50 protein-coding genes and 2 pseudogenes (1 of these 52 running past the window's edge) are annotated in these 57,671 nt (G+C 71.9%); 31 read left to right on the top strand and 21 right to left on the bottom strand.

Annotated features, from left to right (window positions below; all coding sequences use genetic code 11):
• Positions 1 to 1,281, top strand: partial view of a M48 family metalloprotease gene (locus F6X68_RS02230; protein ID WP_151452658.1) — the 3' portion only. 1,560 nt of this gene lie to the left of the window's left edge; 1,281 of the gene's 2,841 nt are visible here — the last part of the coding sequence; its start codon lies off the left edge, out of view; it ends in the stop codon at positions 1,279 to 1,281.
• Between the two features lie 39 nt (positions 1,282 to 1,320).
• On the opposite strand, the gene F6X68_RS02225 is transcribed toward F6X68_RS02230, so the two are convergent.
• The 13 genes from F6X68_RS02225 to F6X68_RS02165 all read right to left on the bottom strand — a co-directional run bounded on the left by F6X68_RS02225 (position 1,321) and on the right by F6X68_RS02165 (position 19,245).
• Positions 1,321 to 3,669: an AbfB domain-containing protein gene (locus F6X68_RS02225; protein ID WP_151452657.1), complete on the bottom strand. Its 2,349-nt coding sequence runs from the start codon at positions 3,667 to 3,669 to the stop codon at positions 1,321 to 1,323.
• A gap of 129 nt (positions 3,670 to 3,798) precedes the next feature.
• The gene (locus F6X68_RS02220; RefSeq protein ID WP_151452656.1) at positions 3,799 to 7,254 is read right to left on the bottom strand and encodes a discoidin domain-containing protein; all 3,456 of its coding nucleotides are present in this window, start codon (positions 7,252 to 7,254) and stop codon (positions 3,799 to 3,801) included.
• Positions 7,255 to 7,543: 289 nt separating this feature from the next.
• Entirely contained in the window at positions 7,544 to 8,599 is a 1,056-nt protein-coding gene (locus tag F6X68_RS02215; protein WP_192581242.1) for an alcohol dehydrogenase catalytic domain-containing protein, read from the bottom strand.
• On the bottom strand, positions 8,586 to 9,299 hold the full coding sequence (locus tag F6X68_RS02210) for a GntR family transcriptional regulator (RefSeq protein ID WP_192581241.1): 714 nt from the start codon (positions 9,297 to 9,299) through the stop codon (positions 8,586 to 8,588). The genes F6X68_RS02215 and F6X68_RS02210 overlap by 14 nt, the downstream gene beginning before the upstream one ends.
• An 8-nt stretch (positions 9,300 to 9,307) precedes the next feature.
• Positions 9,308 to 10,219, bottom strand: coding sequence for a 2-deoxy-5-keto-D-gluconate 6-phosphate aldolase domain-containing protein (locus F6X68_RS33940; protein ID WP_255474680.1), 912 nt, complete (start codon positions 10,217 to 10,219; stop codon positions 9,308 to 9,310).
• A complete protein-coding gene (locus F6X68_RS02200; RefSeq protein WP_192581239.1) occupies positions 10,216 to 11,217 on the bottom strand; it encodes an alcohol dehydrogenase catalytic domain-containing protein in 1,002 nt (333 codons plus the stop codon). The genes F6X68_RS33940 and F6X68_RS02200 overlap by 4 nt, the downstream gene beginning before the upstream one ends.
• A complete protein-coding gene (locus tag F6X68_RS02195) occupies positions 11,214 to 12,035 on the bottom strand; it encodes a carbohydrate ABC transporter permease (RefSeq protein WP_151452652.1) in 822 nt (273 codons plus the stop codon). The genes F6X68_RS02200 and F6X68_RS02195 overlap by 4 nt, the downstream gene beginning before the upstream one ends.
• A complete protein-coding gene (locus F6X68_RS02190; RefSeq protein ID WP_192581238.1) occupies positions 12,032 to 12,895 on the bottom strand; it encodes a carbohydrate ABC transporter permease in 864 nt (287 codons plus the stop codon). Before F6X68_RS02190 ends, F6X68_RS02195 begins: the two co-directional genes overlap by 4 nt.
• A 97-nt stretch (positions 12,896 to 12,992) precedes the next feature.
• The gene (locus tag F6X68_RS02185) at positions 12,993 to 14,288 is read right to left on the bottom strand and encodes an ABC transporter substrate-binding protein (protein ID WP_151452650.1); all 1,296 of its coding nucleotides are present in this window, start codon (positions 14,286 to 14,288) and stop codon (positions 12,993 to 12,995) included.
• A 27-nt stretch (positions 14,289 to 14,315) separates the two neighbouring features.
• The gene (locus F6X68_RS02180; RefSeq protein WP_151452649.1) at positions 14,316 to 15,422 is read right to left on the bottom strand and encodes a diphosphate--fructose-6-phosphate 1-phosphotransferase; all 1,107 of its coding nucleotides are present in this window, start codon (positions 15,420 to 15,422) and stop codon (positions 14,316 to 14,318) included.
• A gap of 5 nt (positions 15,423 to 15,427) precedes the next feature.
• Positions 15,428 to 16,903 carry an aldehyde dehydrogenase family protein gene (locus F6X68_RS02175; protein ID WP_192581237.1) on the bottom strand — a complete coding sequence of 492 codons (1,476 nt, stop codon included), beginning with the start codon at positions 16,901 to 16,903 and terminating at the stop codon, positions 15,428 to 15,430.
• Positions 16,900 to 18,120: a mandelate racemase/muconate lactonizing enzyme family protein gene (locus F6X68_RS02170; protein WP_151452647.1), complete on the bottom strand. Its 1,221-nt coding sequence runs from the start codon at positions 18,118 to 18,120 to the stop codon at positions 16,900 to 16,902. The genes F6X68_RS02175 and F6X68_RS02170 overlap by 4 nt, the downstream gene beginning before the upstream one ends.
• 342 nt (positions 18,121 to 18,462) lie before the next feature.
• Positions 18,463 to 19,245, bottom strand: coding sequence for a DeoR/GlpR family DNA-binding transcription regulator (locus tag F6X68_RS02165; protein WP_151452646.1), 783 nt, complete (start codon positions 19,243 to 19,245; stop codon positions 18,463 to 18,465).
• Positions 19,246 to 19,373: 128 nt separating this feature from the next.
• On the opposite strand from F6X68_RS02165, the gene F6X68_RS02160 reads away from it, so the two are divergent.
• From F6X68_RS02160 to F6X68_RS02115, 10 genes are all read left to right on the top strand, one after another.
• Positions 19,374 to 20,249 carry an aldolase gene (locus F6X68_RS02160; protein WP_151452645.1) on the top strand — a complete coding sequence of 292 codons (876 nt, stop codon included), beginning with the start codon at positions 19,374 to 19,376 and terminating at the stop codon, positions 20,247 to 20,249.
• A 2-nt stretch (positions 20,250 to 20,251) separates the two neighbouring features.
• Entirely contained in the window at positions 20,252 to 20,980 is a 729-nt protein-coding gene (locus tag F6X68_RS02155; protein ID WP_151452644.1) for a sulfite exporter TauE/SafE family protein, read from the top strand.
• A complete protein-coding gene (locus F6X68_RS02150; protein ID WP_151452643.1) occupies positions 20,974 to 21,372 on the top strand; it encodes a YidH family protein in 399 nt (132 codons plus the stop codon). Before F6X68_RS02155 ends, F6X68_RS02150 begins: the two co-directional genes overlap by 7 nt.
• Entirely contained in the window at positions 21,369 to 21,812 is a 444-nt protein-coding gene (locus tag F6X68_RS02145; protein ID WP_151452642.1) for a DUF202 domain-containing protein, read from the top strand. The genes F6X68_RS02150 and F6X68_RS02145 overlap by 4 nt, the downstream gene beginning before the upstream one ends.
• Positions 21,813 to 21,898: 86 nt before the next feature.
• Positions 21,899 to 22,519: an L-threonylcarbamoyladenylate synthase gene (locus F6X68_RS02140; RefSeq protein ID WP_151452641.1), complete on the top strand. Its 621-nt coding sequence runs from the start codon at positions 21,899 to 21,901 to the stop codon at positions 22,517 to 22,519.
• A 150-nt stretch (positions 22,520 to 22,669) separates the two neighbouring features.
• Positions 22,670 to 23,239, top strand: a complete 570-nt coding sequence (locus F6X68_RS02135) for a TetR/AcrR family transcriptional regulator (protein WP_151452640.1) — start codon at positions 22,670 to 22,672, stop codon at positions 23,237 to 23,239.
• Positions 23,240 to 23,249: 10 nt separating this feature from the next.
• Positions 23,250 to 23,606: a hypothetical protein gene (locus tag F6X68_RS02130; protein WP_151452639.1), complete on the top strand. Its 357-nt coding sequence runs from the start codon at positions 23,250 to 23,252 to the stop codon at positions 23,604 to 23,606.
• Between the two features lie 72 nt (positions 23,607 to 23,678).
• Positions 23,679 to 24,668, top strand: a complete 990-nt coding sequence (locus F6X68_RS02125; protein WP_151452638.1) for an ABC transporter ATP-binding protein — start codon at positions 23,679 to 23,681, stop codon at positions 24,666 to 24,668.
• Positions 24,665 to 25,459, top strand: coding sequence for an ABC transporter permease (locus tag F6X68_RS02120; protein ID WP_151452637.1), 795 nt, complete (start codon positions 24,665 to 24,667; stop codon positions 25,457 to 25,459). Before F6X68_RS02125 ends, F6X68_RS02120 begins: the two co-directional genes overlap by 4 nt.
• A 957-nt stretch (positions 25,460 to 26,416) precedes the next feature.
• The gene (locus F6X68_RS02115) at positions 26,417 to 27,805 is read left to right on the top strand and encodes an alkaline phosphatase PhoX (protein WP_151452636.1); all 1,389 of its coding nucleotides are present in this window, start codon (positions 26,417 to 26,419) and stop codon (positions 27,803 to 27,805) included.
• Between the two features lie 160 nt (positions 27,806 to 27,965).
• On the opposite strand, the gene F6X68_RS02110 is transcribed toward F6X68_RS02115, so the two are convergent.
• Complete coding sequence (locus F6X68_RS02110) at positions 27,966 to 28,724, bottom strand: hypothetical protein (RefSeq protein ID WP_151452635.1); 759 nt, start codon at positions 28,722 to 28,724, stop codon at positions 27,966 to 27,968.
• A gap of 837 nt (positions 28,725 to 29,561) precedes the next feature.
• Positions 29,562 to 30,515, bottom strand: coding sequence for a hypothetical protein (locus tag F6X68_RS02105; protein ID WP_151452634.1), 954 nt, complete (start codon positions 30,513 to 30,515; stop codon positions 29,562 to 29,564).
• 1,380 nt (positions 30,516 to 31,895) lie between these two features.
• On the opposite strand from F6X68_RS02105, the gene F6X68_RS02095 reads away from it, so the two are divergent.
• Positions 31,896 to 34,802 (top strand): beta-N-acetylglucosaminidase domain-containing protein, encoded by a 2,907-nt coding sequence (locus tag F6X68_RS02095; protein WP_151452633.1) that lies wholly within the window; start codon positions 31,896 to 31,898, stop codon positions 34,800 to 34,802.
• A gap of 276 nt (positions 34,803 to 35,078) precedes the next feature.
• Here the strand turns inward: F6X68_RS02095 and F6X68_RS02090 are convergent.
• Positions 35,079 to 35,217: pseudogene (locus tag F6X68_RS02090) on the bottom strand (IS5/IS1182 family transposase); the annotation flags it as partial.
• Between the two features lie 16 nt (positions 35,218 to 35,233).
• Here F6X68_RS02090 and F6X68_RS02085 point away from each other — a divergent pair.
• A pseudogene (locus F6X68_RS02085) lies at positions 35,234 to 35,380 on the top strand (IS5/IS1182 family transposase); the annotation flags it as partial.
• A gap of 52 nt (positions 35,381 to 35,432) precedes the next feature.
• Here F6X68_RS02085 and F6X68_RS02080 read toward each other — a convergent pair.
• Entirely contained in the window at positions 35,433 to 36,131 is a 699-nt protein-coding gene (locus F6X68_RS02080) for an MFS transporter (RefSeq protein WP_151452632.1), read from the bottom strand.
• A 191-nt stretch (positions 36,132 to 36,322) separates the two neighbouring features.
• Between F6X68_RS02080 and F6X68_RS02075 the strand changes: the two genes are divergently transcribed.
• Positions 36,323 to 37,063, top strand: coding sequence for a hypothetical protein (locus F6X68_RS02075; RefSeq protein ID WP_151452631.1), 741 nt, complete (start codon positions 36,323 to 36,325; stop codon positions 37,061 to 37,063).
• A gap of 276 nt (positions 37,064 to 37,339) precedes the next feature.
• Here F6X68_RS02075 and F6X68_RS02070 read toward each other — a convergent pair whose 3' ends face one another.
• Positions 37,340 to 37,729: a hypothetical protein gene (locus F6X68_RS02070; RefSeq protein WP_151452630.1), complete on the bottom strand. Its 390-nt coding sequence runs from the start codon at positions 37,727 to 37,729 to the stop codon at positions 37,340 to 37,342.
• Positions 37,730 to 37,806: 77 nt separating this feature from the next.
• The gene (locus F6X68_RS02065; RefSeq protein WP_151452629.1) at positions 37,807 to 38,019 is read right to left on the bottom strand and encodes a hypothetical protein; all 213 of its coding nucleotides are present in this window, start codon (positions 38,017 to 38,019) and stop codon (positions 37,807 to 37,809) included.
• Positions 38,020 to 38,135: 116 nt separating this feature from the next.
• On the opposite strand from F6X68_RS02065, the gene F6X68_RS02060 reads away from it, so the two are divergent.
• The 3 genes from F6X68_RS02060 (at position 38,136) to F6X68_RS02050 (ending at position 41,907) form a co-directional block, all read left to right on the top strand.
• Complete coding sequence (locus F6X68_RS02060; RefSeq protein ID WP_151452628.1) at positions 38,136 to 38,591, top strand: hypothetical protein; 456 nt, start codon at positions 38,136 to 38,138, stop codon at positions 38,589 to 38,591.
• 645 nt (positions 38,592 to 39,236) lie between these two features.
• A complete protein-coding gene (locus F6X68_RS02055; RefSeq protein WP_151452665.1) occupies positions 39,237 to 40,886 on the top strand; it encodes a glycoside hydrolase family 10 protein in 1,650 nt (549 codons plus the stop codon).
• 106 nt (positions 40,887 to 40,992) lie between these two features.
• A complete protein-coding gene (locus F6X68_RS02050) occupies positions 40,993 to 41,907 on the top strand; it encodes a GNAT family N-acetyltransferase (protein ID WP_151452627.1) in 915 nt (304 codons plus the stop codon).
• A 35-nt stretch (positions 41,908 to 41,942) separates the two neighbouring features.
• On the opposite strand, the gene F6X68_RS02045 is transcribed toward F6X68_RS02050, so the two are convergent.
• Positions 41,943 to 42,584: an MBL fold metallo-hydrolase gene (locus F6X68_RS02045; RefSeq protein ID WP_151452626.1), complete on the bottom strand. Its 642-nt coding sequence runs from the start codon at positions 42,582 to 42,584 to the stop codon at positions 41,943 to 41,945.
• A 145-nt stretch (positions 42,585 to 42,729) separates the two neighbouring features.
• Here F6X68_RS02045 and F6X68_RS02040 point away from each other — a divergent pair, with 145 nt between their 5' ends.
• The 7 genes from F6X68_RS02040 to F6X68_RS02010 all read left to right on the top strand — a co-directional run bounded on the left by F6X68_RS02040 (position 42,730) and on the right by F6X68_RS02010 (position 49,265).
• Entirely contained in the window at positions 42,730 to 43,275 is a 546-nt protein-coding gene (locus F6X68_RS02040; RefSeq protein WP_151452625.1) for a hypothetical protein, read from the top strand.
• Positions 43,276 to 43,402: 127 nt separating this feature from the next.
• Positions 43,403 to 44,155 carry an alpha/beta hydrolase gene (locus F6X68_RS02035; protein WP_151452624.1) on the top strand — a complete coding sequence of 251 codons (753 nt, stop codon included), beginning with the start codon at positions 43,403 to 43,405 and terminating at the stop codon, positions 44,153 to 44,155.
• A 77-nt stretch (positions 44,156 to 44,232) separates the two neighbouring features.
• Positions 44,233 to 45,048, top strand: a complete 816-nt coding sequence (locus tag F6X68_RS02030) for a hypothetical protein (protein ID WP_192581236.1) — start codon at positions 44,233 to 44,235, stop codon at positions 45,046 to 45,048.
• Positions 45,049 to 45,247: 199 nt separating this feature from the next.
• Entirely contained in the window at positions 45,248 to 46,723 is a 1,476-nt protein-coding gene (locus tag F6X68_RS02025) for a phenylacetate--CoA ligase family protein (RefSeq protein WP_225851921.1), read from the top strand.
• Positions 46,724 to 46,726: 3 nt separating this feature from the next.
• Entirely contained in the window at positions 46,727 to 47,167 is a 441-nt protein-coding gene (locus F6X68_RS02020; protein ID WP_132239827.1) for a DUF4188 domain-containing protein, read from the top strand.
• Entirely contained in the window at positions 47,164 to 48,279 is a 1,116-nt protein-coding gene (locus F6X68_RS02015) for a hypothetical protein (RefSeq protein ID WP_151452622.1), read from the top strand. Before F6X68_RS02020 ends, F6X68_RS02015 begins: the two co-directional genes overlap by 4 nt.
• A gap of 2 nt (positions 48,280 to 48,281) precedes the next feature.
• Positions 48,282 to 49,265: a nitroreductase gene (locus tag F6X68_RS02010; protein ID WP_151452621.1), complete on the top strand. Its 984-nt coding sequence runs from the start codon at positions 48,282 to 48,284 to the stop codon at positions 49,263 to 49,265.
• 73 nt (positions 49,266 to 49,338) lie between these two features.
• Here F6X68_RS02010 and F6X68_RS02005 read toward each other — a convergent pair whose 3' ends face one another.
• Positions 49,339 to 50,628 (bottom strand): MFS transporter, encoded by a 1,290-nt coding sequence (locus F6X68_RS02005; protein WP_151452620.1) that lies wholly within the window; start codon positions 50,626 to 50,628, stop codon positions 49,339 to 49,341.
• A 210-nt stretch (positions 50,629 to 50,838) separates the two neighbouring features.
• Between F6X68_RS02005 and F6X68_RS02000 the strand changes: the two genes are divergently transcribed.
• The 7 genes from F6X68_RS02000 to F6X68_RS01975 all read left to right on the top strand — a co-directional run.
• Positions 50,839 to 53,835: an MXAN_6230/SCO0854 family RING domain-containing protein gene (locus F6X68_RS02000; protein ID WP_151452619.1), complete on the top strand. Its 2,997-nt coding sequence runs from the start codon at positions 50,839 to 50,841 to the stop codon at positions 53,833 to 53,835.
• A 69-nt stretch (positions 53,836 to 53,904) separates the two neighbouring features.
• Positions 53,905 to 54,207 (top strand): hypothetical protein, encoded by a 303-nt coding sequence (locus F6X68_RS01995; protein WP_151452618.1) that lies wholly within the window; start codon positions 53,905 to 53,907, stop codon positions 54,205 to 54,207.
• A gap of 10 nt (positions 54,208 to 54,217) precedes the next feature.
• The gene (locus F6X68_RS01990; protein ID WP_225851920.1) at positions 54,218 to 55,879 is read left to right on the top strand and encodes an alpha/beta hydrolase; all 1,662 of its coding nucleotides are present in this window, start codon (positions 54,218 to 54,220) and stop codon (positions 55,877 to 55,879) included.
• Positions 55,876 to 56,415 carry a hypothetical protein gene (locus F6X68_RS01985; protein WP_151452616.1) on the top strand — a complete coding sequence of 180 codons (540 nt, stop codon included), beginning with the start codon at positions 55,876 to 55,878 and terminating at the stop codon, positions 56,413 to 56,415. The genes F6X68_RS01990 and F6X68_RS01985 overlap by 4 nt, the downstream gene beginning before the upstream one ends.
• Before the next feature lie 153 nt (positions 56,416 to 56,568).
• Positions 56,569 to 57,174, top strand: a complete 606-nt coding sequence (locus F6X68_RS01980) for a dihydrofolate reductase family protein (protein WP_151452615.1) — start codon at positions 56,569 to 56,571, stop codon at positions 57,172 to 57,174.
• Positions 57,171 to 57,335 (top strand): hypothetical protein, encoded by a 165-nt coding sequence (locus tag F6X68_RS33360; protein ID WP_192581235.1) that lies wholly within the window; start codon positions 57,171 to 57,173, stop codon positions 57,333 to 57,335. Before F6X68_RS01980 ends, F6X68_RS33360 begins: the two co-directional genes overlap by 4 nt.
• A 72-nt stretch (positions 57,336 to 57,407) precedes the next feature.
• On the top strand, positions 57,408 to 57,671 hold a 264-nt coding region (locus tag F6X68_RS01975; RefSeq protein ID WP_225851918.1), incomplete at its 3' end, for an ABC transporter permease.

The raw sequence follows: 57,671 nt of genomic DNA, 5'->3' as shown, positions 1-57,671 counted from the left end.
GCGCTGCTGGTGCCGGTGCTGGTCGGCCTGCTGCTGCGCGGGGCCGGGGAGGGGCACCCACGCCCGCCGCGCCGGTGGGACCGGGGGGTCGTGGCGGCGGTCCTGACCGCCGTGCTGATCGGTGCGGGAGCCGCCGTGTGGCGGACCGAGCTGTCCCCGCCGGGCACCCTGGCCGAGGCGGGCCGGCAGGCCCAACAGCGCTGGCTGCTCTGCGCGCTCACCGGCTGGGCGGTCCTGGTGGTGCTCGCGGTCGGCCGTCGTGCCGGTGTCGGCCGGGCGCTGACCGCGGGCTGGGTGGCCGGCACGACGGCGGCGCTGTTGCAGTACCTGCACGCCCTGGCGACCGGACGGGCGGACGGGTGGGACACCGTCGAGGCGCACCTGCTGGCTCCGCTGGTGTGGCTGGGCTACCTCGTCGCGTTCACCCTGCCGTTCCTGCTGTCCCGGCCGGCGGTGGTCGGACCGACCCCGTTCTGGCCGGCCCGTGCCAGGGCGCCCGTCGCGGCGGTCGCGGCGCTGGCGGCCCTGCTCGCGGTGGCGGTACTCGGTCCGGGGATCCCCGGGGCGTACACCCCGCTTCCGGTGGCGGAGCCGTCCCGCGCCACGGCGACGTCGCCCCCTGCGGGCGTCCCGCCAGTGCCCGACGCCACCCCGGGGCCCACGCGGTCCGTCGCGGGGCGCGACCCCGGTCGGCCGCTCACCCGCGCGGAGGCCCGCCGGGCGGCGGGCGCGGTCCGGGCGGTGCTGCCGCGGGGCTGGCAGGTCCGGCCCGACCGGGCTGCGGGCGGCGGCTCCCGGATCGACCCGCCGGCCTGCCGGCCCCTGGCCGAGGACTCCTACCTGGACCGGCTCGGCGAGGTCGAACGGGTCCGGGAGCGGGCCCGCTACGCCACGGTGCGCGGGCCCACCGCCACCGCGTCGACCGAGCTGGTGATCGAGGTCAGGTCGCATGCCGATCCGGTGCCCGCCGCGGTGCTCGCCGAGGCGGAGTCGGCGCGCCGGGCCTGCCCCCGCTTCACCCTTGGGGGTGCGGGCGGCTCGGCGGTGCGGTTCGCGGTCGACGCGCAGCCGCCACCCGCGCTGGGCGAGCAGTCCTGGCGGGTGGACTACCGGCTCAGCGCGGGCAGCGGGCGGGCCCGGATCACCGGGCGGTCGGCCTTCGTGATCGTCCGGGCGGGGCACAACCTGGTGACCGTCTACGCCAGCGCCATCGCGGAACCCTTGGAGGAGCGGCTGCTCGACGCGGCGGTCGGGGCCGCGGTGGCGGGACTGAGCGGCTGACCGACCTGGGCGGCGGTGCGCCAGCTCGCGGTCCGGTCCTCACGGTGCCCAGGGCGCGGCGACGTTCCAGGTGCTGTCCGCGCTCCAGAGGGTGGGCGTGTCGTACGCCGCGCCGCCGGCGCCGTTGCTGAGCCACACCTCCGAGTTGAAGTGGCGCAGGAACGAGCCCCGGAAGTTGTACGACTCCAGGGAGACCCCGCCGCCGGTCAGCCCGGTGCGGGCGCACCAGGTGGCGTCGGCGCGCATCAGCGCCGAGCCGTCGTTCGGCGAGTTGCGGACCCGGGACGCGGCGTGCCGGAGGTACTGCCCCGGGAAGTTGACCGACTCGAAGGAGTAGCAGTTGGCGTCGGCCAGCCCCGCCCGGATCGTGTAGGTGGCGTCGTTCTTGAGCAGCGCCGTGCTGCCCGGGTCGACGATCTCGGTGTAGGCGAGGCTGTCCTGGTGCCGCAGGTACCTCTGCGTGTGTCCGGGCGTGGTGACCTGCAACGACCGTCGCGTGTTCAGCGGCAGGGCGACCGGCTGGTTGTCGCCGAGCGACCTGGACGCGTCGATGAGCGACTGGTTGGCCGCCCGGACCCGGGACTCGACCATCTTGACGATCCGGCGGTCGTAGGTGAGGAAGCCGTTCAGCTCGCCTTCGACGTCGGTGATCTCGGTGTAGACCGAGGCGCTGAGGCCCTTGCCGAGCATCAGGTTCCGGGTGCCCTGCACCAGCCCGACGTACCGGTCGGTGAGGGCGGTGGAGTTCGGCTGCCACTCGTAGGCGAAGAAGCTGCCGTTGGGGCTGTACTCGTGCCCCGGCGTCCGCAGGCCCAGGCCGCCGAACTCGCCGAGCACCGCGACCCGGGTGGCCGACGGGCTCGGCGAGGCGGGCCCGAGGTACATGTGCCAGTCGTCGATGTCCCCGTTACCCGGGTCGCCGAGGGACTGGCAGCAGTTGTGGCCGCTGTGCACGTTCACCAGCCGGGTCGGGTCCTGGTTCTTCACGTTCTGGCCGACCCGCCGGGTGTCGGCGAGCGCGCGTTCGCCCCAGCCCTCGTTGTAGACGGTGTAGGCGACCACCGAGGGGGAGCTGCGGTGTTCGTCGACGATCTCCCTCGCCTCGGCCTCGAACTGTGCCTGCTGGGCGTTGTCGGCGTTGACGTCCTGCGCGGTGAGGGACGGGACGTCCTGCCACACCAGCAGGCCGAGGCGGTCGGCGTGGTAGAACCACCGCTGCGGTTCGACCTTGATGTGCTTGCGGACCATGTTGAACCCGAGGTCCTTGTGTTTTTGCAGGTCGAAGGCGAGTGCCGCGTCGGTGGGGGCGGTGTGGAGCCCGTCCGGCCAGTACCCCTGGTCGAGGGTGCCGGCCTGGAACACGAACTGGCCGTTGAGCTTCGGGCGCAGCACCCCGCCGACCATCCCGGTGGTGATCTCCCGCATGCCGAAGTAGTGCGTCGTCCGGTCCGCCTGGGCGCCGCCCGCGTTGCGCAGCGTCACCCGTAGGCCATAGAGGAACGGATCGTCCGGGGACCACCGGCGGGCGTTCGGCACCGGCACGCTGAAGTCGGTGAAGCCACCGGTGGCCGAGCCGACCAGCGTGCTCCCGTTCAACGCCTCGGCCAGCACGCTGTGTCCGGTGACGTTGCCCCGGGTGGACACCCGCACCCGTAGCGTGTTGGTGGACAGGTTCGGATACACGTCGACGCCGCTGATCGACGCGGTCGGCACCGGCTCCAACCAGACGGTCTGCCAGATGCCGGAGCTGGGGGTGTAGAAGATCCCACCCGGGGTCCTGGTCTGCTTGCCGATCGGGGGGAGGCTGCCGTTCTGCCGGCTGTCCGTCGGATCCCACACCTTCACCACGATCTCGTTCGTGCCGCCGTTGAGATGCGGCGTGACGTCGAACGTGAAGGCGTCGTAGCCCCCGGTGTGCCCGCCGACCTGCGCGCCGTTGACCCACACGGTGCTCTGCCAGTCGACCGCCCCGAAGTGCAGCAGGGTCCGGCGGCCGGACCAGTCGGCCGGCACGGTGAAGGTGCGTCGGTAGAACAGGTAGTGGCGGTTGTCGTTCGCGGCGCGCCGCACGCCGGACAGGGCGCTCTCCACCGGGAACGGCACGTTCACCCGCTCGGGGAGGTCCGTGCCGAACTGCGGGGCGTCGTCGGTGGCGGACTGGCGCAGTTGCCACTCGCCGTTGAGGTTCAGCCAGTCGGGCCGGGTCATCTGCGGCCGGGGGTACTCCGGCAGGGGCGTGCCCGTGAGGGCCTGGCTGGTCCACGGCGTGGTCAGCGGGGGCGTCTTCGCGGGCGCCGCCCGGGCCGGGGACACCGGCGTGAGCAGGGCGGCCAGCAGGGTGAGGGCGGCCGCCAGCGGCAGGGTGCGGATGCGGGCGCGACGTGTCATGCCGTCTCCGATGTGGACGGGTCGGCGCGGGCGCGGGGCCCGTGCGACGGACGGGGGTTCTTCAGGCCTGCGCGGGATGCGGGCCGGGGGCGGGGCGACCCGCGCGGTCGCCCCGCCCCGGGCGTACGGTCAGCTCGTCGGCTCGACCCAGATGTTGCGGTAGTGGACGTTGAGGCCCGGGTCGCCGTGGTCCTGCAGCCGGATCGGCCCCACCGAGGGTCCCTCCGGGGCGCCGTTGCCCGTGGGCCCGTTGATCACCGCGTTGTCGTGGACGGTGACGCCGTTCCACACGACCGTGACCCGGGCGTTCTCCGTCTTCACCCCGGCGCTGTCGAAGCGGGCCGCCCGGAAGGTGACGTCGTACGTCTGCCACGTCTCCGGCGCGCTGGCCGCGTTGACCGATGGCGCGATCTTTCCGTAGATGGCGCCGCCCTCGTCGTTGGCCGGGGTGGTGTCGCCGAAGGAGTCCAGGACCTGGAGCTCGTAGCGGTCCTGGAGGTAGATCCCGCTGTTGGCGCGGGCCTGACCGGTGACGTCCGGCGGGAGGTTGGGCAGCCAGAACTCGACGTGCAGCCGGAAGTCACCGAACGCGCGCCGGCTGCGGATGTCGCCGCCGAGGACCTCCACGCCGCCCTTGGCCAGCGGCCACGTGGCCGGGGTGCCGTTGGTGCTCTCGAAGTTGTCGAGGTGGGACCCGTCGAGGAGCGTGACGCGGCCGGTGTCGCCTGCGGGGCCGTGGGCCTCGAACTCGTAGACCCGGGCCGCGTTGTCGGAGGTGCTGGTGGCCTTGGTGACGTTCAGTCGGACGTATCTGGCCTGGGTGGGGGAGATGTCGTGGGTGGTGGTGTTGGCCGTGTTGGCGGTGACGGTCGTCGTGGTTGTCCAGGAGGTGCCGTTGGTGCTGATCTGGATGGTGAAGTCGCGGGTGTTCCAGGCGGTGTTCTCGCCGCCGGCGCCGGCGTGTCGTACGACGAAGCGGTTCACGCTGCGGGTGGTGCCCAGGTCGACCTGGAGCCACTTGGTGGTGCCCGTCGAACACCACTTGTCACCGTTCCCGCCGGACACGCTGCCGTTCACGGCCCTGGCCGGGCCCTCGGTGGCCGAGCAGGAACTGTCGGCCGTCGCCGCCCTGCCCAACGCGAGGTTGCCGGTCGCGGTCTGCCCGCCGTAGGCCTCGAACTCGTAGATCCGGGCCGCGTTGTCGGAGGTGCTGGTGGCCTTGGTGACGTTCAGTCGGACGTATCTGGCCTGGGTGGGGGAGATGTCGTGGGTGGTGGTGTTGGCCGTGTTGGCGGTGACGGTCGTCGTGGTCGTCCACGAGGTGCCGTTGGTGCTGGTCTGGATGGTGAAGTCGCGGGTGTTCCAGGCGGTGTTCTCGCCGCCGGCGCCCGCGTGTCGTACGACGAAGCGGTTCAGGCTCTGGTTGGCACCCAGGTCGACCTGCATCCACTTGGTCGCGCCCGTCGAACACCACTTGTCGAGGTTGCCGCTGGTGGTCGTCCCGTTGACGGCCCTGGCCGGGCCCTCGGTGGGCGAGCACGAGCTGTCGGCGGTCGCCGCCCTGCCGAGCGCGAGGTTCACGGGCGGCTGCTGACCCGGGATGGCGTTGAGCGTGTACCACACCTCGGTGCTCCAGAGCGACTGGCCGTTGCTCGCCGAGAAGGGCCGGGGCGAGCGGACGTGCACCACCCGGCCGGCCTTGAGGCCGTTGATCGCCAACGTGACGGTCTTCCCGTCAGCCGACAGGGTGGCCGAGGAGACCGACAGCGTCTCTTCGTCGATCTTCGGCCCGCCGTACGCGGCCGTCGCCACGTAGCGCCACTGCTTGACCCGGTACTTGCTGGCCAGCGCGGCGGCGGTCGTCGCCGACAGGGGCTGGGTGTACTCGATCTCGAAGCCGTTGGGCAGGGCCCGCATCGCCCGCATGTCGAAGTTGTTGCCGCCGTTGGGGCTGATCTTCTGCAGGCCGTAGCTGAGCTTGCCCTCCTGCCCCCAGTTGCCGCCGCCGTGCAGGCCGCCGGTGTAGATGGCGCCGTCGGGCCCGACGGACACCTCGGACACCCCCGCCTCCAGGCCCTGGGTCATCCGGAACAGCGCGCCCTGGTACTCGCCGTTGACCTTCTCCAGGTACGCGCGCTGGAGCCCGCCGTAGGTCACGTCGCCGATGAGCATCTGCCCGGCGAACGGGCCCTGGTTGAGCATGACGGGGGTGCTCGGCGAGTTGCCGATCTCGTTCTGCGGCAGCCAGAGGACCGGCGGGGTGACCGGGTTGTTGTCGAACGGGCCGGCCGGGTTCATGTAGTGGTTGAAGAAGCGGCCCTGCTTGACGTGCACGAGCTTCGACGACGGCAGCCAGCCGCCCTGGTTGTCGGTGACGAAGATGTCGCCCTCCGGGCCCCAGCCGATGCCGTGCGGGGTGCGCAGGCCGCCGGCCACGTAGTCGATCGCGCCGGTGCTCCGGTTCACCCTGATGGTCGTGCCCCGGTTCGGGGCCGGCTGCGGGTCGGTCGTGGCGCCGCCGTAGTTGATGGAGACCGAGAGGTTCAGGTAGAAGTAGCCGTCCCGGTACAGCAGGCCGAACCCGAACTCGTGGAAGTTGCTGCCGAACGGCCAGGTGGCCACGGTGCGGTACTGGTCGGTCACCCCGTCGCCGTTGGTGTCGTTGAGTTCGGTGAGCTTCGCCTTCTCCGAGACGTAGATCTTCCCGTCGACGATCTTGAGCCCCATCGGCTCCTGGAGCCCCGTGGCCACCCGTTGCCGGGTCACCTGGCCGGGGCTGGTGCTGCCGGTGACGTTGCCGAGGATCCAGACCTCGCCCACGGTGGTCAGGGAACCGCCCCAGGTGGCCACGGCCAGCCGGCCGTCGGGGAACCAGTCGAACCCGGTGACCTGCGGCTGGAAACCACTCGGGCGCAGGTCGGTCAGGGTGTAGTTCGGGTGCACCGACGTGAGCGGCAGCCCGTCGCCGGGGGAGTCGCCACTGGCCTCGCACTCCTTGCGGCCGGGCGCGGTCACCCGGACGACGCCGGCGTCGGTGCTCAGTGCCGAGTTGGGGACGGTCACGAACGTGCTGGAGCCCGGCGTACGCCACTGCAACGTGAGCTGCTGGCCGCCCGTACGCTCGAAGTGCTCGATGCGCAGGGAGTGGTATCCGGTGGTCAGGTCGACGGCGCCGTCCTTCGGTTCCGGGCCGTGCGCGCCGTCGTGGTCGACGATCAGCGTGTCGTCGATCAGCAGGCGGGAGCCGTCGTCGCTGATGAGCCGGAAGGTGTAGCTGCCGGCCTGGGTGATGTTGACGTTGCCGAGGACGTGGACCAGGAAGTGGTCCTCGATGCCGAAGTCGGCCGCGCTCGTCCAGTCGACCGTCGGCATGAGCTTGTCGACGTTCGGTGTCTGGCCGGCCTTCAGGGTGCAGAGGTTGTTGAGCGGCACCTGCAGGTCGAAGACGCGCAGGGTGACACCGGGTTCCTGCGGCGGCGGAGCCGCACCCGCGCTCGGCGGGGACAGCCACAGGCCGGCGAGGGCGACGACAACGGTGAAGGCGCTTGCGAGGGGCACGCGTGCTCGTCGGGACGATCCGAGCATTCTTCTCCTCCAGGGGAGCGGGACAACGACGTACGTCGTCGCGCGGCGCTCGGGCTCAGCGGCGGGCCCGGACATCGAACGGACATCGTTGTCATGTCCTGATGGTTGGCCTGGCACGCCGCTGCCTGGTGAGGGCAACACTATGATTCTTAAATCTAAATGTCTAGATGTTTGTGCGAGATCGTCTGAACTTTCGTCCGGACGGTCAAAAGTCGGCAACGCCGTGCGACGCCACCGGGGCCCGGCCCCGGTGGCGTCGCACGGGGTGGCCCCGCCCGCTCCCGCCCGGTTACCGGCGGGCGGCGTCGACGCCGTACGGGGCGACGAAGACCTTGTCGGCCTGGCCGACGGCCTGGGCCTCGAGCGCCTGCGAGACCTTCTCCAACGGGAAGAACGCCGGCCGCAGCCGGTCCAGACCGAGCGTCGGCAGCATGCCCACGGCGCGGTGATGGGTGTACGGGTTGATGACCGCCCCCACGATGGTCAGCTCACGCGCGAAGACCTCGTTGGGGCGTACCCGGGCCTCCTCGTCCGGCCGGGCGACACCGAAGACCAGGATCCGGCCGCCGCGGCTGGCCATGCCGATCGCGGACTCCAGCAGGCGCGCCGAGCCGACGGCGTCGACGACGTACGGGAAGCCCAGGCCGTCGGTCAGGGCCCGGGCCGCCGCCTCGCTGGCCGGGTCGGTCGGATCGAGGGCGGCGTCGGCTCCCATGCGCAGCGCGAGGTCGCGGCGGTCCGGGCGGGGATCCATGACGACGACGGGGGCGAGCCCCCGGGAGCGGGCCAGCGCCACCATCATCGCCCCCGCCGGGCCCGCGCCGTAGATGAGCACGGGCAGGCCGGAGCGGGGCGCGAGCTGGTCCATGCCGTGGATGCAGCACGCGAGCGGCTCGGTGAGGGCGCCGATCCACGGTGGGGTGTCCGGGGGCAGCCGGTAGGCGATCCGTGCCGGCACGACCATGCGTTCGGTCATCCCGCCGTCGAGCCGTACGCCGTAGCCCCGCTTGGCGTCGCAGAGGTGTTCCTGCCCCAGCCGGCAGTACGCGCAGGCGGTGCAGTAGTCGTGGGGCTCGACGGTCACGAGGTCGCCGGGCGCGAGCCGGTCGACCCCGGGGCCGACCTCCCGCACCCGTCCGCAGACCTCGTGGCCCAGCACGACCGGGCGGGCCGCCGGGAAGCTGCCGCCGACGATGTGGCCGTCCGTGCCGCAGACCCCGACGGCCAGGGGCTCGATGGCCACCTCGCCGGGGCCCGGGGCGCGCTCGGGCAGCTGCTCGACGCGTACGTCGCCCGGACCGTGGCACCGGACGGCGGCGATCGTGCGGGCTTCAGTAAGCGGCACGAAGCAGCTCCTTGAGTCGGCGGATGTGCGCCCGGGCGGCCTCACCCGCGGCGTCGGGGTCACCCGAGCAGAGCGCCTCGAAGATGGCCTGGTGGTCGGCGACGGCCTGGGCCATGCCGCCGGTGAGGCTGGTCGAGCGCATCGCGATCAGGACCCGACTCTGGACGCCGTCGAGCATCCGGGTCAGCACCGGGCTCTGCGCGGCCTGCCGGATCTCCCGGTGGAACGCGGCGTCGAGCTCGATGTGGCGGGCGAAGTCGCCGTCCGCCGCGACCTGCCGGTGCTCGGTGATCAGGGCGAGCAGGCGGCGGCGCAGCGCCGGGCTGTACCGCTGCGCCGCCAGCCGGGCCACCGCCCACTCCAGAGCCTCGCGGGCCTCGTAGAGGCTGACCAGCTCCTCGCCCTCGATGCGGGCGACGACCGCGCCGCGGTTGAGGGTCTCGCGCGCCAGCTCGTCCTGCACCAGGCGGATCACCGCGTCGCGCACGGGGCTGCGGCTCACCCGGAACTCCTCGGCCAACGCCGGGACGCTCAGCCGGGTGCCGGGCCGCAGCTCGCCGGAGATGATCCGGTCGCGCAGCGTCCGGTAGAGCAGCTCGCCGACCCGCTCACCGGTGTGCGGGTCCGCCTCCTGCGCGGGCGCGGTGGCGGGCGCCGGCAGCGTCGCGGCGGGGGGCCGGGGCGGGGCAGGTGGCGTCACTGGTGTCCTCACTCGTGCGGCTCGGGCCCGACCGGCACCGCGGCGAGGAACGCGGCGGCGAATCCGCGATAGTTCGCGGCGACCGCCGCCACCGCCTGAGGGCGGGCCAGGTCCCCGGCGAGCAGCCCGCGCAGCGCGTCCCACCAGATGCTACGCCCGATAGCGAAGCCGGTGAATCCGGCGGCGGCGGCGTCGGCGAGCCACCCCTCGACCCGCGCCGCCGGCGCGTTGGCGCCGAGCAGGATGCACTCGCCGCCGGCCTCGGCCGCGATCCGGGCCGCGGTGCGGTAGTGCTCCTGCCGGTCGAGGTGCTCCAGCTTCCAGACGTCCACCGGCACCTCGTCGAGCAGCTCGGTCATCGCGCGGTGCACCAGCGCGGGACGCAGTTCCCGCTCGAACCGTCCCGGGTCGCCGCCGACGGCGTCGAGCTGCGCGGGCGTGGGCGGCACGAGCAGCTCGAACAGGAAACGGCCACCGGTGTCGCGGACCGTCGTGGACACCTCGGCCAGCCGGGCGCGCTGGACGCGGTTGCCGTCGACGTCGCCCTCGACGTTGTAGCGGACCAGGACCTTGGGCAGCTCCGGTCCGTGGTGCTCCAGGTGGGACCTGAGGTCGGCCGGCTCGGTCTCGTAGATCTCGCAACCACCGCGTTCGAGCGGCATGCTCACGGTCACCCCGTTGGCGTGGGCCCGCTCGGCCACACCGGGGCCGAGCGTCGCGTCGACGAGGATGCCGGCGTGCGCGGCGAGCCTCGGCTCGTCCGCGAGCGCCGCGAGGAGACCCTCCACCACCATGTGCTTGCCGTCGGCGATCGCCGCGCGTTGGCCGCGCGTGGCGGTGCCGGTGTGGCCGTAGAGCGCCTGGGTGAGCCAGGGACGCTGGTCGACCGCGAGGATGAGCAGGTGCTGCGGCTGGTTCATGAGGCGTCCTCCGACACGATGCAGGGTTTGAAGTAGTCGCCGGCGACGAAGCGGGCGAAGGCGTCCGGCAGCTCGGCGAGGGTCACCGGCACCGTCAGCCGGTCCCGCAGCGCGGCGCCGTGGCCGCGCAGCAGGTCCCAGTTCGCCTCGACCTCGCTGGTGGGGAAGTAGAAGGAACGCACCGTGTAGCAGTCGGTGCGCCGCCAGCGGGGCGTCGCGGGCATCGTGTAGGGCTCGTCGGACTCGCCGAGGGCGATCACCGCGCCGCCGGGCGCGACCACCCGCTGCGCGGTCTCCCGGGCCGCCGCGGCGCCGCTGACCTCGACCACGAGGTCGTACTGGTTCTCCGCCGCCAGGTCGCCGGCGGCCCGGGCGCCCAGCTCGACGGCCGTGGCGAGGCGACCCTCGTGCGGGTCGAAGGCGTCCACCTCGCCGACGCCGAAGGCGCCCGCCACGGCGACGACCCCGAGGCCCAACGGGCCGGCGCCGATGACCAGCGCCCGGTCGACGCCGTCGGGCTGGGTGCGCTGCCACAGGCGCAGGGCGTGCGCGGCGGTGCCCACGGTGTCCAGACCCAGCACCGCCGTGTCCAGCGGCACGTCGTCGGGCACCGGCAGCAGGCAGCGGGCCGGCACGTCGACGTGCTCGGCGAACCCGCCGTCGCGCTGCCAGCCGATCAGCTCCCGCAGGTGCAGGCACTGGTTGGTGCGGCCGGCGGCGCAGCGCCGGCACGTACCGCAGAAGACCGGGATGTAGACGATGCCGCGGGTCCCGACGGGCACGGTGACGTCCGCGCCGACGTCGACCACGGTGCCGGCGATCTCGTGCCCCGGCACCACGGGTGAGCCCGACCGCAGCAGCCGCTTGTCCGAGCCGCAGAGGGCGCAGACGTCGACGCGTACGCGTACCTGCCCGTTCGCGACCGGGCCGAGCGTGGCCCGCTCGAAGTCGATCCGTCCGTCGCCCAGGAAGCGGGCACGGACACTGGTGGTCGTCACTTGACGGCACCTCCGGTGATTCCACGCACCAGCCACCGCTGCGCGAAGATCGTCAGCAGTAGGGCCGGCGCTGAGATGAGCGTGCTGGCGGCCATCAGACCGCCGAAGTCGTTCGATCCCTGGCCGATGAAGTTGAAGGCGATGACCGTCAGCGGCAGCGTCTGGTCGTTGGCGAGCGCCAGGGCGAACAGGAAGTAGTTCCAGGAGAAGACGAAGCTGAGCGTGAGTGCCACCGAGACGCCGGGCATGGCGAGCGGCAGCACCACCATGCGGAACCGCTGCCAGGTGGAGGCGCCGTCGATGAGCGTCGACTCCTCGATGCTGATCGGGATCTCCTCGAAGAACGGGATCAGCAGCCAGATGCACAGCGGCAGCGTGACGATCAAATGCGCCACGATGAGCAGGGCGTAGTTGAGCCCCGTGTTCGACGGGGCGTCGATCCGGATGGAGAGCACGAACAGCGGCAGCACGAACAGCACACCGGGTGCCATCCGGGCGAGCAACGTCACGAAGCCCAACGTGTTCAGTTGCCGCCGGACGATCACGTACGCGGCCGGTGCGCCAAGCACCAGGCCGAGCAGGGTGGAGCCGCCGGCCACGATGAAGCTGTTGACGATGTAGCGGCCGAACTCGAACCGCTCGAACAGGTTGGTGAAGTTCTCCAGCGTCAGCGGCGAGGCCACGTCGAACAGGGAGCCGGTGATGTCGACGTTGCGCCGCAGCGACGACCAGAGCATGAACAGCACCGGGCCGAAGAAGACCACGGCGAACAGGAAGTACGCGGTGTAGACGCCGACCAGCCGCTTGCCCGCGCTCATTTCGCGGCCCTCCTTCGGACCAGGGTGAAGACGGTGGCGATCAGTACGACGAGCACCAGCAGGGCGATCTGCAGGGCGGCGGCGTAGCTGGGCGCCTGGTTGATGAACGCCTCGTTGTAGCCGTACACGTTGAGGGTGTTCGTCGAGTCGACCGGCCCGCCCTGGGTCATGATGTAGATGGTGTCGAAGAAGCGGACCAGGTCGACGGTGCGCAGCAGCATCGCGACGATGAGCACCGGCCGCAGCAGGGGCAGACCGATGTTCCACGCGGTACGCCAGCCGCTCGCCCCGTCGATGGCCGCCGCCTCGAACGGCTCCTCCGGCAACGACCGGATGCCGGCGGAGATGATCAGCGCCATGAACGGCGTCCACTGCCAGATGTCCACGAGCGCGATGGACCAGGGCGCGATGGACGGGTCACCGAGCCAGACCACGGGGTCGATCCCGATGACGGCCAGCAGTTCGTTGGCCGCCCCCAGCGACGGATCCATGATCAGCAGCCAGAGCAGGCCGACCGCCACCGACGCGGTGATCGCCGGGATGAGCATCATGCCCTGGAAGACGCGCCGGCCGGGCACGTCCAGGCTCATCACGTAGCCGAGCGCGAGTCCCAGCACGGTCTCCACGGCGAGGCACACCACGAAGAGGAAGAGCGTGACCTTCAGGGAGTTGTAGAACGCCGGGTTGGCGAACATCTGGGCGTAGTTGTCGAACCCGAGGAAGCCCGTGTTCGTGCCGTCGGACTGCCGGTCGGTCACCGACAACCAGACGGTGTACGCGATCGGCAGCAGGACCAGCAGGGCGGTGACCACGGCGGCCGGCACCACGAAGGGCCAGATCCCCCGGGCGGTCGGATGCACCGTCCTTCTCGGCCGGCGCCCCGCCCCCCGCCCCGCCGTGCTGGCGGGGCGGGGGCCGGTCGGGCGTTTCGTCGTCGTGTCGGTGCTCATGAGGCTCCTACTCGCTGTTCTTCGCCAGCAGCGGGGTGAGGCCGTCCTGGATCTGCTTGGCCGCGTCCGCGGCGCTCGCCCGGCCGAGGATCACGGTGCCCACCGCGTCGCCGATGACCTTGCGCATCTCGGGGGCCGCGACACCCACCGGCCCGACCTCGGTGTCACCGTCGGTCTGCGCCTTCGTCAGCGCCGCGTTCCACTGCTTGAGCGTCTCGGTGCTGAGCGTGGCGGTGTAGGCGGGGTCCTGGCTGACCGAGGTGCGCGGCGGGGCGATGCCGGACTTGGTGAGCTCCAGCTGCGTCTTCGCGCTGGTGGCCCACTGCACGAACTTCCACGCCGCGTCCTTGTTCTTCGAGAACGAGGAGACCGACAGGCCCCAGGACAGCACGGTGGTCTTGGAACCGGCGGCGCCGGCCGGGAAGTCGAGGACGCCGATCTTGTCCGCGATCTTGGAGGTCTTGGGGTCGACGATGCTGCTGACCTCGTTGCTCGACTCCAGCTCCATGGCGGCGTTGCCGGCGGCGAACAGGGCCGAGGACTGGGTGAAGGTGTTGTTCACGACGCCGGGCGGGCCGTACTCGCGGGCCAGGGTGGCGTAGCGGTCGATCGCCTCGATCGCCTTGGGGTCGTCGAAGTTGGGCGTGCCGTCGGGCTTGGTCCAGCTCACGCCCTGCGAGTGCAGGAACGGGCCGAAGGTGAACGGCAGCGCCGCGGACTGCCCGCGCAACGCGATCGGGGTGACGCTGCCGCCGGACTTCTGCTTGATCGTCTCGGCGGCGGTGGTCAGCTCGTCGAGCGTCTTCGGCGGCGTGACGCCGTACTTGTCGAACAGGTCGGTGCGGTAGTACAGCACCACGCCCTCGACGTTGATCGGCGCGGCGATCAGCTTGTCGTCCACGGTCATGCCGGCCCGTACGGCGGCCGGGAAGTCGTCGACGTCGTAGTCCGCCCCCGCCTTGCCGACGTGGTCGTCCAGCGGCTCGTAGTAGTTGGACTTGGCGAACTGGGGGCCCTCACGGGAGGGCAGCGTCATGAACACGTCCATCGAGGCACTGCGCGACTGGAGGTTGAGCTGCACCTTGTCGCGCATCTGCTGCTCGGCGAACGTCTGGACCTTCACCGTGACGCCCGACTCCTTCTCGAAGTCGTCGATCAACGGCTCGATCGCCCGCTGCCAGGGGTGGTTCGACATGATCAGGTTGATCTCGTTGGCGGAGCCGGCGGAGTCCGAGCCGCAGCCGGCGGTGAGTCCGCCGACCAGGGCCAGGGCGAGCGCCGCGCTCAGGTACCTGTGCCGCATGTGCCTGCCTTTCGATGGAGGGGTCACTCAGGCGATGAGAGGGGTGAGCCAGTCGTGGAAGTCGCCGAGGTCGGCGGGGTCGGTCGTGCGCCACGGCGCGGGTACCGGTCGGGTGTGGCCGGCCACCTGGGCCAGTGGCACCGGGTCGTACCCGGCGGCGTAGGGGTCGGTGCCGACGCGGTGCAGGCCGACCATGAGTCCGCTGCGCCCGTCCGCGAGCAGCCGCGCGGCGTGCCGTCCGGCCTCGGTCGCCTCCCGGCGGTCGACGTCGCCGGCCAGGGCGCCGGCCGAGCGCTGCACCATGCCGAGGACCTCGCCGCGGGCGGCGACCCCGAGTTCGGCGGTGACCAGCGCGGCGAGCCGGCGGGACACCCCGCCCAGCAGGATCCTGGTGTGGTTGGCCGCCTCGAAGGGCTCGTCGGTCAGCTCGCGGGCGGCGCCCTCGCTGGTCACCACGAACGCGCGGCCGTGCGCGTGCAGGGCGTCGTCGACCTGGCGCAGGAAGTCCGCCCGGTCGAACGGCACCTCCGGCAGCAGGACGAGGTGCGGTGCGTGTGCCGGGTCCTCCCGGTGCCACGTCGCGGCCAGCGCCAGCCAGCCCACCGACCGGCCCAGGGTCTCCACGATGCGTACCGGCTCGATCGCCCGCATGGCCGCGTGGTCGCGGGCGAGGTCGGGCACGACCCGGGTCAGGTAGCGCGCGGCGGAGCCGAATCCCGGGCAGTGGTCGACGCCGACCAGGTCGTTGTCGACGGTCTTGGGGATGCCCGCGGTGCACAGGGGCAACCCGGCCTGCTCGGCGCGTTCGGTGAGGGCCCGCAGCAGCGCCATCGTGCCGTTGCCGCCGATCAGCGCGACCCCCTCGACGCGGTGCTCGGCGAGCGTCGCGACCGCCGCGTCGAGGTCGTCGCCGGTGACCGCCCGGCGACCGGCGCCGAGCCAGGACCCGCCGCGGTGGGTCCAGGCTGGCGGGACGTCGGCGAGGGTGACCGGGGTGAGCCGGCCGTCGACGAGACCGTCGGGGCCCCCGCGCAGGGCGAGGACCTCGTGTCCCTCGGCGCCCTCCAGGAAGCCGCGCAGGCTCGCGTTGACGACGGCGGTCGGCGCGCCGGTCTGGCCGATGAGCAGGCGCATGACGCTCAGGCCCCCACCGGGCGGGAGGCGACACTGAGGTGGGTCTGGAACGCCTCCAGGCCCGGCCGGCCGCCCTCGTAGCCGACGCCCGAGTCACCGAGCCCGCCGAACGGCACCCACGGCGTGTTCGGCGTGCCCGTGTTGATCCCGACGATGCCGGCGCGCAGCCGGTCGGCGACCGCCCGCGCGGCGTCCAGGTCGGTGCCGCACACGTAGCCGGCGAGCCCGTAGCCCGTGGCGTGGTGCACCGCCAACGCCGCGTCGAGGTCGTCGTAGACGTGCACCGGCGCGACCGGTCCGAAGATCTCACCGGTCATGGCGCGGCTGTCCACGGGCGCGTCGAGCAGCACCGTCGGGGCGGCGTAGTGCCCGGCGGACGGCGCCGCGCCGTGCGGCGCGACGGCACGGGCGCCCCGGGCGACGGCCTCGTCGACCAGGGCGGCCATGCGCGCCGGGTCGCCCGCCGGGGCGAGCGGGCCGATGTCGGTGCCGGGGTCCCGGGGATCGCCGACGCGCAGGGCGCGGGTGGCCTCGACGAACGCCTCGACGAACTCCCCGGCCACCTCCCGGGCGACCAGGATCTGGTTGGCCGCGATGCAGGACTGGCCGTTGTTGCGGTACTTGGCGACCATCAGGGTCTGCGCCGCGGCCTGCGGGTCGGCGTCCGGGAGGACGACGAACGGCGCGCAGCCGCCCAACTCCATCACCGTACGCAGGAACCGCGGCGCCGCCTCGGTGGCCACCAGGCGACCGACCCGGGTCGAACCGGTGAACGAGACCGCCCGCACCGCCGGCGCCGCGAGCCACGGGGAGACGACGTCGGCCGGGGTGCCGAGGACGGTGCCGAGCACCCCGTCGGGCAGGTGCCGCTCGCACACCGCGGCGAGCACCATCGACGACAGCGGAGCCAGCTCCGAGGGCTTGAACAGCACCGGGCAGCCCGCGGCGAGTGCCGGTGCGATTTTCCGGGCGGGGATGGAGACCGGGAAGTTCCACGGGGTGAGTACGGCCGCGACCCCGACCGGCCGGACCGCGACCCGGTGCTCGTGCTGTGGCACCACCGTCAGCCGCTGCTCCTCCTGCCGTCCGACGAGGTCGGCCATGACCCGGAAGTAGGTCACGGTCAGCCCCAGCTCGGCGGTGGACTCGGCGAGCCGTTTGCCGGTCTCCCGGGTGATCAGTTCGGCCCAGTCCGGGCGGGTCGCCAGGGCCTCGATGTCGTCGGCGATGGCCCGCAGGGCCGCGGCGCGCTCCGCCACCGGGGTGGCCGCCCAGGCCGGCAGCGCGGCGGTGGCGGCGGCGAGCGCGCGGGCGGCGTCGGCCGAGCCGCCGGTGCTGACCTCGGCGAAGGCCGTCCCGGTGGACGGGTCGACGACGGGCAGGGTGGGCGCCCCCGTGACGGCGCCCGGGGCCGCCCGGCCGCCGATGCGCACCGCGCTCGGGGTTGCCAGGACCTCGTCGACGATCGGGGAATCGGTCACGACAGCTGCTCCTCGTACGGCTCGAGCTGGTCCGGATCGAGGTCGATACCGAGACCGGGGCGGTTGGGCACGGTGACCGTGCCGTGGGCGGTCAGGAACTCGTCGGCGGCTTGGCGCAGCGGGTTGGACCGGACGTCCCACTCGACGAGGGACGTCGCCGGGCTGCTGGCGGCCACCTGCACGGTCGCGGCGGTCGCGATCGCGCCGTTGTACAGATGCGGGTTGACGGTCTTGCCGGCGGCCTCGGCGGCCCGGAGCACCGTCAGGTACTCGCTGATCCCACCGACCTTGGTGAGGTCCGGTTGCACGATGGTGACCCCGCTGCCCCGCAGGTACGGGGTGAAGGCCGCGGCGCCGTAGAGGTTCTCGCCGGTGGCCAGGGGCATGCCGGTGCGGGTGCCGAGTTCGTCGAGTTCCTCCGGCCGGTCGCCGGCGAGCGGCTCCTCGACCCAGGCGACACCCAGGTCGGCCAGCGCCGGCAGCATCCGCAGCGCCTCGGGCAACGACCACGCCTGGTTGGCGTCGGCGAAGATCTGCGCCCCGTCGCCGAGGACGCGCCGCGTGGTGCGGACGTTGTCCAGGTCCCGGTCCCGGCCGAAGCCGACCTTGACCTTCACGGCGGTCAGCCCGAGCGCCCCGCAGTGCGCCGCGGTCTCGGCGACCCCGGCGGGGCCGAGGCTGGAGCCGTAGACGGGCAGTTCGGTGCGGGGGTGCGTGGTGAGCAGCGACGCCAGGCTCCGCCCCGCGTGCCGGGCGGCCAGGTCCCACAGCGCGATGTCGACCGCGCTCACCGCCTGGTGGATCGGGCCGGGCGCACCCCACTGGCGGCCCAGCGGACCCAGCTTCGCCATCAGCGCCCGCTGCGCGTCGGCGGGGTCGGCCGGCCGCGTGCCGAGCAGCAGTGGCGTCACGCCCTCCCTGATCGTGGCGATGCGCTCGCGCCAGGCCCAGGACGGGTAGTTGGCCCAGCTCTCGCCGACGCCGATCGAACCGTCGGCCAGCTCGACCTCGACCAGCACCATCACCCGGTGGGTCAGGGGGGCGAAGGACATCGCGATCTGCTCGGCGGGCCGGGCGCGGAACACCCGGCACCGCACGTCGGCGACGGGGACGTCGGGCAGCCGCACGGCGCCCACCGAGGGGCCGGCCTTTCCGGCCGCGGGGGCGGCCTGGTCGACCACGTCCGGGGCGTGCTGCAGATCTCCGCTGAGTCCCATGAGGCCTCTCTCACACTTGTGAAGAACTGCATGCAGTTCTAGCCGGCGTTCATCCGCCCGTCAAGGGCTGGAAACAAACTGGGTCGTCCCGGTGACCGGCGGTGGCGGGCGAAAAAGGACGACGCGCCCCGCAACGGGACGTGTCGCCGCGGTGGTGCTGGTGGGCTACCCGGACCGCCGGGCCCGCCGCAGGGCTACGCGGACGGCAGGGCCCGCCGCTGGGCTAGCTGGACGGCCGGGCATGCCGCTGGGCTACCGGGACGGCAGGGCCCGCCGCAGGGCGTCGTGACACCCGGTGCCGCCCGCCGGACCGGCGGCCGGTGGCGGAGTGGGCCGGAAAAGTCAGGCGGTGATGACGCGGATGCCGTTGCGCCGCACCGTCGTCGCGACCGGCTCGGGCAGGGGCGCGTCGACGACCACGCTGTCGATCCGGTCGAGCCCGCAGACCTGCACCGGGGCGGTGGCGGTCAGCTTGCTCGCGTCGACCACCAGGACGATCTCGTCGGCGATCTCCATCAGGGCGTGCTTGGCGCTGAGCTCGATCTCCGAGCGCACGTAGACCCCGCGCTCGTCGACGGCGCCGGCGCCGAGGAAGAGCATCCGGATCCGCAGGCGGCGGGTCAGGTCCAGGGCCGCGAAGCCGACCAGCGCCTGGTTGTCGTGCAGCAGCTCGCCGCCGATCCCGATGACGCGGGCGCGCGGACGCGACAGCATGTGCCCCAGCACCGGCACCGAGTGGGTGACCACGCATCCCTCGAACTCGGCGGGCAGGGCGTGGGCCACCTCGGCGGCCGTGGTCCCGCTGTCGATGCCGATGGTGTCGCCGGGCTGCACCAGGGCGGCGGCGGCCGCCCCGATCGCGAGTTTGGCCTGCGTGTGGGTCTGCGCCCGGGAGGCGAAGCCGGGGCCGGCCACACCGCCGGGCGGCAGGCTGACACCGCCGTGCACGAGGGTCACCTCGTGGGACTCGGCGAGCTGGCGCAGGTCGCGGCGGACGGTCATCTGCGAGACGCCGAGCTGGGCGCTGAGCTCCGCCACGGAGAGGAAGCCCGCCCGCCGCAGCGCGGCCATGATCTGCGTGCGGCGCCGGGGGGCGCTCTCGTAACGGGACGTCTGCACGCTCACGCCGGGCCCTCCTGCCGGATGTCACCCCACGGGGCTCGGTGGAGAGTTTAGAGCAACCGAGGGATGTTATTTTTCTACCATCCGATGGTACGTTGCCAACGTCCTTTGGTAATCCCGGGAGGTACCCCATGACCGTCGCCACCGTGTCGCCCACCGTTCTGGCCCGCCCCTCCGGCGGCTACGCCATGCTCGCCGTCGACCAGCGGGAGGCCCTGCGGGCGATGTTCGCCGCCCACCAGAGCCAGCCGGTGACCGACGAGCAGATCACCGCCTTCAAGGTCGCGGCGGCCCGCGCGCTGAGCCCCCACGCCTCGGCGATCCTCGTCGACAAGCAGTTCGGCTGGGACGCCGTCATCGCCGAGGAGGCCGTCGCCGCCGAGTGCGCCCTGATCGCCGCCGCCGACCGCTTCACCGCCAGCGCCACCGAGTTCGTCGCCGACGTCGCCATCGACGACGACGTCGACCCCGCCGCCGTACGCGCCCAGGGCGCCAAGGCGCTCAAGCTGCTCGTGCTCTGGCGCCCCGACGAGGACCCCGCCCCCCGGATCGCCCTGGTGACGGACTTCGTGCGGCGGTGCCGCGACAACGGACTCGTCAGCATCATCGAGCCGGTGTCCCGCGCTCCCCGCCAGGGCGGCGCCTTCGACCACGACGCCGGCATCCTCGCCGCCGCCAGGGAACTCGGCTCGCTCGGCGCCGACCTCTACAAGGCCGAGGTCCCCACCGCCGGGCAGGGCACCCCGGCGGAGATCGTCGCCGGCTGCTCCCGGCTGAGCGAGTCCATCGCCGGGCCCTGGGTGGTGCTGTCGTCGGGCGTACCCGCCGAACTCTTCCCCGACGCCGTCCGCCTCGCCTGCCAGGCCGGGGCGTCGGGCTTCCTGGCGGGCCGGGCGATCTGGGCGTCGGTCGTCGGCAGCCCGACGATGGCCGACGACCTGCGGACCATCTCCGTGGATCGGCTGCGCCGCCTCTGCGACGTGGTTGACGACGCCGTGTCCCGCTGACGGTGGCCCTCCTCGGCGCCGCCCTCGCGGTGGTGGCGGTCGCCCTCGGGGCGGCCATGCAGCGGGTCACCGGGCTCGGCTTCGCGCTGGTCGCGGCGCCGTTCCTGGTCATCATCCTCGGCCCGTTCACCGGTGTCGTGCTGGCGAACCTGCTCTCCGCCGCGATCAACCTCGTCGTCCTGGCCTCGACCTTCCGGGCCCTGCACCGCAGGTTGGCCGTGGAGATGATCGTCGGCGTCGTGGTCGCCGTCCCCCTCGGCGCCTGGGTGGTGGCGTCCCTGCCCGGTCCGCTGCTGCTCATCGGCGTCGGCTCGATCACGGCGATCTCCGTCGCCTGGGTCGCCCGGGGCAACCCGCTGCGGTTCCTCCGTAGCCGTGGCGGGCCGGTGCTGTCGGGCTTCACCTCGGGGTTCTTCAACACCACCGCGGGCACCGGCGGGCCGCCCCTGGCCGTCTACGCGGTGAGCACCGACTGGGGCCAGCGCAGCTTCGTGCCGACCGTGCAGGTCGTCGGCCTGGTCACCAACGTGCTGTCGCTGGCCGCCAAGGGCACGCCGGCGCTGTCCTGGCCCCTGCTGCTGGCCTGCGCCGTGGCGATGACCGTCGGCATCGCCGGAGGTCAGGTGCTGTCCCGCTGGCTGCCGGAGGAGCGGGCCCGAGGATCGGTCATCGGGCTGGCCTTGATCGGCAGCGTCATCGCCGTCGGAAAGGGAGTGACCGCCCTGTGGTAGTCGACACGGACGACGAGACCTCCTCGCGGACGCCCGGGCGACGCCGGTGGCCCGGCCGGGTCTTCGACCGGGGCGTCGATCCCGACCCCCGGTTCAGCCTCGCCAACGAGCGCACCTTCCTGGCCTGGATCCGTACGTCGCTGGCGCTCTTCGCGGCCGGGATCGCCCTGGAGGCGCTGGCCCTGCCCATCGCGCCCGGGCTGCGCCGCGCCGCAGCCGTCGTGCTGATCGTGCTCGGCGCCGCGGCCCCGGTGCAGGCGTGGATCGGCTGGCTGCGTACGGAGGCGGCGCTGCGCCTCGGTCGGAGCCTGCCGCCACCCGCGCTGGCGATGCCGCTCGGCCTGGGCCTGGTCCTGGCAGCCGGCCTGATCCTGGTCGGCCTCGTCCGGTGAGCCGTGCCGCCGCACCCCGCGACGGGGACCGCCCGGCGTCGGCGGGTCCACCCGGGACACCCCCTCGCCTGGACGGCGACCCCGGCCTGCAACTGGAGCGGACCATGCTGGCCTGGCGGCGCACGGCGGCGGCGTTCCTGGTGGCCGGTGCCGTCGGCGCGCGACTGCTCACCCCGCTGCTCGGCGGCTGGGCCTATCCGGCCGTGGCGGCACCGGCGCTGTGCGTGGGCGCGCTCGCCCTCGCCAGGTGCGTCCCACCGCGCCGCCCTACTGGGCGGCGACCGGCCACGACGGCGCGCGGGAAGTCGATGCCACCGGGTCCGACGGTCGTCACCCCGGGGGCGGGCCGGATGGCCGGCGTCGCGGCCCTGACCTGCCTCCTCGGCCTCGCCGCGGCGGCGACCGTGCTGACCGCCACGACGCCGCCGTCGACCCCCTGACCGTGCGAACTGCGGCGACCGCGTCGAGGTGGCCGTACCAGAACTGGGGGAGGCGCGTCGTCCGGGCAACACCTAGTCTCGGGCGTATGGCGAGGTACTACGACGTGCACCCGGACAACCCGCAGCCCCGGGTCCTCCGGCAGGTCGTCGACCTGATCCGCAGCGGCGGCTTGATCGCCTACCCGACGGACTCGTGCTTCGCGTTCGGTTGTCAGCCGGGCAACCGGTCCGGTCTGGATCGGATCCGGGAGATCCGTCGGCTGGACGAACGGCATCACTTCACTTTGGTGTGCCGTGACTTCGCCCAACTCGGCCAGTTCGTGCAGGTCAGCAACTCGGTTTTCCGGATGGTGAAGGCGTGCACCCCGGGCAGCTACACCTTTATCCTGCCGGCGACCCGCGAGGTGCCGCGCCGGCTGCTGCACCCCAGGAAGCGCACCGTGGGCGTACGGGTCCCCAGGCACACGGTCGTCCAGGCGCTGCTGGCCGAGCTCGGCGAGCCGTTGGTGTCGAGCACCCTGATGCTGCCTGGCGAGGACGAGCCGATGACCCAGGGGTGGGAGATCAAGGAACGGCTGGACCATCTCCTCGACGCGGTGATCGACGCTGGCGACTGTGGAAAGGAACCGACCACCGTGGTCGACCTGTCGCAACCTGAGCCCGAGATCCTGCGCTACGGGGCCGGAGACCCGGGCTGCTTCGAGTAGCCGCATCGTTGGGGCGACGGTCGTTCGGGACGCGGGCGCGGGTTGCCCACGGTCACCTACCGCTTGCGGTTAGTCACCGGACATCTCTCGACGGAATTTAGGAACGACTGTTCTTGACTGTTCGTTCCTAAACCCGCTACCGTGGTTGACATGGGAAGACCACGCGGGTTCGACGAGGAACAGGCTGTTCAGGCGGCTGTGGAGGTGTTTGCCGACCAGGGCTACGACGGCACGTCCGTCGATGACCTGGTGGCCAAACTCGGCGTCCATCGCAACAGCCTGTACAAGACTTTCGGCAGCAAGCGTGGGCTCTACACAAGGGCGCTGCGCTGGCACGTGGAGCACCAGGTGCGACCACTCGTCCTGGCCGTCTCGGCGGCCCACGACATCACCGAGGCCCTGCATCGCGCACTTGCCGCCGACGCGGCGCAACCCGGCTTCGACCTGCTCCTGAGGGCCGCGGTTGAACGCGCGCCCATCGACGCCGAGGTCGCCGAAATTGTCGCCGGTTGCTTGCAGGAGTTCGACGAGGCCCTCGGCCGGGTTCTGATCGCCACGTATCAGGGCGCTGACGAGACCGCTCGCGTCGCGGCGCCGGCCACCGAGCTGACCGCCGCTGTGCTGGGTCTGCGCCTGCGAGCCAGGGCCGGCGCGTCCGGAACGCACACCACCGAAGCCGGCGGCGCTGTGGCCGACCAGCTCAGCCGGCACGAGATCTGAGGAGAGAGACATGGCACGTGTGCACATCGACGGCGAGGCCCTCGTCGTGGAGATCGAAGGCCTCGACAAGCTCTGGGCATTGAAGAGCCGACTCACGATTCCGCTGGTCAACGTCAGGGGCGCGACCGCCGACCCGGGAATCGTCAAGGAGTCGAAGGGGCTGCGAGCGCCGGGAGCGCACCTTCCCGGGGTCATCGTCGCGGGCACCTTCCACCTCGACGGCGAGCAGGTGTTCTGGGACGTTCGCGACCCGGCCCAGGCCGTCGTCATCGAACTGACCGACGAACGCTACAACCGCCTCGTCATCCAGGTCAGCGACCCCCGCGCGACGGTCCGGCTCATCGAAGAGGCCACCCGGAAGTCCTGACCGGTTCGTCCGTCCTTCCCCGGCCGGTGGCCACACCGGCCCCTGCCGACCCACCACGAATGGCGATGCCTCATGCCCGCGATCCGGAAACTGATTCCCGATGACCAGGACGAGCCGCTCACCGGCATCACGAAGACGTCCGACGGCGTAAGGGTGCAGGTGCGCAACCTCACCAAGCGGTTCGGTGCCGTCCCGGCCGTCACCGACCTGAGCTTCACCGTGGAGCCTGGGCGGGTGACTGGTTTCCTCGGACCGAACGGCGCCGGGAAGTCGACCACCCTGCGGATGATCCTGGGATTGATCCGGCCCACCTCTGGCGAGGCCCTCATCGGTGGCCGACACTACGTCGATCTGCCGCAGCCGGCTCGTACCGTCGGCGCGGCTCTGGACGCATCGAGCTGTCACCCAGGAATCAGCGCCCGGGACCACCTGCGGATCTACTGCGACATGGCCGGGCTGCCGGTACGGCGCGCGGACGAGGTCATCGAGGCCCTGGGCATGTCCGGATTCGCGGGCCGGAGGACCGGCGAGTTCTCCACGGGTATGCGCCAGCGGCTCGCCCTCGCCACGGCCCTGCTCGGCGATGCTCCCGTGCTACTCCTGGACGAGCCGACCAACGGGCTCGATCCCGGGGGGATCGCCTGGCTACGCCGATTCCTGCGCCAGTTCGCCAACGAGGGGCGCACCGTCCTGGTCTCCAGTCATGTGCTCAGCGAGGTGGAGCAGATGGTGGATCGCGTGGTTGTGCTCGACGGTGGGCGCCTGATGGCCGAAGGCACCCTCGACGAACTCGCTGCGGTAACCGTTCCCGCCGTCGTGGTCCAGTCTCCGGACGCTGACCTCCTCGCCGTGCTATTGGGCGACGTCGGGACGACCGACGGTCGCCCGCCCCAGATCGAGAACACCGGTCCGGGCACCCTCCGAGTCCATGGCCTCAACGCCGAACGGGTGGCTGACACCGCGGCGGGCGCGGGCCTGCGGGTGTACGGACTGACTCCGTACCGCACCGACCTGGAACAGGCATTTCTGCAGTTGACCGGGGAAAAGAGGACCACCAGATGAGCCACCTCGTCCGAGCCGAGTTCCGTCGGCTGGTCGCCACCCGCCTCTGGATTTGGGCGGTGGTCGCCGCGGTCGTCTTCGGAGGCGGCCTGGTCGGGCTGCTCACCGTAATCGGCCCGGAGAACGTCAACCCGCCACTGCCCGGGATGGACACTGAGGCCGGCATCCGGGCGGTACTCGGCCTCGCCGGGCTCGGAGTGATCGTCCCTGCGCTGTTCGGCGCAACGGCGGTCACCTCCGAGTACCGGCACCGCACCATGTCGACCGCGTTCCTGTTCGCACCTCGACGCTGGAGCGTGCTGGCCGCGAAACTCCTCGTCTACCTCGTCGCCGGAGTGGCCTATGGGCTGATCACTACGACCACGGCCGGCATCGCGCTCTACGCCGGGATGGCTGTCCGGGACATCCCCGCCGGCGCAACACTCGATGTCGTCGTCGGTTTGCTGCTGCGCCTGGTCGTGGCGATGGCCGCCTACACGGTACTGGGCGTGGGCATCGGCGCACTGGTCCGCAACCAGGTGATCGCGTTGGCCGGCCTGGGCGCGTACCTCTACATGGGGGAAAACCTGCTGCTCTTCATTCCCGAGGTGAACACGGCTTACCCGTTCCTGCCTGGCGGCGCCACCGCCGCGCTGACCAATTTCACCGCGCTCACCCAGGCGGCCCAGGGCGCGGCCGGGGCCGCACCGCAGCTCCTCTCCCCGCCGGCCGGGGCCGGGCTGCTGATCGCCTACGCGCTTGCCGCCGCGCTACTGGCCATCGTCCTGCCCCAACGTAGGGACGTTGCCTGACCGGGGCGGACCACGGGGTCCTCCGAAGAGGGCACATGAGCGGGGGCCACCGTGCCGCCGTGTCCGGCGGGGAGCCCCGGCGGCCCGGGCTGCTCCGGGACCGTGACGGTGGCCGCAGGAAAGCTGCCGTAGGCCGTTTTTCCCGGGTAGATATAACTGGGACGACCCGCGCGCGTTGGACGCGTTGCGGCGTGCCGCACACGATGAGGACCTATCTGATGTGGCGGGAGACGAGATCGGCCGATCGTTGGCAGCATTCGTGGATCGTGGCCTCGCAAGGGATCTACTCGCCGAGGACTTGCACGTCATGGTGCGGTACGGCGTCAACGAAGCATCGGGCCGTTGACCCGCATTGCTGCGGTGCTGGCGCAGGATGGGTACGGCCCGAAGTGGAGGGAACCCGTCGCCGCGGTGCTGCTGTGGCGGGCGGACCGGACCGAGTTCTCCCAGTCAGTTGACCGGCGGACGGTCGAGGACCTCGACGAACATGCTCCTGGAGCACTCGGAGACTGTCGACCTGGTCGACCAGGTCGCCCTCGTCCGCCTCGTGAAGCGCGGTCGCAAGCTCCGCCGCCAAGCGTGGCCATTTGTTGGCCAGAAGTGGTGGTTGCTCAAGCGTCATCGTTGACGACGGTAGTCGACGACGGAGGTTCGCAATTGTACGTGCTCACCGGGCGCGGCGTGGAGCCCGGGGGACGGCCGAGCGAGCGTCACCGTCGCCAGTGGCCTGCGACCGGAACATCCGGGTGCGCATCTCCGGCGCGAGCAGCACGCCGCGCTCGATCGAGTCCACTGTCGATGCCACTGCCTCGGGTGACTGCCGATGTCATCCTGCCCGGTCCCACTGTCTAACCGTCATCTACTTGACGGGTGGGTCGGGATGTGACGTAGTGGATCGAGCGATTCGGGTCGATGTCGGCCGGACGCGACGGTCCGTGACGTCCAGGAGGCTTGTCCGTGTCTTTGTCTCGCCGCCAGTTCCTGTCCCGCTCGGCCGGAGTCGGTCTCGCCGTGGCCGTGGCCGGTTCGGCCGACGCCCTGTTCACCGCGGCACCCGCGCTGGGGGTGTCCGGCCCGGAGGCCGGGTACGGTCCGCTCGTGCCTGACCCGGCCGGCATGCTCGACCTGCCGGTGGGCTTTCGCTACACGGTGCTGTCGCGCGAAGGCACCGTCCGGCCCGACGGTGGCATCGTGCCGAGCCGGTTCGACGGTATGGGTTCCTTCGCCGACAAGGCGCGCGGCACCCGCCTGGTCCGTAACCATGAGTGCTCCCCGACCGCGAGGATCACGGTTGTGGCTCCGCCGGAACGCACGTACGACCCGGCCGCCGGGGGCGGGACCAGCACCCTCGCCGTCGACGCGTCGAACCGCGCCGTCGCCGAGCACGTCAGCCTTGGCGGCACGGCCATCAACTGTTCCGGCGGCCGGACGCCGTGGCGCACGTGGCTGACCTGTGAGGAGACCGAAGACAAGGCGGGTGCCCGCGGGTACGCGAAGGACCACGGGTTCATCTTCGAGGTTGACCCGTACGACGATGCTCGCAACATCGATCCGACACCGCTGACCGCGATGGGTCGGTTCCAGCACGAGGCGGTCGCGGTCGACCCGCAGACCGGCATCGTCTACGAGACCGAGGACGCGTTCGTGGCGCCGCTGGGCAGCTTCTACCGTTTCCTGCCGAACCGGCCGCTCGGCGGTCACGGGAGCCTGCGGGCAGGCGGCGTGCTGCAGGCCCTGCACGTCCCGGATCTGCCGGACCTGTCGGTGGTGACGACGGCGGGCACGTCCTTCTCCGGCGTCGAGTGGCTTGACGTGCCTGACCCGCTGGCGACGACGGAGTCGGTCCGTGCCCAGGACTACGGCAAGCCGATCACCGGTGGGTACAAGATCGAGGGCGCCTGGTGGGGGGAGAACGACGGCTGCGCCTACTTCGTCTCGTCGTTCGCCCGGCGCGCGCAGGGCTCGGCCCGCGACCACGACGGTCAGGTCTGGCGGTACGACCCGCGAGCCAACACGTTGCGCCTGGAGACCATCTTCACCCGCTCCACCCCGGCACCGGAGAACCCGGAGTTCGACGCCCCGGACAACATCTGTATGTCGCCGTACGGCGGCCTCATGATGTGCGAGGACGGGATCGGGGACCAGCACATCCTTGGTACGACTGCCGCCGGGGAGGTGTTCGTCTTCGCACGTAACCGGGTCGACGTCGGCACCGCCGGTGACCCGGAGTTCGGCGAGTTGGCCGGCGCGACGTTCTCCGCCGACGGCCGGACCATGTTCTTCAACGTCTACAACCCGGGCATCACGTACGCCGTCACCGGCCCCTGGAACCGCCGCCAGCGCTGACCCCGCGGCCACCGTGCGGTGCTTGCGTGGTCCCCGTGTGATCGGGGGCCCCGCCTCGCCGGGGCCTCGGGGCGCCCACGACCGTGCGGCTGATTCACGGGTGGCTGCGCCGACCTCCCCTGCTCCTGACCCGGTCTTTCGCCCTTGCGGTGGAGGCGTTTCAGACCAGGCCGGCGACGGCGCCTATCGCGGTGATGGCGACTGCGACCTGCTCGGTAAGGGCGCCGTCGACCGGCCACGAGCCGTCCGGGCGCTGGGTGGCGGTGAGCCGCCGGACCACGACGCGGAACACTGGATGCTCCGGAGGCAGCAACGTCGCCCGTAGCGCGCATCCGGCGCGGGCGATGTCGGCCGGCGGGGCGTCGAGCAGCCGTCGCGCCAGGATGTCCAGCCCTCGGTCTGCCTCCTCGCGCAGCCCCGCCGCCCACAGCAGGGCGGCGGCGAGCCAGGTGGTGGTGAGGCACGACGGCCAGACCCCTGAGGCCTCGACGGCGTCGCGCACCGCCCGGGCGGCCGGCCCGGCCGCCTCGGGCCGGTCCAGGACCGCCAGGCACCAGCCGACCTTGGCGGTCAGGTAGAGCGGGTCCCGCGACGGCAGGTGCCCGGTGTCCACGGCGGAGCGCACCGCGCCGTCCGGCGCGACCAGCGCGGCGAGCCAGTCGGCGCAACGATCCACCCGTGAGCTGTACCGCAGGTCCAACTCGATGATCCGGTCAAGCCGTTCGCACGTCGCCGCCACCGAGGGGGCGCCGGGTGACCAGGGCGCCGGGAAACCCTCGGGAGACTGGTCGGCGAACAGGGCGTCCGCCACATCCAGCGGCGCCGGCCACACCCCTGTCAGCACCGTCGCCAGTCGGTGCCTGTCGGGCTCGTCGCCGTGCGCGATCACCCACTCGACCGCCGCAGCAGTGTCGATCATGTGCGGAACCTAGCAAGCGCGAAGCGACGAGCAGAGGCGCACCTTCGGAGATCCTCGCCGGTGGCCAGCGGAACGAGCGCACCGGCCCTGCGGAGCGCGGCCTGCATCTGACCGTGGTGCCGGCCAGGCCGGCCGGCCACGCGGCGACCAGCGGTACCAGCACGGTGTCCGGGTTCGGCTCGACGAGGGTCGTCGCGGTCCACAACTGCGGGAAGCTGTGACGGCCGTGTCCGCCGCGACGTCGGGCCAGCGGGCCAGCGGCCTGGTCGGTCTTGATCGGGATGCCACGCCGGCGTAGTTCCGCCCGCGAACAGACCGAAACGAAGATCCACGACCTGTGGGTCTGCCGCCTGAGGTACGGATGGCGATGCTGGCCGCCGCGCCGACATCGCGGTACGGCCCAGGCGACGACGGTGCGGGCGGCCTCGTGCTCGGCCTGCCGCACCCGCCGCCGGTGCCGACCGTCCACCACCCGCGTCCGCGCCCGGTAGTCGGCCCACGATCGAACATCCCAAGCCCGAGTCCGACGGTCCCACTACCAGTGCAGACTCAGTCACCAAGCCAGCCGAAAGATCAAGTGACGTTGGTGTACTACATGAACTGGTCGAGGCACGACAGCAGAGCGGCCACCATCATGTCCTCATGTTCGGCCGTGGTGAATCCAGCGTCTGAGTGGTGGCCGCGAACAGGTCCAGGTTAGCGATTGGCACGCCGAGCAGGGCGCAGATCCTACGGGTGGAAGCGGCACAGCGCCAAGCTACGCCTGCTCGGCAGCCGTTCTACCGAGGTGCGTCATCAGAACAGTACTCTCGCCCTTGGCATCGACGTCCATCGCGGCTACGGGCAGTCGTAGAATAGTATCGTCTCGTCAATGACGCCTCCACCGTTGATGGAAGGGTCATGGCGCTGGAAGGGGCGAGCAAAATAGGCCTCCATCAACTGCATGTCTTGGCTGCTCAAATATTTCGCATAGAAGTTCTCTGGAGTGCCGAGCCATTCTGGCCGAAGGGCGCGATTGACGATGATGTCTTGGCAAAGGACCATGAAGTGATATGCGCGCTCGGCTGGCGACGCGGAGGGGGGCGACTGAAGATCCCCTTCCTCCAGTATCACCACAGTTCCTTCGGGGGCGACGCGTCTCAGGAAAGCCCCTATCTCGGACCACCGATATTCAGGAAAGACGTGGTGCAGTGTCCAGAAGGCCAGAATTACATCGAATTTCGTGCCGCCCATCCCTTCCATCTCGGTTGATTGCAGATCATTGATGTCGGGATGCTGGAGGCTGCTGAAAGGATTGTAGCGAAAAATGGTGGCCTCCTTGCAGATCCCCCGCCTGATGAGTCTCTCGGCGATCCGGCGTTCATCCGCACACGAGTCAGCTCCATAGCCGAGAATATTGATCGAATCCCGAGGGGGCAGAGCTGAGAGGTGTCGCATCATGGTGGCGTTAAGGGCGCGGTCGCGGGCGGCCGTTATCTCAAAAAAGGCCTTGGCCGACACTTGTGACGGATAGTTGAGATAGTTTCGAATGAGTACGTGGATCACCTCCTCCTCGACGGCTTCGCCAGAGAGGAGTCGCGTCATCAACTCGCCATGCGCGGCGACAAACTCCCTTGCCATGACGCAGTATTCATCGCCAATGACCGGATATGATCGGAAGATTCCAAGCTTGCGACACCTGCTTGCCATGTCCGGCGACGAGAGCATTTCGATAACCTGGCGAGACGTGATGCTGTTAGAGCCAAAAATCAGTTCCGAATTGCTCGTTGTTCTGCGCACAACTCTGACCACCTGCTCCTTGTCATCCTCTAGGTGTTGGCGTAACAGGAACTGCGCCCTCCTGGACCCTTGCCGGGGTTGACCAGGAGCGCGCATTGCCTGTCCTGTTCATGAACAGTCGCAAACTACCGACACCTGATCGGTTCGCGATTCCGCAATTGGCAGCTGTGTGCACCTCCTACTCAAGCTTCGCTAACTGCATGGGCTCACAGCGGTGATCAGTGCCTAAGCAAATACTTTCCCTGGCCTCGCCCACGGGTGTCAATCCCCTGGAATCGTGGAGTGCGTCGTTATGCGGCCCAGGCCTCCGGTGCGCGGGTCTCTGACCGTTCTCAGTCGATGAGTGATCGCCGGTCGCAGACGGAGTGCCGGCGGCGCCGGTTGTAGAAGTCGGTGATTCAGGTCGCGATCTTGCGGCATGGAGTACGCCGGCTGGAAGTCGTTGCCCACCGACGTCGGCTTCGAGATCGCCCCCCGCGAGCGGAACGTCCCGCAACGACTGGATCGTCACCAACCGTCTCGCCCCGGTGGCCGCCCTCAGCACCCCGGCCGGCGAGCCGTTGGACTGGCTGGTCACCCACGTGCGCCTGGTCGCCCGCGTCCGGTCAACACCTGACGCCCGGTAGCCCGGTCGGGGGAGGACCGCGATGTCGGCGGTCGGCCCAGTGCCGACCCACCTTCGCGTGCCGTCGGCTCGCGGAGATCGTCAGCCGCTTCGCCGAGGCTCACAGATGGGTTCCGCCGGTGGCGTCGATGGTTTGGCCCGTGATGCATCTGCCGGCGTCGCTTGCGAGGAAGCGGACCGCGTCGGCCAGGGCGGCGGCGACATCATCGCGTACGACCCGCCCCGGCGACCCGAGGTCCACTGGGCCCGGGCGGTGGTGGACGGCACGTCCCCGCGAACAGCACGTGCGGTGTGGGGGCGATGAGCGTGCCGCTGCCTCTCGGCCCGGTGGCTTCGTGCATCGATGAGACATCATGATCGCCGTGGACAGATCGTTGGGACGACGGTCGGCGCGCTTCTCGCGGCGGTATGGACGACCGGCGCCGCCTTCCTGCTCTGGACCGTGGCGGTGTTGTGCCTGGTCGCCGCGACCGGCTTGGGCCCCGCCGCCAGGGACACGCTTCGACTCGGTGGACTCCTACACGAATACGCAAGACGCCGTCTGACCAGCGCGGACGAGGTTTTCGGCACCCGCAGGGCCCCGGGGCGCCCGCTGCGTGCGGGGGTCCGCCACCCAGCGGACCCCGCGGATCCAGGCTGATTCAAGATCATGACTGCTTGGCTGACCGCATCCATTGACGAGACCATCTGGTCTAGCCCAGTATCTCCTTGAGTCGCTAGGTGCCATCGGCTCCAGTCATGATTCTCAAGTGCCCAGGAGTACGCCCATGCGAAGCAGCTACCGTCAGGGACGCTGGCGCTTTTCAAACCCAGTGGCCGCCTACGCGTTCGCCTCGCTCCTCGTTGCGGTCACGCTGATCGGCTCACCGCCCACGGCCAGTGGCGCTGCAGCCACCCCATCTCTCAGTCCCAAGCCACGGGAATTGTCCGTTACCGGAACCGCACTTGACCTGCCGGCCGCTTTGACAGTTGTTCGTGGCACGGCTGCGGACCAGCCGGCCGTTGACGCCGTGGTGGCTGCTTTCACCGCGCACAACACGAGCGTCACCATCACCGGCACCGATCCGGGCGCCGGAACAACCGTCTACGTCGGGGGAGAGCAGGAGACGCCCGCCAGCGCGGCGGCCCTGAATGCAATCGGTGTCACAGCGCCGAGCACCTTGCCGGATCAGGGCTATCTGCTGGCCACCGGTACGGACTCTGCCGGCAGGCAGCGAGTCGTGCTCTCCGGCGGCCAGAAGGTGGGCACCTTCTACGCCGCACAGACCCTGAAACAGCTCCTGACGTCGGACTCTTCTGGCGCGGAGATCGCGCGGGTCACGATCAAGGACTGGCCAGCCTTCACATTCCGCGGTGGGATGGACTCGGCCAACCCCCCACCCGCAGGGGTGGCCCGGTGGACGAAGGCTGACCGGCTGGAACAGGTGGAGGTCCTCGCTCGGAACAAGATGAACCGCTTCTTCTACGGGCCCGCGGCTGACCCGCGCACGGGCGGTAGCGGAAGCAACAACTGGCGCACCCCGTACACGAACGCGGAACTTGGCGACCTGCGAGAAGTCGTCACCAAGGCCAACAGCCTGCATGTCGCGTTCGTCTACCGGATCTCACCCGAGATGCCGCTGGACCAGGCTAGCGGCATCTGCCACTCCTCCGCCACGGAGCGCAACACCCTCCTCTCCCGGCTCGACCAGATGTACCAGATCGGGGTCAGGCACTTCGTCATCGCCTGGGACGACGTCTTCCCGACGCGGCCGTTCTCCTGCGTCAGCGACGGCCAGACGTACGGAACCGGGGAAACGGCGTGGGCCCGGGCGCAGGCCGACGTCACGAATTTCGTCCAGACGAAGTTCGTCCGAGCCCACGCCGACATGGGCCAGCTGTACACGGTCAGCAGCGAGTACGCCGGGATGGCGGTGAGCAGCTACCGGACCGAGTTCGACACTCGGCTCGACACCGCCGTGGGCGTGTACTGGACCGGTCCCGAGGTGCTGTCGCCGAGTATCACCCGGAAGAACCTCGACGACGCACAGTTGGCGTTCCCCAGGCACCGCCTCGCCATCTGGGACAACTTCCCGGTCAACGACCAGGTCTGGGACCGACTCCAGATGGGCCCGCTGGTCGGGCGCGAGGCTGCGCTTTCCGCTGCTCCGGGAATCCTGTTCAACGAGATGACCCAGCAGGGCCCCTCCCAGCTGCCCCTGCTCACTGCCGCCGACTTCGCCTGGAATCCGGGCCACTACCGGCCAGAGGACTCCTGGTCCCGCGCCATCAACACCCTGGGTGGATCGATGGCCAGCCAGCTGCGAACCTTCGCCGAGATCAACCGTTCGTCCGTCATCGACCACACCGACTCGGTGGCGCTGGCCGATGCCATCAGGAACTTCCGCAACGCCCTCCGTACCGGAAGCGGGGTGGACAACGCCGCCGCCGCACTCAAACAGAGGCTCTCTGGCCTCAAGACGGCCAGTACGGCCCTGCAGACCATGAACACCAGCCTGACGACCGAGGCGGGACCATGGTTGCAGCAGACGGTGCGCCTCGTGGACGTGGCGACTCGCGCCGTGGATCTCCTGACCGCCGAGCGCGCCGGACAGACCACCGTGGCGAACAACCTTCGCCAGGAGATTCGTAACCTCCTCCCCGCCATCGCCGCCCATCCCGAGTCGGTGGCGCACGGCGTGCTCCACCCGCTGGTGACCTTTGCGCTGCGCCGGGGCGTCGACAGCGTGGATCTGAGCGGAGACGGGCGCTCCGATGTGCTGGCAGTCAAGGCAAACGGCACGCTGAACGCGTACGAGAACCTGCGTACCACAATGAACTGGCCGGAGCTGGGCGCTACCCAGACGGTCGGGCAGGGTTGGTCGGCCACGCAGCTGCCTATCGTCGGTGATCTCGACGGTGACCGGCTCGCGGACCTGCTGACAGTGACCAGCACCGGGGCCCTCGTGCAGTTCAGAAACACCGGGTCCTTCACGGGTGGCATGTTCGCGGCAGGTGTCCAGGTCGGCAGCGGCTGGCAGGGGATGCTGGCGGTGCACCTGACTGACCTCGATGACGACGGGCGCGCTGACCTGCTGGGAGTGTTCCCGGACGGCACGCTCAAGGCGTTCCGTAACACCGGCATGAACAACGGTGCTGTCACCTGGGGTCTGGCCGTCCAGGTCGGCCAGGGGTGGAGCACCGCCGAGCGTCCCATCGTCGGTGATCTCACGGGTGATGGAAGAGCCGACCTGGTGTCCATCAAGTCCGATGGATCGCTGTGGCACCACCTGAACACCGGTAGCTTCACCGGCGGAATGTTCGCCACCGGTCAACGGATCGGTGAGGGCTGGGCCGGTTACCTGGCCGTGCACGTCGTCGACCTCGACGGCGACGGACCTGCGGATGTGCTCGGTGTACTGGTGGACGGGACGCTTGCCGCCTTCCGCAATCAGGGCATGACGAACGGACGTGCCAGCCTGGGACCCCGAGTTTCTGTGGGTCAGGGTTGGAACGCCAACATGCTGCCCAACCCGACCGACCTGAGCGGGGACGGTCGCGCCGACCTGGTCTCGATCAACGGTGAGGGCAGGCTCATCACGAACATCAATGCAGGCCGCTTCGCTAGCGGAGTGATGTTCCCGACGACGGCAGCACACGGCCCAGGATGGCAAGGAACCCTCTTTCTCCGCTGACGGGGCTCTGAGCCGGCCGCCGGCCGGCAATGCCGACGGGTTCCATGCGTGGCTGCGCGGCACCGCCTGGCCGGGGTGGCGGGTGCAGGTCGATCGAACTGCGCCCCGCGGCCAACCTGAGAACCGCAGGTGTGGGTGTGCTCGATGCGGTGAGCAATAGTGTCGAACCCCAGCCATCAGGCATGCCTCAGCTCCGGCAGACGGACCAGCGAAGTGAACGGCGAGCTGCTGCATCTTGCGCGGGTACATCGGGGCGACCGTCAGGTGGACCTGCGGGCTCCCGCCGGCTCTCTGGTAGCCCTTGTCGACGAAGGTCATCACGTCGGCGCTGCTCAGCGCGTCGATGATGCAGTGAACGCGGGCGGCGCTGAGGTCGTGGGTGGCCCCGCAGCGCATCCGACGCCCAAATGAGCCGGGGTCGTCGAATGCACATCGGCTGGATCATGCACCACCGACGCCTGGCCCGCGACTACGAAGCCCTACCCGACAACTCCGCCAGCATGAGCCGCATCGCCATGATCGACAACTTCACCAAACGCGTCACCGACGAAACCATCCCAGCCGGGCGAGACGATTGAAGGCAGCATCACTCACGAAATTCGCAATTCAGACGCCTCTAAGTTGTTCAGGTCAAGTTGACGGATTGTCAGCGTGCTGGCCGCCGAACCGGGTCTCGTCGGGAAGCCGCGTCGCCCGGGCAGGCGCGGCCGGCGGGCTCGGCCGGGACAGACGCACGACCCGCATTGCGATGCCGCCCGCTATGGTGCCGGCCAACGCGAGCACGACCACCAGCACGTCGAACAGGAACACCGGCCGCCAACTCAGCGCTTGCGCCACCACGCCGCTCGCGACAGGTCCGAACAGGAGTGCAGCACCGAGCGCGACGCCGAGCACCAGTCGCGCCCGGGAACGCCAACGGCCCAGCTGACCGGACAGGGCGAGGGCGACACCAACTACGGTTCCGGCACCCAGCCCGACAATCACCCGCCCAACCGTCATCAGCGCCGCCCCCGACGCGAGCGCACTCACCATGCACCCAACGACCAGGAGCACAAGCGCCGGCACCCCGGCTGCAGTGGGCCACCGCCGCCCGAGCAGATATCCGGGCACGACCAAGGCCGCCGTCGCCACCACGCCCGGCGCAACCACAGTCGCTGCCATGGCTGCGGTGGAAAGCCCAAGATCACGCCCGATCGCGCCACCCAGCGGGCCGATCGGCGCGGTGAGCAGTCCGGCGGCGACCATTGCACCAAACGCCGGACCGGCAAGCGACCAGAGCGGGCGGACCACCGGCGGTCGGGCCGGGGCGGGGTATCCAGGTGAGCTCATCCGCCGAGTGTATGCACCGGGCGAAGCAGCCTGGAACGGATCGGGTTGGGGCTTAGGCGGTGTCTTCAAAGGGTCTTGCGGTGCACTCGCTCTCGTCGGCACCCGATCCCGTCACCGCCTCCTGTCGTGGGCCTGGCGGGGGCGCCGGAGCTTGCGCTGGGCCCGCTCTGCCGGTGCGGCAGGATGCTGGTGTGAGCGCGGAGGAAGACGACGAGTTCGAGGAAGTCGCCGATGTCCTTCGAGGGCGGGCGACCGTTGACGCGGAACTTCGCCCGGCACTTGAGGCGCTTGAGGCTCGGCTCGGTCAGCCCCTCATTGCCCTTACCTGCGGGTCCATGAACTTTGTGGCCGGCCACGGAGTCCCGGGCGTGGAGGTTCCGACCATCACCGCCTGGGTACGCGGCGCGGCACCCGACCATGATCGCCGCCTGCCGGCGGACGCGGTCCTCGATCAGATCGTCGCCGACTTCGGTCCGTGGCGGTGGCGGCAGTTCACGGCACGGGCGTTGCGGATCGGGAAACTTCCAAGTTCGCGGGCCCGGCGCATCGCAGCACTTGCCGGCGTCGAGTTCGTAACTGGTCCGGTCATGGGCGGGCTGGGGTACTTCGATGAGGAGGCCACGGCACGCGTCATGGCAGCGATACCGCAGGAGCGGTGGGACCAGTCCCGCGACGACTGGGGAGACAGCGTCTGGACCGTCGCGGTGAACGCGGATCTTCACCGCGTCTCCGTGTTCGTCCACACTGCGGCTCAGATCGCGCAACTGCAGCAGACACCGCGATGGCATGAGTGGGAACGACAACTTCGCGCTCTCATCGCCGAAGAGGACGAGTTCGGGTCGACCAGCATCATCCCGGTAGATATTGCTCTCGAGAGCCGGGAATCATTCGAGTCCGACTGCCAGGGAAACTGGAGCTACTACTGGTACTGAAGTTCGTGCCAAGCTCGGGTTGCGCCGAGCACAACACCGACGGCCCGCCATCGCAACAGGCCGGCGTTGACCACCGGCTGCGCCCGGTCTCGGGATCGGGCGAGGGTCGCAACGGCTCCTGGGCGAAGGTGGGGGAGTGGATCGGCGGCGGTGTTGCTGCCAGCCAACGTGGTGTCGGCAGGGCTGTCTCGTTGCCCTCATCTGGCCGGCCTGCGGTCGTAGCGCCAGTTGACGAACAGCCGGTGAGAGTGCGTCGCTCGACCGGCAGCCTCGCGATCAAAGCAACTCGCCGGCGCAGCATTCATGCTCGCCGCAGCCGTAGCAGGTGTATCGCATGCAGCCGGTGCAGATCCCGAGGTTCTCCAGTCGGTACCGGTCATGGCAGGTGGAACAGATCTCGCGGCTGTTGAGCATGGCGTTCCAGCCGACGGACCCGCCATTGAGTTCGTACGAGGCGGCGACGAACTCGGCCAGTTCGGCATCGTGGGCCGGAGCCGTCGAGTCGCCGATCTTGTAGTTCAAGCTCCAGCAGTAGACCGCGAAGAACGCCGTGCCGGTGACCAGGAAGGCGCGACCTCGTCCGTCCCGGGCCCAGGCGTCGTGGAGGTGCTGGACGCGTTCCCGGATAGGCCGCGAGCCGTCCAACATGACGCGTTCGCCAGTCATCATGGCATTATGCGGGCAGAGCCAAGTGGTGGTGCAACGGCGCTGGTGCGCCGTGGGCTCGTCCCACACCGTCGGTGTCACCTGTTCGATCCGCTCCCGGACGCGTGTCGGGCATCACCGAGTAGCTCACGCATCGCGGCCTCGGCGCCTCGGGCGTCGCCGGCCGCAACGCAGTTCGCGACCCGGTCGTGCAGGTCGAGCGCCACCGGCTGGGAACATTTCGGCATCAGGCCATGCTCGGTCCGTCCGGCGAGCACCTCGGCGATCACGCCGGTCAGCGCGGTGAACATCTCGTTGAGGCACGCGCGGCGGGCTGTCCGCCGAGGGCGCCTGCGCTATCACGCTCCTCTACGACAACGCCGACCTGGTCGGCTACCACGTCGTCTGGGGCGCGGCCGGCGGTGCGGTGACGCCGACGCAGGAGCAGATCAACCGGATGAAGACCGTGACCGGTGGCATCCACGTCGGCACCGGACTCCAGGACTGGCTGATCGGCATCGCCCCGAACTCGCTCGCTCGAACCGAGAACTGGCGTCCGGCCGGCGTCGACGTCACCGAGCACAACATCAACGGTGTCCATGTCTGGGATGTCTGGCGGCAGATGCTCGACGACTATCTCCGCGCCGTGGCGTTCCGTACCACCACCAGCCTGGAGGTCGACACCACCTCGGCTGGCAACCCGCACCGCACCCACGTCACCGCGACCGCCGAGGTGGACCCGGTGACCATCAGCAACCGCGCACCGTCCGGCACGGTCGACTTCTACGCGGGCGCCAAGTACCTCGGCTCCGGGCCGGTCGGCGGTGGACGCCGGCTGACCCCGACGCCCAGACACGGCAACACCTGCGCCGGCTCAGCGTAGACGGTCTCCGCGAACCTGCCGCGTCCCCATCTCTGCGGTCAGCTCGATCTCTGCGGTCAGCTCGGCGCAGATCATGACCGCCGGTCCCGGTTCGGCGCGATGGGCGATTGCCCCGGTCGCACCTCACCGTCTGCAAAGGGCGTGAAAGCGGTAGGCTGTCGAAGGCGGGTATGTGGCGGCCGATGACGCGCCCCAACCACCCGCCTTCTTCCCGGCTTGCAGCTGCCAGCTGATCTGTTGTGCGCTGCCCTGTGACATCTTGGAGTCCGTTTTGGCAGATATGACGCCGCCCGTCCTGAATCCCTTCGCTTCAGGGAGCGACCGGGACACCGACCGCGAACACGGGCAGGCGGTGGACGTGAGCGCGGACGCGATGACCCGCATGCGCACCCCGTTCGTCTCCCGGGACACCGACCGCAGCACCGCTGACAAAACCGACCGACAGTAGCCACAGGTGTCCCGCGTCCCGTGACGCCTGAAGATCACCGGGTCGGTCACGGCAGATCCGCTCTGGTGGCCGCTCTCCGGGGAGCGCTCCCGCTGCCGGACGCGTCGCAGTCCTCCGGGTCGGCGGCCAGCCTTATCCGACCGTTAAGTAGCGGTCGGCCTGGTGCGCCCGGAGGTTCGACTGTGCAGACTGAAGCGATGCGCGCCGCCGACTCGCCCGCCCGCCGCCGTCGTACCCAGGCATTCGTCGCGGTGGTCGCCGCGCTCGCCGTGGCGGTCGCCCTCGGCGCCTGGTCGCTGCGGGACCGGGTCGCCGGTGGACCCGGCCTGTCGGAGCGGGGCGCCGTGACCGCCTTCGGTGCCGCCCCGGCGGATCGCACCCCCGCCTGCGCCGGTCGACCGGCCGAGGCGCCCCGCGAGCTGCGGGGCATGTGGATCACGACGGTCAACAACATCGACTGGCCGAGCCGGCGGGGGCTGTCGCCCGAGGCGGCGCGGGCCGAGTTCCGGGGCTGGCTGGACCTGGCGGTGCGCCACCACCACAACGCCGTCTTCGTGCACGTGCGGCCGAGCGGCGACGCCCTCTGGCCGTCGGCGTACGCGCCGTGGTCGGAGTGGCTGACCGGGCGCCGCGACGGCCGCGACCCGGGCTGGGACCCGATGGAGTTCATGGTCGCCGAGGCGCACGCCCGCAACCTGGAGTTCCACGCCTGGTTCAACCCGTACCGGGGCGGGCAGCCGGCCACGGTGGGCGGGCCCGGCCCGAGGCTGGACCGGCTCGCGCCGACGCACCCGCTGCGGCGGCACCGCGACTGGGTGGTGACCTATCCCAGCGCCGACCGGCCCGGCAGCCGCCTCTACTTCAACCCCGGCATCCCCGAGGCGCGCACGTTCGTCGAGGACTCGATGCTGGAGGCGGTCCAGCGGTACGACGTCGACGGGGTGCACTTCGACGACTTCTTCTACCCGTACCCGGAGGCCGGGCAGGACTTCCCGGACGACGCGACGTTCGCCCGTTACGGCCGGGGGTTCGCCGACAAGCACGCCTGGCGCCGGGACAACGTGAACACGCTGGTCAGCGAGATGAGCGAGCGGATCAAGGCGATCAAGCCCTGGGTCAAGTTCGGTATCAGCCCGTTCGGCATCTGGCGCAACGAGCGCACCGACCCGGCCGGCTCGGCGACCGCGGGGTTGCAGAGCTACGACGACATCTACGCCGACACCCGACTCTGGGTACGGCGGCAGTGGCTGGACTACGTCGTGCCGCAGCTGTACTGGCACATCGGTTTCGACAAGGCCGACTACGCCAAGCTGCTGCCGTGGTGGGCGGCCACGGTGCGGGGCACCCGGGTGCAGCTCTACATCGGCCAGGCCGACTACCGGGTGGGCGAGCGCGGCGCCTGGCGCGACCCGGCCGAACTGGACCGCCAGCTCGCCCTCAACCGCCGGCACGGCGCGAGCGGAAGCGTGCACTTCAGCGCCAGGCAGGTGCGCGCCGACAAGCTCGGAGCGGTCAGCCGGTACCGCGCGGCCCACTACGCCGGGCCGGCGCTGGTGCCCGCGATGGCACAGCTGCCGGCGACGCCGCCGGTCGCCCCCACGGTCACCGGCGCGCGGCGTGCCGGTGTCGGCGGGGTGACGCTGACCTGGCGTGGGGACGGCGCCGCGAGCTTCGCTGTCTACCGCGTCGACGGCGACACGGCCCGGCTCGTCGGCACCGCCCGGGGCACCGGCTGGGTCGACCGCACCGCCCCGGCCGACCGTCCACTGTCCTACTGCGTCTCCGGCCTGGACCGCAGCGGCAACGAGGGCCGCCTCAGCGCACCGGTGGCCGTCGCGGCGCGGTAGGAGGGGTTTCCAGGCTCGCCCGCGGCGCCCGGCCCGGACGGACCGCGACGGGGTGGCCGGCAGTAATCGTGTTGACCGGACGGGGCGTCTCTGGCGGACTTTGCCGGTGGACACTGCCGATCTCGCCGCGCGCCTGGCCTGCGTCCGGCGAACCTGGACCCCGCAGCAGCGGCTGCACGTCGGCAACGTCGCCTGGTCCCACGCCCACGGGGACGGCAGCGCGGCCCCTGACCGCACCCTCGCCTGGTGCCGCCCCCTGCTGGGTTTCGCCGACATCTGGCTACCGGCGTCGGCCGAGGAGCCGGCGAACGCGTCGCTCCACCTGTCGCCGCGGACCATGACCCCCCGCCAACTGGTGGACGCGCTCGACGAGCTACGACAGGTCGCTCCCCGCGTCAGCCTGGAGGTGCCCCTACAGCAGACCGAGCTCATCGACGCGCTGTCGGCGCGGGGTTTCGTCGAGTCCGGTGGGCCGTGGTTCGCGCAGCTGTGGCGCAGTCTCGCGGACCTGTCCGACCTCGAGGCGCACACCGTCCCCGACGGCTACTCGATTCGCGCCGTCCGTCCCGACGAGCTGGCGGCTCGGGTCGAGGTGCACCGTCGCTGCTGGGACCCGGCACGCATCAGGCGCATGCTCGGCCTTCCGGTGACCGGCGATGAGGGCAGCTCGAGCTACTCGATCGACAGACACCTGGCGGTGACGGCCACTCCGGTCTACCGCGGGGAGCTGGACATGGTCGCCGTGGCAGCTGACGGATCGCTGGCCGCCTTCGGTCTGGGATGGCTCGACGCGGAGTCGGGGTCGGTCTTGTTCGAGCCGGTCGGGACCGGGCCGCACCACGCCGGGCGTGGACTGGGGCGCGCCGTGTGCGCCGAGATCCTGCGGGCGGCACGTGACCTCGGCGCCACCCAGGCGGTGGTCGGCCCGCGCGGCGACGGCGGATACCCGGTGCCACGCCGGCTCTACGAAGGGCTGCGGATGCGGGAGGTCGCCCAGGTCGTCCGCTTCGCCACCGCATGAGGACGGACGACCCGGCTCGGCCGACGAGCGTACGGTCAACCGACGAGGTGGACACGCTCCCCGGGTCGCAGGCGGCGGATGTCGGCGCCCAGGCGGTCGGCCTCGCTCCGCAGTACGCCGTCGAGCACCCGCAGGCCCCAGTCGTTGAGGAGGCCGTCGTGGATGGCGTAGGCGCGCCGGGGTGCCGTCCGGCGTAGGTGCTCGATCAGGTCGGGGACGGTCATCCACGGCGCCTGGCCGGGCACGAGCAGCGTGGGCACGTCCACGACGGTCAGCGCGTCACCGGGATGGAAGACCTCCTCGTCGATCAGGAAGCCGACGTTGTCCACGGGCGGGACGTCGGGGTGGCTGCGGTGGTGTTTCTCCCCGACCACCCGTACCCGGAAGCCCGCCACGTGCAGCACGTCGCCCTCGCGGACCACGTGGACCCGATCCTCCAGGCCCGTCAGGTGCCGGGCGACACCCGGACAGGTGTAGACGACCAGAGCGGGATCGACCGCGACGGCCGCGTGCAGCCGGTCGGGCTCGAAGTGATCGAAGTGTTCGTGGGTGATGAGCACCGCCTCCACGTCCGCCAACGCCTCGGGCTCGGGCGTCATCGCGCCGGGGTCGATGACGAGCGCACGCCCCGCCTTCTCCAGTCGGACGCAGGCGTGGCCGTACTTGGTCAGCTCCATCGCTCCCTTGTAGCACCACCCGCGCCGGAAGGGCTGCCCACGGGTCTGCCTCGGTGGCCGGATCTGCCGCAGGCAGAACCCGGTAGGCGACGGAGGGGTCGCCCCGGTTGCGGCCACGCCCGGGCGCGCCGGTTACCCTGCGGCGGTGGTGGTCGGCGAGGACGGGGAGCGGCTGGCGGCGTCGCTGGCCGACCGGCTCGACGCGGTCACCTTCACCGACCTGACCACGGACCAGGTCACCGCCCGGCTGATCGACGCGGTGGTCGACTGGGCGGGGGAGCGGGGCTGGCGGGTCTACCGGCGGGCGTCCAGCGTGTTGCCGCTGCCGCCGCCGATGTCCGCTCAGCAGTCGGTGCTCGACGTGGCCTGTGCCCGCCCGGACGGGCCGCCGGTCGTCGTCGAGGTCGATCACGGTACACGCCGCCGCACCTGGGAGAAGTTGCTCGCCGAGGCCGACGCGGGGCGGATCCCGCTCTGGGTGCGCTGGGGTGCCGGCCGGTTCACTGCCCCGCCCGCGCCGATCCTGATGGTGGCCTGCGAGGTGAGCGGGCGGCCGGATCCGACCGGCCGGGGCCGGGTGCACAGTCGTTCGCCGCGAGCCGACAAGCTGCCGCCGGCGCATTCGGCCGTGCGGGTCGCGACGGTGGACGCCGTCGAGCTGCCGCTGCCGCCGCCCGGCACCGGGGCCTGAGCCGGACGGCAACGGCCGCCGTACGCCTCGCGGGGACCGCCCCGGCGCGTGGGCGCCAGCGGGCGGTCGACGGTGCGACGCTCGGCAGGGGCACCACAGAGTGGCCGAGCCGTGCCAGACTGCGATCATGGACGAGACGCCGAGCTTCCTTCGCCCCTTCGTGCTGACGCCGACGGCACGCCAGCCCGAGCGGGAGGCGAATCTCGACTGGTACGTGCCGGAGGGCGGCGGTCCGCACCCCGCCGTGGTCCTCGTCCACGGTGGACCGCTGCCACCCGGCCCGCACCAGGGTCCCCGCGACTGGCCGGTCTTCCGCGGCTACGGCTGCCTTCTCGCCGACCTCGGTCTCCTGGCCGTCACCGTCGAGCACCGGATGCGCGTCGTCGTCGGTCCGCAGGGCCCCGTCACCGACTGCCCGACCGCCGCCCTCGACGTCGCCTCGGCCGTGGAGCGGGTCCGCGCCGACCCGCGCGTCGACGGCGGGCGGATCGCCCTGTGGTTCTTCTCCGGCGGGGGACTGCTGAGCACGGACTGGCTGCGGGACCGGCCTTCCTGGCTGCGAGCGGTGGCACTGACGTACCCCGTCCTCGCGCCGCTGCCAGGTTGGGGCGTCGACCCGCGCTTCGCGCCGGGCGCGGCGATCGGCGCGGCGGGTGGGCCCGTACCGCCGCTGCTGATCACCCGGGTCGGCCGGGAAGGGGAGGAGATGGCCGAGACGGTCGCGGCGTTCCTCGACGCGGCGGGCGACGCCGGCGTACGGGTGGACGTGATCGACGTACCGGGCGGGCAGCACGGGTTCGACATGCTGGACCACACCGACGAGTCCCGGCGGGCGGTCGAGCAGGCGGCCGACTGGATCTCGCAGCGACTGGCCCCGTGACCGGCTCCCCTTCCCGTCCCTGACCGGCGACGCTCAGCGGCGCGGCGGCGGGCCGGGCGACCGGGAGGAGCCCGCGAGTGCACGTCAGCATGGCGACCAGCGCCGGTAGGGCCGGCAGGCCGAACGAGGACTTCGTCGGCGCGGTCCCCGGCGCCGCCGTGCTGCTGGACGGCGCCGGCATCCCGGGCACGGAGTCGATCTGCTCCCACGGTGTCGCCTGGTACACGCACCGCCTCGGCGGCGCGCTGCTCGGCCGGCTGTCGCGCGACGACGGGCGGCACCTCGCGGCGATCCTCGCCAGCGCGATCGACGAGACAGCCGCCGAGCACCGCGACACCTGCGACCTCACGAACCCCGGCAGCCCGCAGGCGACCGTGGTGATCGTCCGCGCGCACCGGGGTCGCCTGGACCACCTCCTGCTCGCGGACTCCTTCCTCGTCCTCGACCAGGTCCGCGGCGGCCCGCAGGTCCGCACCGACGAGCGCGAGGTCACCGCCAGGCGGGTCTGCTCGGCGCCCCTGGACGGCGTCCCCAGGGGAACCCGGGAGTACGACCGCATCCGGGACTCCTGCGTGGAGGCGCTGCGGGCGCGTCGGAACCAGCCGGGCGGCTACTGGATCGCCAAGGACGATCCGCGCGCGGCGGAGGAGGCGGTGACCGGCAGCCGGCCCCTCGACGACCTCAACGGCGTCGCGCTGCTCAGCAACGGCGCGAGCCGCATCGTCAGCCCGTACGGCCTGACCGACTGGTCCGGCGTGGCGGACCTGCTCGGCGCGCACGGCCCGGCCGAGATCATCCGCCGCGTCCGGCAGGCCGAGGACCGCGCCCGCGGTGGCCCCGATGCGCCGGTCCCGGACGACGCCACGGTCGCCCACTGCACCCACCTCGGGTAGGGGCCGGCGCCCGGATCGAGCTGGGTGCGGGTACTCAGCGCCGACCGGTGCGACAGCTCAGGCATCCTCGGTCGGCGGCGCCGAGGATTCTGACATGGCCGAGACGCTGCATCGATACGCTGATCCGTCCTTTCTCACGGCACCACGTCTGACGGCCGGCGAGCGCTGGCGACGGGCACGTCTGACGATCTCCGGTCGGTTGATCGGGGCGGCGGTGCGGCTCGCCGGCAGCCATCCCGCCTCGTGGCGGTGGTCGGCCCGGCGGCACCACCGGGCACTGGACCTGCTCGCGGCGGCGAACGCGCGCGCCGGTTGCGCGCTCGCCGCGCTGGACGTCCCGGCGTACCGCGCCTTCCTGCGCGCCCGACCGGCCGGGTCCCGCCGCCGGCTGCGGGACTTCCCGGAGACCGACAAGGTGAGCTACGTCGTCCCCTTCGACGCGGCCCGGCGCTGCCGGGGCGGACGACTGCCGGAGCGGGGCGTGGTGGTCGACGAGTCGGCCGGCTCGTCGGGCCGGCCCTTCAACTGGCCCCGGGGCGAGCGCGAGCTGCGCGCGGTGCACCGCGACATCGTCGGCTACACCAGCCTGGTCTTCCCGATGCGTCGTCCGTTCGTCATCAACGCCTACTCGATGGGCGCGTGGGCGACCGGGACGACGACCGGCGCCGCGATGGCCCGGATCGCGGTGGTCAAGAACACCGGCCCGGACCTCGGCAAGATCGTCGACACGCTTCGCGAGTTCGGCCCGGACTTCGACTACCTGGTGACCGCGTACCCGCCGTTCCTCAAGCACCTGCGCGACCGGCTCGACGCCGAGGGCTTCGACTGGTCGCGCCACCGCATCTTCGCCAGCTGCGGGGGAGAGGCGATGACGGAGGCGTTGCGCGCCTACCTGGAGGAGCGGTTCCTGCGGGTCCGGTCGGCGTACGGCGCTTCGGACCTGACCATCGGCATCGGCGCGGAGACCCGGTTCACCGTGTGGCTGCGGCGGCGCCTGCGTGACGACCCCGAGCTGCGGGCGGCACTGCTCGGCGCCGACGAGCAGCGGTTGCCGATGGCGTTCCAGTACAACCCGCTGGCCACCTACCTGGAGACCAACGAGCGCCGGGAACTGCTCTGCACGATCACCGGACCCGACGTCCTGCAACCACGGCTGCGGTACAACGTCGGCGACGAGGCGCTGCTCGTCGGGTACCGACGGATCCTCGACCTGGTCCGCGGCGACCCGCGGCGCTGGGCCGAGTGCCGCGCGGCGCTGGCCAGCGAGCGGATGACCCTGCCGGTGCTGCTGCTGTTCGGCCGGCGCGACTCGACGGTGTCGTACCTGGGCGCCAACCTCTACCCCCAGGACGTGGAGTACGGCCTCTACGCCGACAACCCGTACGCCGCCGAGATCAGCCGGTTCTGCCTGTCGCTGGCCGAGGACGCCGCGCTGGAGACCCGGCCCGTGGTCCACCTGGAACTGCGCCGCCCACTGTCCGGGTCGGACCGCGAGGCTCTCGCCGCCGCCTGCCGCAGCGGGGTACGCGGACACCTGGCGGCCGTCTCCCGCGACTTCGCGCAGTCGCTGACCGAGGACCCGACGGCCGGTGATCTCCGCATCGAGCTGCACGAACCGGACGCCGGCCCGTTCGCCGGACAGCAGAAGATCAAGAACGTCTACCTGAAGGGCTGAGCGATGCGTACCCGTGACTTCTCCCGCGCCCCCGCGCGGGCCCAGGCCGGCGCCATGTTCTTCGGCGCCACCCGCTACCGCGGGCCGCTGGCGATCCTGCGGCTCTTTCCGGCCTGGCGCCGGATGGTCCGCGACATGCGCCGCATGTCCGGATACCGCTGGCACCGGGTGTACTGGGAGTTCCCGTTCACCCTCGGCACCGTCGCGTTCTTTACCGACCGCGAGGCACTGATGCGCTTCGCCCGCTCCCGCCACCACCGCAAGCTGATGGTCTGGCTCACCGACGGCGACCGCAACGCCACCGCGGGCTTCATCCGGCTCTTCACCGCCGAACCCGACGGCTACTCCAACGGCCTGTGGCGGGCCGAGTCCACCGAGTTGGGGCACATCGAGACGTTCACTCCGCTGGGCTCGGAGACGGTGGGGCCGGCGGTGCGGCGATGACCGCCCCGCGCGGCCTGGAGCGGGTCGTCGACCGGCGCGGCCTGCGCGAGTTCCTGGCGCTCACCGACCGGGTGTACGCCGGTGAGCCGCGCTTCGTGCCGCCCTCGCGCCAGCAGGTACGGCGGTGGTGGCGCGACGGCGTGCCGATGTACGTGCTGCGCGACGGCGGAACCGGTGCGGTCGTCGGGCGCACCACCCTGCACACCGACGCCGCCCTCGACGCCAAGCTCGGCCGGCGGTGTCAGCTCTTCGGGCTCACCGAGTTCACCGAGGCGGCGGCGCGACCGCTGTTCGAGGCGATCGTCGCGGCCGCCCGCGCCGCCGGCGACCGGGACGCGCTCTTCGGGCCGGTGGCGTTGCTGCCCAACCAGGCGGGCGGCGTCATCACCTCCGGGTACGCCGACCGGGGCTTCATCGACAGCGCCTGGAACCCGCCCCGGTACGTGACCGCCTACGAGTCGTACGGGTTCCGGCGGCGGTTCGAGTCGGACACCTGGATCTGCCCGGTCCCCGCCGGCGACGACGAGCCCGGCGCCGACGAACCTGGCACCGACCAGCCCGGCACCGACCCCGACGGCGCGGAGCTGCGGGTGCACCGGGGCGACGTCCGGCGCCTCGCCGAGCAGCTCGAACTGCTGCGCGGGATGCTCAACGCGTCCTTCGCCCAGCTCGGCTACTACACCGAGATCTCCGCCGCGCAGCTGCGCCGGCAGACCGACGGGCTCGCGTACCTGCTGGACGAGTCGCTGCTGCTCTACCTGACCAGGGCCGGGCGGCCCGTGGCGTTCGTGCTCTGCGTGCCGGACATCAGCGAGTTCGTCGTCCGGGTCCGGGGCGACCTCAACCTGCTCCACCAGCTCCGGCTGCTGGCGGTCCGCCGCCGGTACCGGCGGGAGGCGGTGCTGATCGTCAAGGGCGTGCTGCCCGAGTACCAGGGGCGCGGATACCAGCGGCTGCTCTCCGCCGCGCTGCGCCGCAACCTGCACGCCGGCGGGTACACCACGCTGCGCAGCACCTACGTCGGCCGCGACAACCCGGCCTCGGCCGCGCAGTACCGGGCGTCGGGCGGCCGGCCCCTGCACGGGTACACCTTCTACGAGAAGGCGCTGTAGAGATGGACCTCGCGGCGTTCCGCGCCCTGGCGCCGCTCTGCTGGCGGGCGCCGAGCGCGCACAACACCCAGCCGTGGCGCCTCGACCATCAGCCCGGGGCGGTCCGGGTCGGCTGGGAACCGGCGCACACCCTGCCGGCGGCCGATCCGTCCGGCCGGGACCTGCGGCTGTCCCTGGGCGCCTTCGTCGAGACCTGTCTGGTCGTCGCCGCCGACGCCGGGCTCCGGCTGCGCTTCGTCGCCGACCACAGTGCCGCCGACCGTCGGGCAGGCTGGCTGCGGGCGTCCCCGCACCGCTACGACACCCCGTTCGACGCGGCGCAGGTGCTCACCCGCCGCACCCACCGGGGCCGGTTCTCAGCCGGCCCGGACGCCGAGGTGCTGGCCGCCGCCGACACCGTCGCGCGGGCGTCGGGCGGGACGGTCCGGGCCGTACCGGACGCCGGCCGGCTGGCCCGCCTGCTGAGGACCGCCGACCGGCAGACGTACGCGGAACCCGCGGTGGTCGCCGAGCTGCGGTCGTGGCTGCGGCTCACGCCGGCGCACCCGGACTACCACGCCGACGGGCTCACCGACCGGTGCCTGGGTCTGTCCGGGCGCGAGGCGACCGCGTTGCGGGCGGCGCTGGCGGCGTACCCGTTCCTGCGCCCGCTGGGCCTGCCCCGGCTCCTCGCGGCGGCGTCCGGCAACCCGCTCGCACGCGGTGGCGCCGTGATCGTCCTGATCGGACCGCCCGGGACGGACGACGCGACACATGTCGAATTCGGTCGGGTGCTCGCGCGCGTGTGGCTGACCCTGCACGCGGCCGGGCTGGCGGCGCACCCGCTGAGCCAGCTGATCGACACGGCCGCGACCCGCGACGCCCTCGGCTCGCTGCTGGGCGTGGCGCCGGAGCGCCTGCTGCACGTGGCCCGCGTCGGCCGGCCGGTGGGCCCGGCGGCACCCTCGGCGCGCCGGCTCGGCGGCTCCGGGCGGGGCTACCGTTGACCCCCGGCGAGGGTGGCGGCACGGCTGCGTCGGTGCCGCGCGGGGGCCGGCGTGCGAGTGGTACGTCCCGAGGTCACGACGCCTGGCTGGTCGCGGGCCGCGGGGTCGCCGACGGGCGGGCCATCGGCTCCGAGCCGGCGCAGCGGATCGGGGTGAGCAGCCCGCCGACCGCGACCAGGAGGCACCCCGCTCCCGCGACGACAGTGACCGCGGTGACGCCGTAGCGGCCCGCCGCCCAGGTCAGCACGGCGGCGCCGGCCGGACCGAGCGCGTAGTGCGTGCTCCAGAACGCCGAGGTGACCCGCCCGAGCAGGTGATCCGGCGTGATCTCCTGGCGCAGCGACATCGAGCAGATCCCGCCCACGCTGACGCCGCACAGGTAGACCGCGGTCAGCACGGTGACGCCCCGTACGCTCCCGACGACGCCGATGCCCACGATGGCGAGGCCGCACACCGCGTGCGCGCCGATCCAGGTGATGCCGAAGCCACGCCTGCGGCGCAGCGGCGCCACCAGCAGCGCCCCGACGACCGTGCCCAGGGCCGCCAACCCCAGCACCGTGCCGACCGTGCCGTCGGAGCCGCCGAGGTCGTGCTTGACGTGGTAGACGAGGACGTCGGTGAAGCCGTACGTCAGGAAGATGAAGACCGACAGCAGGACGGTCAGCGAGCGGAGCACGGGCTGCCGCCAGAGGAACCGCGCACCGGCGAGGAACTCGGCCAGCCGGCCCTCGCGCCCCGCCGCGCCGCCGGCCGTCGCACCCTCGTCGGACCGCCGCAGCCGCACCAGCCAGAGGCCGAAGGCCGACAGGGCGAAGCTGGCCGCGTTGATGGCGATGGCCGCCGTGGCGCCGAAGCGGGCCGACACCACGCCGGCGAGCAGCGGCCCGAGCACGGCCGCCGCCGCGTACGTCGCCTGTAGGCGACCGTTGGCCTCGGTGATCCGGGGCCGGTCGACGAGGTTGCGCACCGCCGTCACCGCGGCGACCTGGAACACCATGCCCGCGGCCTCGCAGATCGGCAGCACGACGAAGAGCAGCCAGACCTGCGGACCACCGAGCCAGGCCAGGGGGATGAGGCCGTAGAGCACCAGCCGGACCAGGTCGGCGGTGATCATCAATTTGCGCCTGTCGTACCGGTCGACCAGGACGCCGCCGAAGATCCCCGCGCCGACGGCCGCGGCACCGGCCGCGGCCGTGAGCAGGCCCATCTGGGCGACCGACCCGGTCGCGTGGAGCACGAGCAGCGGCACCGCGATGTAGGCGAACGAGTCGCCGGCGGCGGAGAGCGACTGCGCGGCCCAGTAGGCGCCGAAGTTGCGATCGCGCCACAGGGGACGCGGAACCGGATCGGTGCGTCGGCTCATACCGGCGAGGGTAATCCGATCCGTCCTGCGGGCGTTGTCCCTGGCGAGCCAGCCGGGCGTGTGCTGGCCGGGAATCGGGGTGAGGATGGCCGTGGCTGCCCGTATGATCCTCCCCGCGGTGGGCGGCTCCCCGCGGTGCTTCCTTCTCACCCTGTCCTGGCAACTAGCGTCGCGACTCTCCGCCCACCGCTTCGCACGGGAGGCGCGAGCATGGATCCGCTGGCTGTGGTGCTGCTGCGACGCACCGGCCGGGTCGCGGTGGTGGGCACGGGCGCCGCCCCTGCGGACGGTGTCGCCTGGGTGGCCGCGCTGGAGGCCGATCTGGCCGGTCGTGGCTGGCTGCTCCGGGACGACCTGCGCACGGCGGCGGCCCGGCTGCCGGCGGCGGTGCGGGTCCGGTGGGCCGACTGGCTGCTGGCGACCGTCGACGAGATGGTCGGCGCGGACCGCCCGATGCTGCCGCTCTACCGTTCGTTCCCCGACACCCCGCGCGACGTCGAGGCGGTCTACGTACGGCGGCTGCTGACCCACCTGTTCGCCGTGCCCGGCGCGCCCTGCGTGCTGTGCGGCCGCGAGGACGGTGGCGCGCCGCTGGATCCGTGCGGCCATCCCGTCTGCCCGGCGTGCTTCCCGCCGGAGCAGGTCACCGCGTGCCCGATCTGCGGCCGCCGGCTGGCGGCGGACGACACCTACCTTGCCATCGTCGCGCCCTCGGCCCCGACGCGACGCCCGCCGCGGCGAGCCGGTGCGTCGGCCGGGGACGCCGGCGAGCACCCCGTCCCGGCCGCGCCGCCGCTGCCGATGCGCCTCGCCGGGCTCGAGACCGACCCGGTCGGCGCCGCGGTCCGGCTCCGGGACGAGCTGGTCGCCCGGCCCGCCGCGCTGAGCGAGTCCGACCGGGCCGACCTCGGGGTGCTGGTGGACGCCACCGCGCCGGGCCGCCTCGACTGGTTGCCCGAGGTGGTGCCCGCGCGGGAGACCCTCGCGCTGGTCGTCGCCCGGGCGCTGCACGCCGCGACGGGCACCCCCGGCTACCGCGACGTGGTCGCCGCGGCCCGGCGGCGGTGGTCGACCGCGACGGACGTGGCGCGAACCCTGTGGGCGTACTCGGGTGGGGACCCGGGGCTGGTCCTGCCACGGCGCGACGACGAGTCCGCGGCTCCGGGCGTGGCCTGGCGTCCGGTCCACGAGCCCGCCGTCGTCGTGCCGGTCACCCGGGTGCGGGCCCTGCCCCGGCCGCTGCGGCGTGCGGCTCTCGCTCATCTCGACGCCTGCGGCGCCGGGGGCGCGGCGGAGGATCTGCGGCGGCATCCGGCCGTCTGGAAGCGCCTGGGCGAGCGGCTGCACCCGTACGAGAACGTGGCCGCGCACCCGGCGGCGGCCGTCGCCTTCGCCGCGCTGCGCGGCACCCGCGCGGCCCGCGCCGGTGTCCTCGGCGCGGCCATCGTGGCGGCCTGCGCCCGCGAACCCCGGCGGCTCGTGCCGACCGGGCACCCCGACGGCACGGTCACGGTCCGCGTGCGGACCCACGCGTCCCTGGTGGAGAAGGCCCTGACCGGCGACGACGCGGCGGAGGCCGCCCGCCTGCTCACCGAACGTCCGGGCGAGCTGTGGCGCCGGCTCGACCACCTGCTGCGGGTCGCCGGCGACGATCTGGCGGCGTACGCGGCCGTCGAGGCAGCCATGCGCCGGACCGTGGCCCGGGTGGCACCCGGCGTGCTCGCCGCGGCGGCGGCTCAACTGACCGGCCGCGACAAGACGGTACGGGCGACGGCCGTCGAGCTGGCGGCGACCGCGCGGGCGCGGGCGGCGGCGCGGTCCCGCCGCTCCGAGCAGGCGGGTGCCGCCCCGGTGCTCACCGTCGGCCTGGGCGACGTCCTGCGCGCCGTCGCGCGGGGCGTGCGCGGTGCCGGCCCCGCCTTCCTGCGGGGGGCGCTCCGGCCGGGCGGCGAGGCATCCCCTCCCGCCGAGGCGCCGCCCGGAGGCGGCACCGTCGAGGAGCCCGACACCGTCGAGGAGTCCGGGATCGTCGGTGGCCGTCCCGGTCCCGGTATGCCCCGGCGGGTGTTCCATCCCCGCGGCAGCGTCGTGACCACCTGGACGGAGCCCGAGCGCCGCCCGCCGGTGCCGGCGCCGGCGATCACCGCGGTACGCGAACTGGTCGACGCCGAGTTGACCGCCCGCGCCGCCCGGCTCGGCCGGTTCGACGTGGCCGTCCTCGACGCCGCCCTGGCCGAGGTGCCCGCGCCGACGCGGGAGCGGGCCGCCTCGGCGCAGCTGGCGGGGTGGCCCCGGGGCAGTGTGCGGGCCCTGCCCGGCGCGCAGGTGTTGCGGTTCTTCCTGCACTGGGAGGACCCGGGCGCCACGCGGGTCGACCTCGACCTGTCCTGCGTGTTCTTCGACCGGGACTGGCAGCGGGTGGGCCACTGCGACTTCACCCGGTTGCGTTTCGCCGGCGACGGCGCGATCCACTCCGGCGACCTCACCTCCGCCCCGGCTCCGCTCGGGGCCACCGAGTTCCTCGACCTCCACCTGGCCCGTCTCGCCGAGCGCGGCGTGCAGTACGCGGTGCCGACCGTCCTCAGTTACAACGCCGTGCCGTTCGAGGCCCTCACGGAGGCGCTCGCCGGCGTCATGCTGCCCCTCAACAGGGGCGAGCAGTTCGACGGGGCCCGCGTCGCGCAGCGGTTCGACCTGCGCGGCAACGCCCGGATGCTGCTGCCGATGGTCGTGGACCTGCGTTCCCGGCGGTTGCTCTGGACCGACCTGACCCTGACCGGCCGTGGCTACGGCCACAGCGTCGACCGCCACGGTGACCAGCTCGCCCGGGCGGCCGCCGACCAGTGGGAGCACTTCCTGGGCGGCCACCACACCACGGTCCTCGACCTGCTGGCGTGGCACGCGGTCGGGCGCGCCGACCGGATCCTGGTCGGCCACGCGGACCGCACCTACATCGAGGTGCCGGCCGACGTGTCCGCCGTCCGCGCGGCGGCGTCGATGGACACCGGCGGGATCCGCGTACCGCCCGACCTGGCCGGCCGCACGGTCCTGGCCGGCGCCGCCGACCCCGACGCCCTCGACCGCCTGGTTCCCGCGCCCGCCCCGGTCGCGCCGGGCTCGACGGTGGTGACGGTGACCGGCACGCCCGGTCGCCCGTGGACGGTGCTGCGCGCCAGCGACGTGCTCGCCGGGCTGGGCACCGGCTGAGTCGACCGATCCGCGCGGCGCGTGGGGCGGGTAGGTAGGCTCGCATCGATCTTCGCGGGAGGCCAGTCAGTGATCGAACTTAACGTCGAGCCGGAGTTGCTGGAGAAGGCGTCGCGGATGTGCGACGACCTGCGGGACGACCTGCGGCGCGGTGTGTCCGACGTCGGAGACGAGACGCGGGCCGCGGTCGCCGGGCTGCCCGGCTGGCAGACCCGGGCGGCGCTGGAGCAGCTGCGCTGGTCGTGGTCGGACGACCTGGCCGGGTTGGACCGCTACCTGTCCCAGGTCGGCGACGCTCTGCAGGGCTGCGCGATGGACTACCGCTACAGCGACGAGGCCAGCGCCGCCCGTTTCGACATCCCCGAGCGGTGACCGCACGGTGGTGACGTACGCGGACCTGCGCGAGGCGCGCGTCGCCCCGCTGCGGGACGTCGCGCAGGCCTGGACGGACCTGTCGCGGGCCTGCGCGGAGCTGGAGGCGCGGTGTGGGGCCGAGCTGACCGGGCCGCTGCGCTCCTCGGGCTGGCAGGGACCGGCCGCCAGCGCCGCGATGGGCCGGCTCAGCGAGCTCGACGACGAGTTCGAGGTCGCGAGCCTGCAGACGCGGACCGCCGCGAGCGTGTTGCGGGAAGCGGCGGAGGAGTTCGGCGACCTGCAGCGGCGGTTGGAGTCGGCCGTCGGCGCCGCCCGATCCCTCGGACTGACCGTGGACGAGGCCGGGCGGGTGTCCGCGCCGGCGATGGCGGCAGGGGACAGGCACGACCCGGACGCGGAGACGATCCACCGTCGGCATGTCCAGAACGCCGCGATCCACACCGAGCTCATCACGCGCATCGTCACCGAGGCCACCGAGGCCGACAGCCGGATCGCCCGCGCCCTGACCCAGCTGAAGGCCGGCGCGCCGGGGCAGTTCGCCTGGGAGTACAACCGGGCCAACGACGGCGCCCTCGCCGCCGCCGTGGCGCTTCAGCTCAGCGAGGAGAGCATCCCGGCGCCGGGCAGCAGCCCCGCCGACGTGCACGCCTGGTGGAGCGGCCTGTCCGACGACGAGCGGCAGGTCTACCTCACCGCCTACCCGGAGCGGATCGGCGCACTCGACGGGCTGCCCGCCACGGACCGCGACGCGGCGAACCAACTGGCGCTGCGTACGTTCGTCGGTGACGACGTGGGCCAGCACCGCGACCGGGACGACCCGCGGCACGCCGCCGCGCTCATGCTGCTGGACAAGCTGGAAGGCGCGGAGAACGCGGCTCCGCACGAACGGCTCTACCTGCTCTCGTTCGATCCGGCGGGCGACGGGAAGGCGGCGGTCGCGATCGGCAACCCGGACACCGCCGCCCACACCGCGGTCCTCGTACCCGGCGTCGGCACCGAACTCGACGACATCCGTGGCCTGATCGGGCGGGCCGACGACCTGCGGGAGGCCTCGGTCGAGCTTGCCCCCGCCGGCGCCGACGTCTCCGTCGTGGCCTGGCTCGGCTACGACACCCCGTCGGTGAACCTCGACATCGTCAGCGCCGTGTTCGGGGCCAAGTCCGAGGCCGGGGCCCGCGCGCTCGACGGCTTCGTCGACGGACTGCGCGCCTCCCACGACGACAGTCCCTCCCACCTCACCGCCATCGGTCACAGCTACGGGTCGACCGTCCTCGGCGAGGCGGCCAGCACCGGCGACGGCCTCGCCGCGGACGACCTGATCGCCGTCGGCAGTCCCGGCATGCGCGTCGAGAACGCCGGCGAGTTCAACATCGACCCGAGACACGTGTGGGCCGGTGCCGCCGCCGACGACACCGTCGTCGCGCGACCGGAGGAGACGATCGGCTGGCTCGACGGCGTACCCGTCGTCGGGGAATGGTTGGTCGACGGTCTCGTCGGCATCCACGGCCCCGCCCCGCACGACCCGGAGTTCGGCGGCAACGTCCTGCACGTCGACACCTCCGGCCACAGCGGATACTGGGCGCAGAACAGTCAGATGCTGCGCTCCCAGGCGGCCGTCATCGTGGGCGACTACGAGGCAGCCGCCCTCGACCACGGCAAGGCCCTATGACCTCGCGTCACCGCCCGCCCCGGTGGCGCGCCGTGGCGGTGGCGGCCGTGCTGGTGCCCGCCACCGCCTGCGCGGGCGGGGAACCCGGCTCGTCGTCAGGAAAGGACGATTCGTTGCAGACCAAGGCCGCCGCCGAGGTGAGCACCCTGGCCGAGGCTCGCGCCCGGGCCGTCGCCACCACCGCCGGCGTCGCGCTCGACGCCTGGCGGACCAACACCTCGCCCTGCCAGGGCCAGCGGGGCGAGATCGCCGACGACGGACGGTGGACGTTGAGCGGCTTCGCCGGACTCCCGGTCCCGCCCGCCGACCAGATCGCCACGCTGGGGCGCATCCGCGACATGTGGCGGCAGCAGGGCTACGAGATCACCGAGGACCGCACCTTCGCCGACGGCACCCGGGGCGCCGTGTCGATGCGTGACCCCGACACCGGAATCACGATCAGCCTCACCACCACCGCGAGCCGGGACCGCGTCGCCCTGATCCTGGCGAGCGACTGCTACCGGCCTGCGGCCGGCGAGGACCCCGCCAACGCCTAGGTCACCGGCTCGTCAGCCGTGCCGAACCGGGCGTTGAAGCCCGGGCCGCGCCTGCGCATGATGGTGATCATCAGAACGGCGCCGTACGCCCACCCGGCACGGGCGGTACGCCGTCGTCCACCGCCTGAGCTTCCCGAACAGAAGGAAACAACCGTGCGCAAGCTCGTGTACTACATCGCCGTCACCCTGGACGGCTTCATCGCCGGCCCCGACGGCGCGGACCCCACCGGCCCCGGCGGATTCTGGCCGATCCCGGACGACTACCTGCAACACCTCGTCGCCGAGTATCCGGAGACGCTGCCGGGCCCGGCCCGGGAGGCGTTCGGCATCACCGGCGAGGGCGCCCGGTTCGACACCGTCCTGGAGGGGCGTCACTCCTACGAGCTGGGGCTGAAGGCCGGCCTCACCGACGCCTACCCGCACCTGCGCCACCTGGTGTTCTCTCGCACGATGGGGCAGAGCCCGGACCCGGCCGTCGAGGTCCTGTCCGCGGACCCGGTCGCCACCGTACGCGAGCTCAAGCGGCACGACGGCCGGGATGTCTGGGTGATCGGCGGCGGCGCCCTGGCCGGCGCCCTCTATCCCGAGATCGACCGCCTCGTGGTCAAGCTGGCCCCGTTGACCATCGGCGCCGGCATCCCGCTGTTCGGCCGCGGCGCCGTCTTCGAGCCGCGCACCTGGGAGCTGACGGACCATGTCGTCCTCGGCAGCGGCGCGCTCTTCCTGACCTACGACCGCACCGGTCGGGCGGACGCGTGACCGCCCCCGGTACGGCCACCGAGGGCACCCGCATCCCGGCCGACGAGGCCGTCCCGCGCCTCCGTGCGGCCACCGACCTGGGCGACCTGCCCATGGCGGACGCCTTCGTCAGGGCCGGCTACGTCAACGTCGAGCGCGCCATGGACATGTTCTGGAACTGATCCCCTGGGCGGTCGGCGCACGCGGCCCGGCGTCGTGCGCGCTGGCCGTCGGGGTGGCGGGAGACTGACCGCATGCCCTCGACGATGTTGGTGGTCGGCCCGAAGCTCGGCGTCGCGTTGGTGGTGTTGACCCTCGTGGCGGCGGCCGTCGTGACCGTGGGGAAGTTGGGCCACGGTCGGCAGGTGATGGTCGCCGCCGTCCGTGCCGCGGTCCAGTTGGGTGCGGTGTCGTTGCTGATCGCGGCCATCGTGGCGTCGCTATGGGCCACGGCCGCGTTCGTGGCCCTGATGTGCGCCGTGGCGGCGGCCACCTCCGGCCGGCGCGTCACGGGCGGC

It is taken from the genome of Micromonospora sp. AMSO12t, from assembly GCF_008806585.1.
GTDB lineage: Bacteria > Actinomycetota > Actinomycetes > Mycobacteriales > Micromonosporaceae > Micromonospora > Micromonospora reichwaldensis.
Note: the sequence above shows the minus strand (reverse complement) of the source record. Positions and strands in the feature narration are given on the sequence as shown.

Coding starts and splice junctions, on each gene's coding strand:
- F6X68_RS02195 (WP_151452652.1), bottom strand. CDS start 12,035: ATGAGCGCGGGCAAGCGGCTGGTCGGCGTCTACACCGCGTACTTCCTG.
- F6X68_RS02095 (WP_151452633.1), top strand. CDS start 31,896: ATGCGAAGCAGCTACCGTCAGGGACGCTGGCGCTTTTCAAACCCAGTG.
- F6X68_RS02180 (WP_151452649.1), bottom strand. CDS start 15,422: ATGCGCCTGCTCATCGGCCAGACCGGCGCGCCGACCGCCGTCGTCAAC.
- F6X68_RS02070 (WP_151452630.1), bottom strand. CDS start 37,729: ATGACTGGCGAACGCGTCATGTTGGACGGCTCGCGGCCTATCCGGGAA.
- F6X68_RS02135 (WP_151452640.1), top strand. CDS start 22,670: ATGGGAAGACCACGCGGGTTCGACGAGGAACAGGCTGTTCAGGCGGCT.
- F6X68_RS02110 (WP_151452635.1), bottom strand. CDS start 28,724: ATGATCGACACTGCTGCGGCGGTCGAGTGGGTGATCGCGCACGGCGAC.
- F6X68_RS02065 (WP_151452629.1), bottom strand. CDS start 38,019: ATGTTCACCGCGCTGACCGGCGTGATCGCCGAGGTGCTCGCCGGACGG.
- F6X68_RS02120 (WP_151452637.1), top strand. CDS start 24,665: ATGAGCCACCTCGTCCGAGCCGAGTTCCGTCGGCTGGTCGCCACCCGC.
- F6X68_RS01985 (WP_151452616.1), top strand. CDS start 55,876: ATGACCTCGCGTCACCGCCCGCCCCGGTGGCGCGCCGTGGCGGTGGCG.
- F6X68_RS02160 (WP_151452645.1), top strand. CDS start 19,374: ATGACCGTCGCCACCGTGTCGCCCACCGTTCTGGCCCGCCCCTCCGGC.
- F6X68_RS02000 (WP_151452619.1), top strand. CDS start 50,839: ATGGATCCGCTGGCTGTGGTGCTGCTGCGACGCACCGGCCGGGTCGCG.
- F6X68_RS02225 (WP_151452657.1), bottom strand. CDS start 3,669: ATGACACGTCGCGCCCGCATCCGCACCCTGCCGCTGGCGGCCGCCCTC.
- F6X68_RS33940 (WP_255474680.1), bottom strand. CDS start 10,219: ATGAACCAGCCGCAGCACCTGCTCATCCTCGCGGTCGACCAGCGTCCC.
- F6X68_RS02185 (WP_151452650.1), bottom strand. CDS start 14,288: ATGCGGCACAGGTACCTGAGCGCGGCGCTCGCCCTGGCCCTGGTCGGC.
- F6X68_RS02170 (WP_151452647.1), bottom strand. CDS start 18,120: ATGGGACTCAGCGGAGATCTGCAGCACGCCCCGGACGTGGTCGACCAG.
- F6X68_RS02125 (WP_151452638.1), top strand. CDS start 23,679: ATGCCCGCGATCCGGAAACTGATTCCCGATGACCAGGACGAGCCGCTC.
- F6X68_RS02005 (WP_151452620.1), bottom strand. CDS start 50,628: ATGAGCCGACGCACCGATCCGGTTCCGCGTCCCCTGTGGCGCGATCGC.
- F6X68_RS02015 (WP_151452622.1), top strand. CDS start 47,164: ATGACCGCCCCGCGCGGCCTGGAGCGGGTCGTCGACCGGCGCGGCCTG.
- F6X68_RS02055 (WP_151452665.1), top strand. CDS start 39,237: ATGCGCGCCGCCGACTCGCCCGCCCGCCGCCGTCGTACCCAGGCATTC.
- F6X68_RS02010 (WP_151452621.1), top strand. CDS start 48,282: ATGGACCTCGCGGCGTTCCGCGCCCTGGCGCCGCTCTGCTGGCGGGCG.
- F6X68_RS02140 (WP_151452641.1), top strand. CDS start 21,899: ATGGCGAGGTACTACGACGTGCACCCGGACAACCCGCAGCCCCGGGTC.
- F6X68_RS02080 (WP_151452632.1), bottom strand. CDS start 36,131: ATGAGCTCACCTGGATACCCCGCCCCGGCCCGACCGCCGGTGGTCCGC.
- F6X68_RS02020 (WP_132239827.1), top strand. CDS start 46,727: ATGCGTACCCGTGACTTCTCCCGCGCCCCCGCGCGGGCCCAGGCCGGC.
- F6X68_RS02045 (WP_151452626.1), bottom strand. CDS start 42,584: ATGGAGCTGACCAAGTACGGCCACGCCTGCGTCCGACTGGAGAAGGCG.
- F6X68_RS02130 (WP_151452639.1), top strand. CDS start 23,250: ATGGCACGTGTGCACATCGACGGCGAGGCCCTCGTCGTGGAGATCGAA.
- F6X68_RS02220 (WP_151452656.1), bottom strand. CDS start 7,254: ATGCTCGGATCGTCCCGACGAGCACGCGTGCCCCTCGCAAGCGCCTTC.
- F6X68_RS02035 (WP_151452624.1), top strand. CDS start 43,403: ATGGACGAGACGCCGAGCTTCCTTCGCCCCTTCGTGCTGACGCCGACG.